Raw genomic sequence first — 57671 nt, 5'->3', positions numbered from 1 at the left:
AAGATCAGGCTGAAGCACGATTAAGTTATCTCAATGCCCTGATCAATCTGGCGCAAAGCACCGGATCGTTATCACTCGACATGCTGAATTTTTTTCAGTGCCGTTAATCCCTTAATTATGATGAATCTATAAATGGAACAATCACTTTTCCGTCAGGAGGCGCTTGATGCCGCTAACCGGGGTAACCTGGGTATAGTGGCACTTTATTGTCCGCCCTATCGCTGGCTTGTTATTTCTGTGGTGATTTTTATTACTGCCGTTACAGCCCTGTTTTTCATTTTCGGCAGCTATACGAAATATGAATCTTCTACCGGAGAACTGCTGCCTGAGAATGGCATGTTAGTCGTTCCTCCGCCTGTAAGCGCAACCGTAGTGGATATTCCGGTTAAAGAGGGACAACTGGTCAACAAAGATGATGTTCTTATGGTGTTGTCATCCGAAGTCTCCACACAGATGGGACAGACGCGTCAGGTTATCGCCGAAAATCTGGTGGCTCAGCGGGAACGACTTCAGCAGGATCTTCAGACGCTTGCCAAATTACATGACGTCGAAATGAAAGGGTTATCCGACACCATCGCCAGTCTGAAACTCCAGCAGGAACAGCTGAGACTTCAGCTGACACACCGTCGCAAGCAGGTGGCGTTAGCGAAACTGCAACTGGATAAACTCAACGCTATGCACCTGGAAGGGTACGCCTCAAATCGTCAGCTGGAAGAGCAGGAATCCAATCTGCTCGACAGTCAGGCACGTTACCAGGAGTACCAGCGTCAGCTGCTGGACACGTCGCAAAAAATTGTTCAGGCGGAGCAGCAACTACATGAAAAGCCGCTGGATGATGAGAAAAAACGCAACGACATCGAACGGCAACTGGCAGATAACCGTCAGTCAATGGCAGAGAATGAAGCGCGCCGATCAATTGAGCTTCGTGCGCCGAAGAGTGGTTATGTCGGCATGATCATGGTCAAAAATGGTCAGATGCTAAACGCCGGTCAATCGGCAATCGCGATTCTGCCTCACAATACTAATCTTGTTGCCCGCATCATGGTCAATACGCAATCCATTGGCTTTATCCAGCCAGGTCAGCGTGTTGTGCTGCGCTATAAAGCCTTCCCTTACCAAAAATTTGGCCAGCAATATGGCAAGGTGATCGAGGTTTCGCGAACCGCCCTCTCTCCTCAGGAAGTCTCCACCTTAACCGGTAAAAATAATGTTCAGGAACAGCAGTACCGGGTTCTGGTCTCTCTGGATAAACAAACTATTTCTGCTTATTCGCAGAATGAAAAACTGAAGCCAGGTATGGCGCTGGATGCCGACTTTATTGTCGACAAACGTCGTCTCTATGAATGGGTACTGGAGCCGATTTTCGCGCTGGGACACAAAATTTCTCTCTGATTTAGAAGGTCTGTTCTGTGTTGTTATTAGAGAAACTCAATTTTAAATGGTTTAACCGCTTACCGATAATTCGTCAGTCACAGGCAGCCGAGTGTGGGCTGGCTTGTCTTGGCATGGTGGCTAATTATCACGGTCATCAGATCGACATGATCACGTTACGTCGCCAGTTCGCCACATCACTCAAAGGTGCCACTCTGGCAGATGTCATCGCTATGGCACAACAGCTCAATATGACTTCCCGCGCACTGCGAGTAGAAATGGAAGAGCTGTCTAAACTGCGCATGCCCTGCATTCTGCACTGGGAACTGAACCACTTTGTAGTGTTGAAGAAAGTACGCGGCAATAAGATCACCATTCACGATCCCGCGCGCGGGATCCGCGAACTGACATTTAAAGAAGCATCGACCGCCTTCACCGGCGTCGCGCTGGAGTTGGTTCCCTCTTCCACCTTTGAAGTAAAAGAAGAGAAAGAAAGCATCTCCATGATGAAGCTGGTGGGCAGCGTGACGGGGGTAAAGTCTGCCTTTGCTCAGGTGCTCATTCTCTCAATCGCACTGGAGCTATTCGGCGTCCTCGGCCCCTTCTTTATGCAGTGGGTGATGGATATGGTGCTGGTTTCTGCTGACTATTCTTTGCTGTCGCTGCTCGGTGTAGGCTTTATCATGATCGCGCTGTTTCAGACTATCGTTACAGCGTTGCGCTCATGGGTAATGAGCTGGTTCTCAAGCCAGCTCAGTGTGCAGTGGACCGTAAACGTCTGTCACCATATGTTAAAACTGCCGCTGGAATGGTTCGAATCACGCCACGTCGGAGACATTCTCTCTCGTTATGGTTCGCTTAATACCATCCAGAGTACGCTGACTTCCCGTTTCATCAGCACCGTACTGGACGGTGTCATGTCAATCGTCACGGTAGTGATGCTTTTCATCTATAACGCGCAACTGGCGTGGCTGGTCATTGGACTTTTTCTCGCCTATGCACTGCTACGTTTCATGGCTTACGATCCGGTTCGCCGCGCCAATGAAGAACAAATCATCAGCTCGGCCCGTACCCAGTCGTCTCTGCTTGAAACGCTGCGCGGGATCCAGGCAGTTAAAACCAATAATAAACAGGTGCCCCGCCTCTCGGCATACATGAACTTTCTGGTGGATACCACCAATAAAGGCATCGTGATACAGAAGCTCAATATCCTGTTCGGTTCGGCTCAGGGACTGCTAACCTCAGTGGGCCGTGTAGTTCTGGTCTGGCTTGCTGCGCTGCAGGTCCTGGATGGCAACTTCTCTGCCGGTATGCTGACCGCCTTTATCAGCTTTTCCGATCAATTCATGAGTCGTGGTTCAGGTTTGATCAATGCCATCATCGATTTTCGTATGCTGAGAATGCATGGTGAACGCCTGGCCGATATTGTTCTGTCTGAAACAGAAGCCAGTTCTGAGGGCAATCGAGGTCTGGTTAGTAAAGAAACCGACAAGGAGACAGACGTACCTCAGGATATCAGGCTTATCAATATTCGTTTTCGCTATGCGCCGACTGAACCCTGGGTTGTCGATGGTGCGAATCTGGAGATTAAAGCGGGTGAGAGCCTTGCCATCGTGGGGCCATCCGGCCAGGGCAAAACTACGATGGCCAAAATTATTCTTGGCCTGCTACAGCCGGAAGAAGGCACCATCACCGTGGGTGGCATGGACATCACTCAGACCGGACTTGAACATCACCGTAATCGTATTGGCTGCGTAATGCAGGATGACATTCTCTTTTCAGGTTCAATCAGCGAGAACATCAGCTTCTTTGATAACGAGCCCGATCACGCAAAAATTACCCGCGTGGCCCGTCTGGCTCAGATTCATGGCGATATTATGAAAATGCCGATGAATTATCAAAGCCTGGTAGGTGATATGGGCTCGTTTTTATCGGGTGGCCAGTTACAACGTATCCTGCTGGCGCGCGCACTCTATCGTGAACCTAAAATCCTGGTACTGGATGAGGCCACCAGTCATCTGGATATTTATAACGAGGCGCAGATCAACAATGCAATTAAACAGATGAAGATCACCAGAATCATCATTGCACACCGTCCGGAAACTATCCGAAGTGCCGATAAAATCGTCCTGTTAAATAACGGTACGCTCAGCGAAGTCACGGCAGAGCAGTTATTTGGGCAGACAAAAACCCATAATGAAACGGAGATTACCCATGGATAAGACTATTTGCCGCTTCACTGAAGGCACAATTACCTTGCCGGAAGGCTACTGCGAGCGAACACTGAATACGCTGGCTGATACACGATCTGTTCTGCCACCAATCACTATTTCCCGTGATAAGTTAGGCGATCATAACAACCCGGAAGAGTATATCCTTAGCCAGCTCGCTATCCTGCAAAAACAGATGAAAGACTGGCAACAGGAAGCCCATCAGCCAGTGGTTTTGGGGGATAACCTGACTACGGGAATCATGATCAGTTATGACTTCCTGCGACCAGATAATCTTCGTCTTTATCAGAAACAAGCTTTATTCACGCTTAATATGGAAGATATATTGATTTTCTCTCTGTCGAAAGCGAGCCCCATAACCTCTACCGATATGCAGCTTTTCTCAGATACCCTGAAAAGCTTCCGTACCTGGTAATCTGCAGTGTACAGATAAAATAATCCGGAAGAGCATGTGCTCTTCCGGATTGCGTTTCAGCTTTCAGTCGATGCGTTCAGTAACGCTGACAGGTGAAGAGATAGGAGAGCGGCCCGCCAACCAGATAAGCCTTTTTATCGACCCTGATGATATCAAGCTGAAGATAACCAGGATCGAGAGTGATCTCAGCCAGCAGCAGATTAAACACGGCATCCGGCGTTGTATCATTAGTCGAAGTAATAATTTCTCTTATTTTGTAGCGGTAAGTGTCACTATCAATTTTATTACCGGCACTGAGCGCAATACGTCGATTAACCGTTGTTACCTCATCACCAAAAGTTACCTGCCCATTCAGTAATAAATATCCCGAATCTGAATTAATAAAACGTAAATCCTGAGAAACAGCAAACTCAATTTTTTTATTATCGTTGCGACTAAGATCGTAGCGGCTAAATGCTGAGCAGCGGAAAGGCAGCTCGTTTGTCCGGAGTTTAAAATAGTTAATGCCTGCAAAGATCCCCAGCAACAGCATAGCCAGCGTTAACGTCAGCGTAAGAGTGGCTTTTCGTTTCAAAACATTCTCCAGTCAAGATAGTAGAAGTTTTCGCAGGAAACGATATGACCACTGCTGTTCAGGTTACATGTGGAAAGAATGGTCCGGCCATAATCTTTAGTTGTGAATGCCGTGTTTTTATCGAAATAGATGCGCCGACCTGGTACACAGGATTGATTATTCTCTTTAAGCATTTCAAGAATTTGTTTATCCAGTGACTTTTGTTCGAACACATCTAATCCCGGAATAATAACCGCTTCGCAACCGCCTTCCAGTTTGATGTTGCTCATAGAAGCACTCTTTTCAGCAGGCTGATGTACAGTGAAGTACCATAAAGCACTTCCAAGCAGCACCAGCATGATTAGGGCGAACAGGACCTGTCCGAGATTCAGAGCCGATTTTTCAACAACATGCTCTGCGATAACAGGATTGGGTAGCATGGGCTGACTATCTGCGACAGATACCACCTGCTCCGCTGACATTTCATCAGCCTGAACCTGCGTCTCAACAAAAGCCGGAGAGGATTCGCGTTCTATTTTGATTTCAGTATTAAGCCGGATGCCAATTTTCGGAATGGTGATGATCAGGTTTTCACAGCCATACGCTGCAAGCGCTCTGCGCAGAATGCTCAGATACTGATTCAGATTGCTGTTTGATCCGCGCAGACCATATTTATCCCATACTTCGGTCAACAGGGTATCGCGCGACAGTATCTCACCTTCAGAATTCAGTAACTGTTCAAACAGCCGACCCGATGAAATACTCAGGCTCAGCGTTTCCTGAGTGGGAAGATGGCTTAGCGTACAGTCATCTGAATTGTAACTAATCTGATCATCGATAATGTAAATCATTAAGAAATCACTGAATTTGCGCTCATTTCCGACAGTATAATTCAGCTTATTTAAAGAAGCACTAAAGAGACCTGATAACCGGCCTTAAAGGCAAACTCCCCGGAAGAATGCAGGCTTCAGACTCACATTAATACTAATCAGTTAAAACAATATTAGCCTCAACCTCGCCAGCCTGGAACCTGTGCGGGTTAAGTGCGGTCAACCCTCTTAATTTGTTGTGGACCATAGATTTTAATCGCATCACGGCCTAAAATGTGACCATCCCTAACAGTGGTCACTGAATTTTTTAACCCACCTTTAATCTGCCAGGTTCTGACAATGACTCAATCCGTAACAGAAAATGGCACACGAGGCCCGCTCGGGCACAATGTGCGTGATCAGATTGTCGATGCTGCCATGCAGCACTTCGCGCATTATGGTTACGAAAAAACCACCGTCTCCGATCTCGCCCGTGCTATCGGCTTTTCAAAAGCGTATATCTACAAATTTTTTGAATCAAAACAGGCGATTGGTGAAGTGATCTGCTCTACCCGGCTGGCGATGATTATGCAGCACGTCGAAGCCGCGATCGCCGATGCGCCTGGAGCCTCGGAACAACTGCGGCGACTGTTCCGCACGCTTTCTGTCACCGGCACTGAACTCTTTTTTCACGAACGTAAACTGTATGACATTGCTGCCGTCGCGTCACGTGACCGATGGCCGTCAGCAATGGCACACGAAGTGCGACTAACGAACCTGATCCAGCAGATCCTGCGACGGGGTCGTGAATCCGGTGAGTTTGAACGTAAAACCCCGGCAGACGAAGCGGCGGAGGCAATCTATCGGGTGATCAAACCCTATGCCAGTCCGGTACTGCTGCAATACAGCCTTGATGACGCTGAAGAAGCCTCTGCCCAACTGGCAGCGCTGGTCTTACGTAGCCTTGCGCCCTGAGCATTGCGCACGCTGTGACTATTGACTTATTTAGTCACAAGATCAACGATAGTACTCTGTCTGGTTATCGCTCAGGATTCTGATGCTGATAAGCTTATCTCTGTCTGCTGTATTACATCCCTGCGTTCATCTATCGCACCACCCTACGCAGCGTCTCACTCTTCGCGCTTCAGGCGTATATCCATCGTCTGCGGCAGCATTTCAATCACTGTCCGGACTTTCTACGGGAGTAATCCAATGAGTCACTTAGCCTCATCACAACGCATTGTCATTACCGGCGCGGGCATCGTCTCGCCACTGGGTTGTGGCGTTGAAACCGTCTGGCGGCGATTAACGGCAGGGGAATCAGGTATACGTACCCTGCCCGATACGCTTACTGCTGGCACCGGTATTTCAGTAGGTGGCAGCGTGCCGGGCATCAATGAAGATCCGCTGGCAGGTTACGACCCGGAGGCGTTCATTGCGCCGAAAGAGCGTAAAAAGATGTCGCGCTTTATCGAATTCGCGCTGCTGGCAGCAGAAGAAGCGCTGAATCAGGCGGGCTGGCATCCTGAAGATGAGGCGGCGCGTGAACGTACCGCGACGATTATTGCTTCAGGCGTCGGCGGCTTTGGTGCGATTGCCGACGCGGTGCGCACTACCGACGCGCGCGGTCCGCGCAGGCTCTCACCTTTTACAGCGCCTTCGTTTCTGGCCAACATGGCCGCCGGTCATGTCTCGATCAAACACCGTTTCACCGGTCCGCTGGGTGCGCCCGTTACTGCCTGTGCGGCGGGGGTCCAGGCGATTGGTGATGCAGCCAGGCTGATCAGAAGCGGTGAAGCGGACATTGCTATTTGCGGCGGCTCAGAAGCGGCGCTGGATCGCGTCACGCTGGGCTGTTTCGCGGCTGCACGTGCGCTATCTGTGGGCTATGAAGATCAGCCGCACCATGCCTCACGTCCGTTTGATCGTGACAGAAACGGCTTTGTGATGGCCGAAGGTGCAGGCCTGCTGGTGATTGAGTCACTGGCCCATGCCGAAGCACGCGGCGCGACACCGCTGGCGGAGATTGTCGGCTATGGCACCAGCGCCGATGCATACCACTTAACCGCGGGTCCGGAGGATGGCAGCGGGGCTGCGAGGGCGATGAGAACCGCCCTGCGCCAGGCGGGCATCAGCCCGGAGGATGTCCAGCATATCAACGCGCATGCAACCTCAACGCAGGTTGGCGATCACGGCGAGCTGGCGGCTATTCGCGCAGTGTTTGGCGATGATTCACCGGTCGCGATCGCCTCAACCAAATCCGCCACCGGCCATCTGCTGGGTGCGGCAGGCGGCATTGAGGCGATATTCACCCTGATGGCGCTGCGCCAGCAGATTATTCCGCCGACGCTGAACCTCCATCATCCTGATGAAGCCGCAGGCAATCTGGACCTGGTGGCACTCAATGCACGTCCCACCGCGCTAACTTATGCCATGTCGAACGGATTTGGTTTTGGTGGCGTCAACGCCAGTCTCCTGCTGCGTACGTGGCAATGACTGCAGAGTGACAATTAAGCCCGCGCTGCCAGACACCCTCTCAGCGCGGGTAATACATCAGACGTTCTGAAAAAGCGTACACAGCTATTCCCAGTGTCCTGTGTTTATCAAAACACCCTCTGTACACCACTCACTTTATAAATCTGTACCTTTCCTGACAAAATTGCCGTTGCCTGGCCGTCAGCCCTTTTCTTTCAGCACTACAATTAATCGGATGAAAACAACTTCAGAGAACGTTGATGAAAATTGCAGCCTTCGATATTGGTGGTACCTCTTTAAAAATGGGTGTGATTGACGATCAGGGAAATATTCTGACCAGCGATAGTGCTGATATTTCCCATAACGCACGCGATAAAATACTTGATGAGATCCTGGCCTGGCTGGAGAAAAATCCCGGTTGTGCGGGTATTGCCGTCAGCACACCTGGGTATATTGATACAGACGCCGGTTATATTGCCATGGGCGGCACCATACGTGACTTTGACGAGTTTCATCTGAGCCAGTGGCTGACAGAAAAAACGTCTCTGCCTGCTACCGTCGAAAACGATGCACACTGTGCGCTGCTGGCGGAAAAGTGGCTGGGGAAAGCAAAAAAGCTCAACGATTTCCTGATGCTGACAATAGGCACCGGGTTAGGCGGAGCGGCCTTTTGCAATGGCGCCCTGATTCGGGGTGGACGCAACCGGGCTGGCGAGTTTGGTTGCCTGCTGACTTCGCGCCCCACCAGCAGTAATATTGAACGCCACACCATGAGCCAGAGCTGTACCATGACGGCTCTTCGGGAGAATTACAGCCAGCTCATCGAAAAATCTTCCGACGACGTCACGGGTAAAGATGTCTTTGACGCATACGATCGCAAAGAAGAAGCCGCGCAGCAGGTGGTGAATAAATTCTACCAGGATCTTGCAGCCTGCTTATATAACCTGTTCAGCGTATTCGACCCGCAGATGGTATTTATCGGCGGGGGAATTACTGAGCGCGAACCTTTCCTCGAGGAACTGGCAGAGCAGCTGGCAAAATATGATCCTGATATCCGCATAAATGCCGCGACCTACGGCAACGACTCCGGCATGCTGGGCGCAACCTGGAATTTCCTGCAGCGCCAGCCAGAAGAAAATGGCTTGTAGTTCAGGGCTTATGCAGGTTACTCCTTTCTGATAATTATGATGATTTATCTGGTGCGGTATTTAAAACGATAACCCGGTCATGACCGGGTTTACTCTTGTTTATATTAGTGTCGTATTTGCGCCAGATCGTCTGACGTCAGGCCAGTCATTTCTAAGACAGTTTTACGATCAAGGCCGTTTTGTAGCATAGTGCGCGCAATTTTCAGGGTAGCTTCACGCTGTCCTTCAGTACGACCTTTCTCAATACCACGCCGCACACCAAGCTCGATACCTTCTGCGCGCCCTTTTTCGATCCCTTTTTGTTCAAGCTGCTGTGCGATGGTCATCAGTGCGCCTCCGTGTTGTGGCACCCGCTGTGCCAGTTCGCGAACGAAAGCTTCGTAGTCAGCTGACTCACCAGCCTGCAGTAAATAGTGTATCAGCGTCATCACCTGGGGTGAAGAAAGATAATCGGCCATGAATAGCGTGACCAGATGGTCAGTCAGGCTTGCAATGTCGCGTTGATGAATATGTTTCTGTAAAAGCGTCAGGGCGGCCATACTGCGATGAGTCATGATCTCGTCATCCGGGATGACCGTAATGTCCACCAGCGGGAAGGCGCCTCTATAAAGACTTTCCGCCACTACCGGATCATCAAATTCGTCGAACCAGCGGGTCGACCACGGATAGGGAGTGCGCTTACCGGTATAGAACAATACAGGTATGACTAAAGGCAGCTTTTTATGGCCAGCTTCAAGGTGGCGCTGCATAGCAGCTACCGCATAACGTATCAGGCGGAATGCCATATGCCTGTCAGGGGTGGATGGGTGTTCAATCAGAACATGAATATATCCGTCACCGGTTGAGGTTCTGAGGCTATATAAAACGTCACCGAAGTATTGACGCAAATCGTCTTCAACAAATGATCCGGACTCAAGCTTCAGTGTGGTGAGATCGCAGATTTTAAGCATTTCTCCGGAAGGTGGATCTGCATAAAATCTCTGGCAACATCCGGATGCGTAAGAAACTGTCGAAAAGTAGCATCATGAGGTGTAGCACTATTTTTATTTTTCATCAGTTCAGCCCCTGTAAATTCCATGCGCTGCTTCCACAGCGAAGAGGCTATCTTAATGGATCAGATTTTAATTTATAATATTTAAATCTTGCTCAAGTTATATAGATCAACCACACCCATGCTCTTTTAAAAAATTTATTAGCAAGATGAATTACGAGGCAATCTAAATTAATCACCTTGATCAATTTATATAGCGATAATTAAAAAATCCGGATGTACCCGAAACTTCTTACGCTGACCATTAATGTCTGAACAGCTTTACGAAAAGTTAATTTTCTATTTAAGTCACGGCATAACCAGCCCGATCACGCTGTTTATACCGCCCGCTCCCTATCCCCGTCCCGGCGCATCCAACAGGCTAAGCGCCACGCCTGTCAGGGTATAGACCACTACATACAATAAAATCAGTGCCGCAAGCAAAAGACGGTGGCTGCGCATCTCACTTTTCTTCATGGTGCCATTCAGAAGGTGTAGCTCAATGCCAGGGTGGCCGATGCGCCGTTGTGCCGTGCAACAATGGGGCTATCTGAAGCATGCTTATCCAGCCAGCTGTAGTCACCGATCACGCTGGCGGCCCAGGCAGGCGTGAACTGATGACTCCAGGTCAGGCTGGTGTCGGTGCCATAAAATCCCCCCGCGGCGTCGTAGCGTTCAAACCCGCTACGTGCACTCTGCCTACTGCTCACGCCATACCAGGTATTCATATAACGCGCATCGCCAGCCAGACCTGCCACCTGCAGTGCCACCGTATCCTCCTGGGTCTGCCAGGGGATCAGGGTCACAGACGTCCGGTATTGCGCGCCCTGACTATCACTTAATGGCAGCGTCGCTTTGCCCTCCAGCACCAACCACGGCGTTACCGACCATCCCAGCGCCAGCGCGGTGTTCATTGTTGCGTCGATATTCCCCATGCCCCTGAGCCGGTCATCACCGTCGCGCCACGATGAATTACGGTCAGAGCGACCCAGCCCGTAGCCCAGCGTATGTTCCAGATAAAGGCCGTTATCCGCCTGCAGATCGTAGCCAATGCCTTTCTGTGAGTCTAAAAAGAAGGCGCCATCGCGCGCCTGGATCACCGGCATCAGCTGCCAGTGCTGCTTATCGGCGCCGCTATAGCGTGGTGCATTGATACCTGCGATGCCCAGCGTGGCGCTTGGGGGCGGCGTAGTCTCATCAGCCATGGCAGTCGCGGCACAGAATCCTAGCGAAAAACAGACCATGTGCAGCGTTATTTTTCCGGTTATCATCACGTTTCCTCATTATCACATCAGGTGCGGAGCTGAGGGGTTCAGAGCCGCGTCAATAGCCGGAGTATGCGGGGCGAGTGTCAATTAACGACCAGGGATTTATGAAGAAACAGTCAAGGTGATCCGAAAATGCAGTCAAAACGTGTACTGATTATTGAAGATGATGCTGATGCGGCGGGTGTACTCGAGGCCTACCTGAAACGTGAAAATTATGAGGTCATGATTGCCGGTGACGGACCCGGCGGGCTGGAAACTGCAGGACGCTGGCCGCCCGATCTGATCCTGCTGGATATTATGCTGCCCGGCATGAACGGCACCGAAGTGCTGGCCGCGCTGCGGCGGCGTGACGATACCCCGGTAATCATGGTGACGGCGATGGGTGACGCGCCGGACCGCATCGGTGCCCTGCGCTATGGCGCAGATGACTACGTGGTCAAACCCTATCATCCGGGCGAAGTGGTGGCGCGCGTTCAGGCCGTGCTGCGCCGCAGCCAGAGTCATGCGCCCGCCGCAGAATCGCTACGTTGGGCGGGTTTGGTGGTTGATCCGCTGGCACTCACCGCCGTGGTAGAGTGTGACAGTGATGCACCGCGCCGCCTCGATCTGACGCCCACCGAATTTTCCCTGCTGGTCACCCTGATGCGTGCGCCGACGCGGCCTTTTACCCGCCTGTTTCTGCTGGAGCATTGTCTGCCGGAAAGCGATGCACTGGAGCGTGTAGTCGATACCCACGTCTATAACCTGCGCCGTAAACTGGAGGCTGCAGGCATCTCAGACGTCTTACCGGCGGTTCGCAGCGTCGGTTACCGGTTCAGACAGCCATGAAGAACAATACGCATACCTCACTGTGGCGCTGGATCTGCATCCGGGTGCTGTTTCTGGCCATCGGCAGCGTGATCCTGATCGCCGCCTGTATGTGGCTGCGCTTTGCGGTGCAGGCGTTCTGGGTCTACTACCGGATGCCGCCCGCGCTGCTTGATGAGTTCACACAGCTACGCCATCATCCCGCCAGCGATCCGGCGCGCTTTCATCAGATTGTCGATCAGTGGTGGGGGATCAACTTTTCCGATCCTTCGCTGGCATCATCTGACTGGCTGATCGTGCTGATCCTGGTGGTGGTCACCATCCCGTTTATGGTGATGATGGCGCTGCGTTTCGCCCGTCCGCTATCGGCGCAGTTCAGCCAACTGGCGACGGCGGCGCGTGCGGTGTCGAAAGGCGAATTTGGCCGGACGGCGGCGGTAGTGAAAGAAGCCCCGCAGGAACTGGTGCGATTTACCGAAGATTTTAACCAGATGACGCAGCAGCTGGCGCGTTACGAGCGAGAGCTACGCACCTCGCATGTGGCGATGGCACACGAACTTCGCTCGCCACTGACGGCGGCGATCGGCCGCCTGCAGGGCATTCTGGATGGCGTCTTCCCTGCCGAGCCGCAGCAGCTGGCAATGATCATGAAGCAACTGACACAGCTCAGCCGCCTCACAGACGAACTGCATCTCTTGTCGCTGGCGGATGCCGGGCAGCTTACTCTCAACCGCGAGTGGTTTAATCTCAGCGAGTTACTACGCGAGCGCTCCGGCTGGCTTCTGCCGCAGGCAGAACAGGCGGGGATTGCCATCAGCGTGACATCACCCAACGATCTGCGGCTGTATGCCGATACCTTCCGGCTGGGCCAGGTGGTGACCATCATTTGTGAAAATGCGCTGCGCTATGCTGCCGACGGTGGCGCGTTGCTGATCACCGCCAGCCAGAACGATAAGGCGATCATAATGACCTTCCGCGATTATGGTCAGGGTGTGGAGCCGGACTTCCTGCCGCAATTGTTTGACCGCTTTACCCGTGCTGACTCTTCACGCGCCCGCCACTCCGGCGGCAGCGGTCTGGGACTGTCAATCGCCAAAGCGATCGTCGAGGCGCACGGCGGATCGCTTTACGCCACGCTACCCGCCGACGGCGGTCTGTTGATCGGGATAACGCTGCCGGCGAGATAAATTGTTCTGGCTTGACCATTTCTTGATGGTTCATGGAACATTTCTGGACACAGGCCGGGTTCAATGAGCACAACTCATTAAAGGAACCCGGTTATGACAGACTTCTTATCGGATGCTGCCCGCCAGGTGTGGCGTCATCTCTTCAGTGTTCACATCTTCGCGCCAATCGTGTTCGTGCTGCTCGGCATATTCATCATGACCGGCTGCCGGGACAACAATGTTGCCCCGCCAGCCGCCCCGCGCCGCCCGGTCAAAACGATGATCGCCCCGCCGCTCAGCAGTGACGCGTCACGCGTGCTGACTGGCGAAATCCGCGCTCATGAAGAGGTCGCGCTGGCCTTCAGGCTGGATGGCCGGGTGGTGAACCGCGCGGTTGAGCTGGGCGATCATGTCAGCGCCGGGCAACTGCTGGCCGCGCTGGAAAACGATCAGCCTCGTAATCAGCTGAGCAGCGCGCGGGCCGATCTCGACAGCGCCCGCGCCGCCGAACGGGTCGCCGCGCTTAACCTGCATCGGATGCGGCTGCTGATGCCCGGTGGGGCCATTGCCCGCAGCCAGCTGGACAGTGCCCTGGCGGACTGGCAGAGTGCGCAGTCCCGCTGCCTTAGCAGCGAAGCGGCGCTGAAAAATGCCCAGGATAACCTCAGCTGGACTCAGCTGACTGCGCCGGCAGCAGGCCGGATCACCGCCATCACGGTTCAGCCCGGTCAGGTGGTCAGCGCCGGACAGACTGTCATGACGCTGGCAGCCGGTGATGCACGCGATGCCGTGTTTGACCTGACAACACCTGCTCTGTTGCGAGCTGACGACCGGACTGCGCTGAAGGTGACGTTGCTCGCTGACCCGGGCATCCAGGCCAGTGGCACGATACGTGACATCAGCCCGCAGGCCGATTCACAGACCCGTACCTGGCGGCTGCGCATCTCAATGAATCAGCCATCGGAGGCGATGGCTCTGGGAGCCACCGTCACCGTCACGCTTCCCGATGCGCAACCGCCGGTCATCGCCCTGCCCGCCAGCGCCCTGACCCGCTTCGCAGATAAGCCCGCGCTGCTGGTGGTTGATGCGGCGTCACGCCTGCAGCTTCGTCCGGTAGTGCTGGCCCGCTTCAGCGCACAGCAAATCTTTGTCTCTGCCGGGATCCGGCCAGGTGAGCGCGTTGTTACCGCTGGCGTCGGCACCCTGCAGCCCGGTGAAAAAGTGACGCTGGCTCCGGAGGGCTCATGAAAAAAATGACTGGCTTTAACCTCTCCGGCTGGGCGCTGGCGCATCAGCAGCTGGTGATCTTTTTCATGTTGCTGGTGATGGCGGCGGGTGTGCTGAGTTATGAACGCCTGTCACGCAATGAAGACCCAGCGTTTACTATCAAAACCGCCGTAATATCTGCCCAATGGCCCGGCGCTGACGTGAATACCACCGTGCAACTGCTGACTGACGTGCTGGAACAGAAGGTGCAGGAGATCCCGTCGCTGGATGCGGTCGAGAGCGAAACCCGCGCCGGACAAACCGTCATCTATGTCAACCTGCGCGATGACACGCCGCCCTCTCAGGTGGCCGGCATCTGGTATCAGCTGCGTAAAAAGATGCATGACGTTGCCCCTTCACTGCCCCAGGGCGTGCAGGGTCCTGCCGTTAACGACGAGTTTGACGACACCTTTGGCACCATTTATGGCTTCACGGCAGAAGGTTTTACCGCCAGAGAGCTACGCGATCGGGTCGATAACCTGCGTCGCAATCTGGCCAGTCTGCCCGACATCGGTAAAACCAGCCTGTTGGGTGTACAGGAGCAGCAGGTGGTTATCGCCTTTTCCCCGCGCAAGCTGAACGGCATGGGCCTTGATTTACAGCAGGTCAGCGACGCCATTAAAGCCCAGAACGATGTCGTCCCGGCGGGCAGCCTGCGTACCGACCGCGAGAATATTGCGCTTCGGGTCAGCGGCACCCTGACCTCGGTTGAAAGCCTGAAAGCAATTACCCTGCATATCGGTGAGCGTTTTATCCCGCTGAACGATCTGGCGACCATCAGCCTGCAACCTGCTGAACCGCCGACGCCCACCTTTAGGGTCAACGGCGTGCCGGCTATCGGGCTGGCGATCTCCATGGCCGCCAGCGGCAATATGCTCGATTTCGGTAAACAGCTTAACCAGCGCATGCAGACACTGGCCGGACAGTTACCACACGGCATCACCATGACTCGCATAGCCGATCAGTCTTCCGTGGTGAAACAAGCGGTCAGCGGCTTTGTCCGGATACTGGGCGAAGCGGTTGTCATCGTGTTAGCTGTCTCCTTCGTTTCGCTGGGACTCCGTGCCGGTCTGGTCGTGGCGGCGGCTATTCCGCTGGTGCTGGCGATGACCTTTACCGGCATGTTGCTGGCGGGCATCGGGCTGCAGCGCATCTCGCTGGGCGCGCTGATTATTGCGCTCGGGCTGCTGGTGGATGACGCCATGATCACCGTCGAGGCGATGGTGGCGCGACTCGAAGCGGGCGACAGTAAGTGGCAGGCCGCGACGTATGCATTCAAAACCACCGCCTTTCCGATGCTGACCGGTACGCTGGTCATGATCGCCGGTTTTATTCCGGTCGGGTTTGCCGCGTCCAGTGCCGGGGAGTATTGCTACTCACTGTTTGTGGTGATTACCCTGGCGCTGCTCTGCTCGTGGGTGGTTGCGATCATCTTCTCGCCGCTCACCGGCTGCTGGCTGCTGTCAGCGAAGCGCATCAAAACCCACCAGCCGCCGGGCTTAATGACGCGCGGCTATCACGGGCTGCTGGAGGTGATTCTGCGCCACCCGCTGATGACGATTGGCGCGGCGCTGACGGTCCTGCTGGTCAGCCTTTACGCCACCACCTTTATGCAGGGTGAATTTTTCCCGGCGTCAGACCGCCCTGAATTGCTGGTCAGCCTGACGCTGCCCGCCAGCGCGGCCCAGGCGGAAACCACGCGCCGTACTGCACAGCTGGAACAGATGCTGCGCAGCGATCGGGATGTCGCAAACTTCACCAGTTACGTCGGCTCTGGCGCAATACGCTTCTATCTGCCGATGGATGTGCTGCTGGATAATGAAAACATCGCGCAGCTGGTGGTGATGGCGAAAAGTCTGGCGGTACGCGATCGGCTGCGCAGCAGGCTGGAGAAGAAACTGGCCGCGGATTTCAGTGATATCACGACGCGCGTCTCGCCGCTGGAGCTGGGTCCGCCGGTGGGCTGGCCGCTGAAATATCGCATCACCGGCCCGGACAATGCCCGGGTGCGGCAGGCTGCCAGTGATCTGGCAGCGCTGATCGCCCGCTCTCCGCTGACCCGCGAGGTCAATCTCACCGCCGGGGAACCGGAACGGGTCATGACGCTGGCGGTAAACCAGACCGCCGCCCGCGCCGCCGGCCTGTCGTCCGACACCATCGCCTCCGCGCTGAACACCCTGATGTCCGGCAGCGTGGTGACTACCCTGCGCGATCGCAACCGGCTGATTGATGTGGTGCTGCGCAGCAATAATACGGAACGGCAGAACACGGAGACGCTGGAAGGAATGATGATCACCAACGCCAGCGGACAGAAAATTCCGTTGCGCCAGGTAGCGACCCTGAACTGGGGCGTGGATGATCCGGTGATCTGGCGCCGTCAGCGACTCTCATACATTACCGTGCAGACCGATATTGCACCGGGTCAGCGGGCTGAGCAGGTCTCGCAACAGCTCGCACCTGATGTCGCCGCCCTGCACGCCTCACTGCCAGCCGGATACGGTATTGAGGAAGGAGGCGTGGCGGCGGAGTCGGACAAAGGCAATGGTTCGGTGTTTGCCCTGCTGCCAGTAACGATCTGCGCCATGCTGGTCCTGCTGATGATTCAGCTGCAACGCTTCTCAGGCATGTTGCTGGCGCTGAGTATGGCCCCGTTTGGCCTGCCCGGCATCGTATCTGCGATGCTGCCGGCTGGCACACCGCTGGGATTTGTGGCGCTGCTGGGGATTATTGCGCTGGCGGGGATCATCATCCGCAACGCGGTGATTATGATCAGTGAAGTGGATGCGAACAGCCGCGCCGGCCTGCCAGATGATGACGCTATCCGGCAGGCCGCGCATCACCGGGCGCGTCCCATTCTGCTGACCGCCTGTGCTGCGATCCTCGGCATGATCCCCATCGCCCATCAGGTTTTCTGGGGGCCGATGGCGCTGGCGATTATTGGCGGTCTGGTCAGCGGCACGCTGGTGACACTCACGGTGCTGCCCGCCGCGTTAAGTCTGCTCATGCAGCGACGTTCAGGTTAAAACTGTCGCATAAAAACGCCCGGCGATCCCGTGCTGAGAGCCGCGGCCTCGCCGGACGCGTTCAGTTCATCACCTCGACCAGAATCAGCGGGCACTTTCTGACTTTGCAGGCCTGACTGTAGGCCAGTGAGCAGACCGAACAGAGGTCGCGCACGTCAGACTGGTACTCATACTCCATGAAATAGCGGAACTGGCCGCCCGCCGAATCTGTTCTCCAGAATCGCTGCGGCTCCAGAATTTCATCCAGTTGCCTGAATGTCAGGGCTGACGGGTTGTGATACCCGACTCTTACGCGGTATGTAGTCATGCACCGATTATTCGCATCCCGGCCACGGGCCGCCAGTTGGTTATTGTTTTCAGTTCAATAGCTGGCGCTTATCAACCCGCTTCGTCTGGTGTCGCAGGCGGTTCGGCCAGCAGCGCCAGCAGATGCAGCACCGCTTTTGATGGATGATGCCGACGCCAGGCAAAGGCAACATCAGTAAACAGCGTGTTGTTTTCGATATCGCAGAAGCTGACCTCCGGGTTATCGACGCAGCGCAGCGACTCTGGCACCAGCGCAATCCCGCAGCCTGCCGCCACCATACCCAGCGATGTGGTGATCTGTGGCGCCTGCTGAAAAGTGTGACGGGAAAAGCCGGCCCGCAGGCAGGCCGTGACAATCAGCTCATACAGGCTAGGCGAAACGTCGCGCGGGAAGATTATCAGGGTTTCATCCGCCAGCGCGGACAACGCGACTGTTGGCGTACCGCTTAGAGGATGGCAGCGCGGCAGTGCTATCAGCATCTTCTCGGTGGAGATCACGCGCAGATTAAACGCTTTGCTGCTTTCGCACGGCAGCCGGATAAAGGCAGCATCCAGTAACCCCTCCTGCAGATCCTGCATCAGCAACGACATGTTCTCTTCACGCGTCAGCAGCTCCATCGCCGGATAGCGTTCCGTAAACTGCCGGATAAGGGTGAAGATGCGCGGATTAAACGCCACCGAGCTGGCAAACCCCAGCGACAGCTGACCGCTGATCCCGCGGGCAATACCTCGCGCGTTCTCCAGCGCCTGATCGGCCAGTTGGACAATTTGCTGCGCATCCGCCAGAAACGCTTCTCCCGCTTCAGTAAGTTCCACTCCGCGCGTCAGCCGTTTCAGCAGCGGTGTGCCAATCTCCTGCTCCAGCCGCAGTATCTGCTGGCTCAGGGGTGGCTGAGAAATCCCCAGCATTTCAGCGGCTCGGGTGAAGTGAAGCGTCTCGGCTACGGCAACAAAATAACGCAGGTGGCGCAGTTCCATATCAAAAACGTCTCAAAGTTAACAGGTTTCGCTATTGGACCCACCGACTGAATCGGTTCACCATTAGGTTAACACGGCTTAACGGTTAATCGATGAGGCATGAAATGAGCAATTGTGTAACTGATTGTTCCTGTGAGGATCAACTAAAACATACTGTCTTAACGCTTTCTCAGGATGCACCAGAAAGCGTTATCTATCAGACCTCTTTAATGAGTGCGCTGCTGAGCGGCGTCTACGACGGCAACGTCCGCATCGCTGACCTGATGCGTAAAGGGGATTTCGGCCTGGGCACGTTCAACCGGCTGGATGGCGAGATGATTGCGTTCGACAGCAAGGTTTATCAGCTGCACTCAGATGGCAGTGCGCATCCGGCCGACCCGGCACAGAAAACTCCGTTTGCGGTGATGACCTTCTTCAGGCCGCAGCACCAGTTTGAGTTTGACCGGCCCATGTCGCGCGAGGCGATCCATCGGGTGATCGACAGCGAAATCACCTCCGATAACCAGTTCTGCGCGCTGCGCATCAGCGGTCGTTTCAGCCACGTCGACACCCGCACCGTGCCGTGCCAGTGCCGCCCGTATCGCTCCATGCCGGAAGTGCTGGGCGATCAGCCGACCTTTGCCTTCAGCCAGCGCGCGGGCGAGCTGATTGGCTTCCGCACGCCGCAGTATATGCAGGGCATTAACGTAGCGGGCTATCACGAACACTTTATTACCGACGACCGCGAAGGCGGCGGCCACATTCTCGATTACGCGCTGGAACAGGGCACCCTGACCTTTGGTGCCATCAGCAAGCTGGTCGTGGATCTGCCGCAGGACAGTGACTTTCTCAATGCCGACCTGAACCCCGCCAATCTTGACGCCGCGATCCGTGCGGTAGAAAGCTAATCAGAGGAATGACGATGAAAACTCCAACCGATACGACTCTCTGGACCTGCGGCGCTGACCTGGTGGTCGCGCAGCTTGAGGCGCAGGGCGTACAGCACGTCTTTGGCATCCCTGGCGCAAAGATCGATAAGGTTTTTGACTCCCTGCTGGATTCCTCCATTCAGACCATCCCGGTTCGTCATGAAGCCAACGCCGCGTTTATGGCCGCCGCAGTAGGCCGCCTGACAGGCAATGCCGGTGTGGCACTGGTCACCTCCGGACCGGGTTGCTCCAACCTGATTACCGGCATGGCCACCGCCACCAGCGAAGGCGATCCGGTCGTCGCCATCGGCGGCCAGGTGAAACGCTCGGACAGCGCCAAGCAGGTTCACCAGAGCATGGATACGGTGTCCATGTTTCGCCCGATCACCAAATATGCGGTTGAGGTGACCGATCCCTCTGCGCTCTCTGAATGCCTGTCGAATGCATTTCGTCACGCCGAGCATGGCCGGGGCGGAGGCGCCTTTATCAGCCTGCCGCAGGATATTGTCGACCAGCCGGTGACCGGCAAAGCACTGAGCAGCAAAGGCCGTCCGGTGCTGGGTGCCGCGCCAGACGCGATGATCGACACGGTCAGCCAGGCCGTTGCCGGGGCGAAAAATCCGGTCATCCTGCTGGGATTAATGGCGAGCCAGCCGGAAAATAGCGAAGCCATTCACGATCTGCTGAGCCGCAGCCACATTCCGGTCACCAGCACCTATCAGGCGGCGGGCGCGATCAGACAGGATCACTTCTCACGCTTTGCCGGTCGCGTCGGACTGTTTAACAACCAGGCGGGTGACCGGCTGCTGCAACAGGCTGACCTGATCATCACCATCGGTTACAGCCCGGTAGAATACGAACCGGCGATGTGGAACAGCGGTAACGCCACCCTGATTCACATCGACGTGATTCCGGCAGAGACCGACAACCGCTACCTGCCGGACGCCGAGCTGGTGGGCGATATCGCCGCCACCGTGCGTAAACTGGCAGCACGCATTACCGCGCCGCTGCAGCTGACAGCAGAAGCCGCCAGCATTCTTGAAGATCGTCAGCAGCAGCGCAAATTGCTGGCGATGCAGGGTGCCAGCCTCAATCAGTTTGCCCTGCATCCGCTGCGGATCGTGCGCGCCATGCAGGACATCATTAACAGCGACGTCAGCCTCACCGTCGATATGGGCAGCTTCCACATCTGGATCGCCCGTTATCTCTACAGCTTCCGTGCCCGCCAGATCATGATCTCCAACGGTCAGCAGACCATGGGCGTAGCGCTGCCGTGGGCGATTGGTGCCTGGCTGGTCGATCCGCAGCGCAAAGTGGTATCGGTTTCAGGAGATGGTGGCTTCCTGCAGTCCAGCATGGAGCTGGAAACTGCCGTCCGGTTAAAAGCCAATATCCTGCACATCGTCTGGGTAGATAACGCCTACAACATGGTGGCAATGCAGGAAGAGAAAAAATATCACCGCGTCTCCGGTGTCAATTTTGGCCCGGTCGATTTCAAAGCCTACGCCGAAGCGTTTGGCGCTGCGGGCTTTGCGGTGACCAGCGCAGCAGAACTGGAGCCGACGCTGCGTAAAGCGATGGATGTTCAGGGTCCTGCCGTGGTGGCTGTGCCGGTCGATTACGCCGACAACCCGCTGCTGATGGGTCAGCTGCATCTGAGCCAGCTTCTTTAATTTCGTAAAAAGGAAATCAGGATGAAAAACAGAGTGGCATTTGTAACCGGCGCAGGCCAGGGCATTGGTGAAGCGATCGCCCTGCGTCTGGCAAAAGATGGGTTGGCGGTGGCCGTAGCCGATTTCAATCAGGAGACTGCCCGCCTGGTTGCGGAGAAGATCAATCAGCAGGGCGGTAAAGCGATTGCGCTGAAAGTGGATGTCTCGCAGCGCGATCAGGTGATGGACGCTGTTGAAGAGGCGCGTCGCACACTGGGCGGTTTTGACGTCATCGTCAATAACGCCGGTATTGCGCCCTCGACGCCGATTGCTGAGATCACCGAAGCGGTGGTCGACAAGGTCTACAACGTCAATGTCAAAGGGGTGATCTGGGGCATGCAGGCCGCCATCAAGGCGTTTGCGGCTGAAGGTCACGGCGGCAAAATCATCAACGCCTGTTCGCAGGCGGGTCACGTCGGCAATCCAGAGCTGGCGGTCTACAGCTCCAGTAAGTTTGCCGTGCGTGGCCTGACACAGACCGCCGCGCGCGATCTGGCACCCGCCGGTATCACGGTCAACGCCTTCTGCCCGGGCATTGTCCGAACACCGATGTGGGAAGAGATCGACCGGCAAATCTCTGAAGCCGCCGGAAAACCCGCCGGTTACGGCACCGAAGAATTTGCAAAACGTATTACGCTGGGACGGCTTTCCGAGCCGGAGGATGTGGCCGCCTGCGTTGCTTACCTCGCCAGTCCCGACTCCGATTATATGACCGGTCAGTCGCTGTTGATTGACGGCGGCATGGTGTTTAACTAATCTCCCCTCGCCTGCTGCGTCTCTGCGTAGCAGGCTTCTTTCCTGACCTGGCGAACCGTTAATTTATTTTATCTGAAAAGCAATTACCCATCAGCCATTTGCCTTCCTGTCCCCGTCTTTGCGCAGTTTTTGTCGCCGCAGAGATTAAAGCTGCTTATCACCCTGCCGATAAAACAGAGACTCCTCTCCCTGTTCGAAGCGACCATGTTAACGATCAACCATAACGAAACCGCCGCCATTACGAACAAATTGCGGTACGGTATTGACTCCGTTCTGGGACGAACGGTTGAACGGCTATCATCAGGGATGCGGATTAACAGTGCTAAAGACGATGCGGCAGGTCAGGCGATTGCCAACCGTATGACGGCCAATGTCAACGCCGACGCGGTAGTGGCACGCGGCCTTAATGACGCCATCAGCTATTCCCAGACCGCCAGTGGCGGCCTGGGCACTATCGTCGATCTGCTGATTCAGGCGCGTACGCTGTCGGTCCAGGCCGCTAACGGTACGCTGTCGGACGCGGATCGGCAGAGCGTCAACAACCAGTATCAGCAGATAATGGCTGGCATCAACGACGTTGCCGATCACACCGAAATTTTTGGGCGTTATCCGCTGGCAACCGATAATCCCGATCTGCCGCCTGCGAAACTGGGTAACGTTGACCCTATCAACGTAAAATTCCCGATCCCGGGCAAGAGTTACTCATTTACCTCGGGTGTGATCCCACTGGCCTATATCCCGGCAGGAGCAACGTCGATAAGCATTACGATTGACTCGCTGGGTCAGGATGACGATCTCCAGCTGTTTACCCGCGACGGCAAGCATCTGGCCGGTACGCCGCTGGACGGCAGTGCGCCTGATTACACCTGGGTCAGTAAAGGCATTACAGATCCGACAACGGCACAATCCCGCCTGCTGACCAGCAATAATGGTTTCTCCACTGGCGCGACCTATGACAGCGCACAGCTGCTGGAAGGCGGCACGAGCTGGGCGCTGGCGGGCAGTAACAGCAGCAGCTACAACGGGATGAACATCACCTACAGCGGTGACGGCGACCGTTATGAAGATGTCGCCAGCGGCGATTTCAACAACGGCACCAATACCGGCACCCGGCTGGAGCGCATCTCGCTGGACACCGTCAGCGAAGATTTGATTGTGGTGGTGGTCGGCAACGGCTCCTTCACCGGTAGTCTGACCTGGGGAAACCTTCCGGAACCTAAAGGCGTGCCTGCAACGCCGCCACATGAGAGTCGTCCTCTCGAAGTGATCACCAGCGCCGACTATGGTCAGCCGATCCAGTCGGATAGCATTCCCGCTACGCCGTCAGATACCAAAACGCTGGGACTGAACAACACTACCCTGCTGACCAGTGGCGACATCGCCACCACCATGAAGGCGCTGGATAAAGCGCTGGAGAAGATCAGCGGCTATCAGTCGCTCTACGGTGCAAAAATAAACCGTTACGAATCCAATCGTAACGTGTTGTCACAGCAGGGCGTGGATACTTCAGCGGCTCGCAGCCGCATTCAGGATGCAGACTATGCTGAAGAAGCGAGTCAGCTGGCGCGCAGCCAGATTATTCAGCAGGGACAGACAGCCGTCAGTAAGATGGCCAATAAAACCCCTGAGATGATTATTCAGCTGTTAGGCAGCCAATAACGTTAACCGGCTGAGCATCATGGCTCAGCCGGTTACCCTGTTTCTCCACCACTCTACTACCCGCCTGATTCAGCCCCAGCTGGCCCGAAACCCCGGTTACACTTCATCACCCTTTGATCTCAGTCACACAATCTCGTTTAAGAACCGTTTAAAGATGATCGTGATCACCCTTCTTTGTTAAAGAAATGCTAAATACTGACAACTATTTATTATCATCTTTGAATGCAGGGTTAATTAAAACAACAGGTTAATCATTACCACGCTAAGTAATTACCTGAATTTTCCTGCCGGTATGTAACTTTTTCATTACTTTTCCGCCATTGCGAGGGCTGTTAATTTGCTGACGATACTGGGTTTTTCCATGGTTGTTTGCTTCATGTATCTGATCATGACCAAACGTATGTCAGCCTTGATTGCGCTGATCCTGATACCAACCATATTTGCGCTGATTGGCGGTTTTTACGCAGGCCTGGGTGCCATGATGCTGGATGGCGTCAAAAAGCTGGCTCCGACCGGTGTAATGCTGACCTTCTCCATTCTCTATTTTGGTCTGATGATTGATGCCGGACTGTTTGACCCACTGGTGCGCTTTATTCTTCGGATGGTGCGCGGTGACCCCCTGAAAGTGCTGGTCGGAACGGCGGTACTAACACTACTGGTTTCTCTGGATGGTGACAGCTCTACCACTTACATGATTGCCATTGCCGCATTTCTGCCGCTCTATCACCGGCTGGGCATGAACGTGCTGATGATGACCTGTCTGGTCAACCTCGCCAGCGGCATCATGAACCTCTCTCCCTGGGGTGGCCCGACAGCGCGTGCCGCGGCGGCACTGCGTATTGATGCTCTCGACATCTTTATTCCAATGCTGCCCGCGATGCTGCTCGCCTGCGTCAGCCTGGTAGCGATGGCGGTGCTGTTTGGCCTGCGTGAGCGTAAACGATTAGGCGTGATGACCATGAAAGATCACCATCTCGACAACATCGAGCTGGGTCTGGGCGATGCCGAAGAGTGCGCTGCCAACCGTCGCCCGAAGATGTTCTGGCCTAACTTTATCCTGACCACCGTGCTGCTGGTGCTGCTGGTGATTGGTTTAATGCCGATTCAGATCCTGTTCATGCTGGCGTTTGCCATTGCAGTGATGCTCAACTATCCCACGCTGGAGGAGCAGAAAGCCCGTATCAGTTCCCATGCCGGTAACGTGCTGGCGGTGACCGCATTAATTTTTGCCGCCGGTATTTTCACCGGCATCCTCTCCGGCACCGGCATGGTTGACGCCATGGCGAAGAGCCTGCTGGCGGTAATCCCGCCCAGCTTCGGACCTTACCTGGCGGTGTTTACCGCGCTGGTCAGTCTGCCGTTTACCTTCTTTATGTCGAATGATGCCTTTTACTTCGGCATTCTGCCGGTTATTGCCCAGACGGCGGCCAGCTACGGTATTACTGCAGAAGAGATTGCCCGCGCTTCAATTGTCGGCCAGCCTTTCCACCTGCTGAGCCCACTGGTGCCATCAGTCTATCTGCTGGTAGGTCTGGCGAAAGTCGATATCGGCGACCATCAGCGCTTTGCGATCAAGTGGGGGATTCTGATCAGTCTGGTATTGATGGCGGGCGGTCTGCTGACCGGTGCTTTCCCGCTGTTCCACAGTTAATTTTCTGCTTTCTGGCGGATAACCGGCTTTTTTTGCCCGGTTATCCGCTTCACCGCTCCGCCTGTTGTTTCAACCCGCTCTACACTCTATAGCCAGGCTAATGTGCTGCGTGCCGGACAGGCCGTAGTCTCTCAGAGATTTTGTCGATGACCCTATGGAGGCCCGATGAAAATTCACCACCTTAACTGTGGCTGTATGTGCCCGCTGGGCGGCGCGTTTTATGATGGATTCAGTAAAGGCCTGAAGGCGCACCTGGTCTGTCACTGCCTGCTGATTGAGACAGACCGCGACGGGCTGGTGCTGGTCGATACCGGCTTTGGGCGGCAGGATATCCATACGCCCGGCAGTCGTCTCTCGGGCTTTTTCCGCGCCTTAAACAATATTCAGCGGTGCGACGATCTCACCGCCTTGTCACAGGTGAAGGCGCTGGGCTTTCGGGCTGACGATGTGCGCCATATTATTCTGACCCATCTCGATTTTGATCATGCTGGCGGACTAACCGATTTTCCGCAGGCGCGTATCCATCTGATGCAGCAGGAGGTCGATACCGCCCACCAGCGTCACAGCTGGCTGTCGCGTGAGCGCTATCGTCCCGGACAATGGGGCGGGATCAGCAACTGGGAAACCTATCAGCCGCAGGGGGAAACATGGTTTGGTTTTGAGGCGGTTAATCGCCTGCGGGATTTACCCCCGGAGGTTCTGCTGGTGCCGCTGGCGGGCCATACGCCGGGTCACGCGGGCATTGCCATTCAGCAGCCCGATGGCTGGCTGCTGCACGGCGGCGACGCCTGGTTCTACCGCGGCGAAATGCGGCAGCCGACGCGCCACTGCACGCCAGGATTGCGTTTTTACCAGTGGATGATGGGCATAGATAATGTGGCCAGACGGCACAACCAGCAGCGACTGCGTGAACTCTCCTGCCAGCGCGGCGGCGAAATCACCTTTTTCTGCAGTCACGATGCGCGTGAGCTGGATGCGTTGCAGGTCAATGCGCCGCTGCGCTGATGGGTTATCTGACTGCCTGTTTCTCTGCGAGAAACACCGTACCATCAGTTTCTCAAGAGAAAACACGTCGGTGATGGTACCCCAGTCTTCTCACCTGACTTCCCTGTCATAGCTTATCATTGTACAATGACTTGTATTACTTACTCTGTGGAGGTTCTATGAGAGCAATCAGTTACAGCGAAGCCCGACAAAATCTGTCTGCCACTATGGTTCAGACGGTTGAAGATAAAGCGCCGGTATTAATCACCCGCCAGAACGGTGAATCCTGCGTGCTGATGTCGCTTGAAGAATATAACTCACTGGAAGAGACAGCCTACCTGCTGCGGTCACCTAAGAATGCTCACAGGTTAATGGATTCCATCGAAAGCCTGCAAAGCGGTAACGGGACTGACAGGGATATTATTGAGTGAAACTGACCTGGTCCGAAGAAACCTGGGAAGATTATCTCTACTGGCAGGATACCGATAAAAAAACGGTCAAAAAGATTAATGAGTTGCTAAAAGATGCCAGCAGGACGCCTTTTGAAGGCAAAGGAAAACCCGAGCCATTAAAGCATAATCTTGCAGGCTTCTGGTCACGCAGAATTACGGCAGAACATCGGCTGGTTTATGCCGTCAGTGGAGACGCTTTATTAATCGCCTCATGCCGTTATCACTATTGAAGGGCTCATAAGCTTACCCCTGAGCCCTTATAGTGCAGCCGTTTCAGCGGCGGCGTCATTCAGTGCAATCCAGTTACGCCGGATCGCCTGTCCTCTTTTTCAGCTGTGCGGAAAGCCAGGGCGCAGTCAGACTCTCAGCCGATGTGCTGACCGTTTCCGGCGTACCGCATGAAACAATCCTTCCGCCTTTAAGACCGGAGCCAGGTCCCAGATCAATCACCCAGTCCGCTTCAGCCACGATGCGCATGGTGTGTTCCGCCATCACGACGGTGTGGCCGCGCGTCACCAGTTCATCCAGCACAATCAGCAACTTATCCATGTCAGAGGGATGCAAACCTGTAGACGGTTCATCAAGCAGATAGAGCGTAGCTGTCCGCTGGACACGCTGCAGCTCCCAGGCGAGCTTGATGCGCTGACACTCACCGCCAGAGAGTTCCGTGGCGGGCTGACCCAGTGTCAGGTATCCCAGCCCCAGAGATCGCAGAGCCGACAGTGAACGCTGGATCCCGTCATACCCGTCAAACACCCTGGTGGCGTCGTCTACGGTGAGATCAAGCACATCCGCTATGGTCAGGTCGTTCCACTTCGCCTCCAGCGTTTCGGGGTTGTAACGGCGTCCCGCACAGACCGAGCAGGTTGCGGTGGCGCTGGGCATAAAGAGCAGCTCAATCGAAATCTGTCCCTGTCCCTCGCATGCAGGACAGCGACCCGCGGGCAGATTGAAGGAAAACCGGCTGGCGCTGAAACCTCTGGCTTTCGCCTCGGGGGTTTCTGCAAACAGCCTGCGGACGATATCGAAAAAGCCGGTGTAGGTGGCCAGATTGGAGCGTGGCGTCCGCCCGATAGGACGCTGATCGATTCTGACCAGACGGCCAATGGCGTCATTTCCGCTGACAACCAGCCCCTTAACGTCCGGGACCAGGTCCTCTTCCTCACCCTCTTCACTGTCAGATGTTTTATCAAAACGTCCGAGCATTTCCGGAAGCACGCGATTCAGCAGCGTCGATTTGCCGGAGCCGGAAACACCGGTAACCGCCGTCATTCTCGCCAGCGGGATAGCGATATCCACGCCGGTAATATTGTTGCAATGGATCTGCTCAAGCCTGAGCCAACTCTCCGCGGGCCGGCGCTGGCGCAGTCCGGTATAGCTGCGGGAGAAGAGATAGCCAGAGGTGGGTGAAGCGTTGACGTCTTTGAGGCCTGCCGGTTCACCGTTATAAACAATCTCACCGCCATGCGTACCCGGGCCGGGACCGACTTCGATGAGCCAGTCCGCCTCGGCAATGAGATCAATATTATGCTCGACGACCACCAGCGAGTTACCTGCACGTACCAGGTTCTTCAGGGATGCGAGCAGCGCTTTGACATCATCGGGATGCAGACCGGCAGACGGCTCATCCAGCACGTAAAGCACACCAAACAGCCGCGATATCAGCTGGGTGGCCAGACGTACGCGCTGCAACTCGCCGGATGAGAGCAGCGTGGTGCGGCGTCCCGGTGCCAGATGCCCCAGACCCAGCGTCTCAAGCTGTTCAAGCCGCATGCAGATATCTGACGCCATCCGGATAACGGCTTCCCGCAGTGCCGCCTCGGCAGGCAGATCTGATGATGAACCGTCTGCATAAGGCCTCAGCCGTTCAGCAAGTTCAGATACCGACAGCTCACTCAGGCTGGCAATGTCATAACCGGCAAAGGTCACGGATAGCGCGTTCCGGTTTAACCTTTTGCCGTGACACGCTGAACAGGGTGTGACCGTGACAAAGCGCGCCAGCCGTTTTTTTCGTCGTCTCGCTGCCATTGGAATAGCTCTGCAATACGATTTTTGCTGCGCTGGTGTACGTGCCGGTATAAGCGGGCTCTTCGCCCGCCGCCAGCGCGTTTTCACGCTGTTCAGCATTCAGACCGACAAAAATCGGCACCGATGGCTGTTCGTCAGTCAGCAGTATCCACTGCTGGTCGCGGGCTGAAAGCGTATTCCAGGGTGCATCGACATCGTAGCCGAGCGTCTCAAGGATGCTGCGCAGGTTTTTGTTATGCCAGCCTCGGGGCCATGACGCGATAGCCCCCTGGCGGATACTCAGTGAGCTATCCGGCACCATCGACTCGGTTTTAACGGTGTGCACTCTTCCCAGCCCCTGGCAATGTGGACAGGCACCCTCAGGATTGTTAGGCGAGAAATAATCGGCGGTCATAAACGGCACACCGTCAGGCCTTGTGCCCGCACGAGAAAACAGCAGACGCAGCGTGACGGAAATACGGGTCAGGCTGCCCACCGTTGAACGCTCCTGCGCGCCAGCCCGGCTTTGCTGAAGCGCCACCGCGGGCGGAAGTCCGTCAATGTTATCTACATCTGGCGCAGCGGCCTGATCGATCAGGCGACGGGCATGGGGTGAAATCGACTCGATAAACCGGCGCTGGGCTTCTGCATAAAGCGTGTCAAAGGCGAGTGAGGATTTTCCGGAGCCTGAAACCCCGGTAAACACCACCATGGCATTCCGGGGAAACCGCAGCGACACATCCTTGAGATTGTGTGTTCTTGCACCCTGTACTGAGACATAAGGATCAATGTGCTCGTCAGCGCGATAAGTATGGGCGTTGTCTTGTTCTGTCATGGTGTCCCTGTTTGATGATGCACGGCAGATTAACGACAACCTGCCGTTAATAACTGAAAATTGCAGAGGCTGACCCGGCTTTCGGGCTATCCGGCCCGTTACGAGCCAGAAACACCAGCAAGGGTAGTCAGGGATTTCAGACAGCACAACGCGGGGGCGACTGATTCAGGGCTGTAAAAAAGAACAGCACATAAAAAAGCCCGCGCAGGGCGGGCTTTAGTTACCGGACGCTCATCCTATCGGATTGAGCTGCGCCTGCGAGTGATGCGAGCGGAATATTGAACATTTTATGCAGGTTCCGGATCATCGGCAGCGTCAGCGCACGCTTATGATTCAGTACCTCATAGACGCGGTTCATGCGTCCAATTGCCGACACCAGGTTTTTCGCTGTTAGCCCCATCTGCTCCATGCGGAATTTAATCGCCTCCACTGGATCAGGTGCCTCAATCGGATAATGTTCCTGCTCATATTTTTCGATAAGCAGGATCAAAACTTCCAGAAAGTCACCGGCTTCACTTCCCTGTTCTGGCTCATTGTCGAACAGGAGAGATACGGCGGCCAGACCGGCTTCATAATCTGCTTCACTGTGAATCGGTTTGATTTTATAAGTCATCACATTTTTACCGTATTTGCGTTTACCCTGCCGTATTCAGCATGCGTTCCTGCAAACTTTATGTAGACCGCCTGAAACCTGTAAACCGTACGTCGTTTTATCTTAAGATGATGGCTGTATCATTGCACGCTCAGCAGAAACCAAGCACATGAGCACAAAAATCGCGTCCAGGTGTTCAGCGCCGGTTGTGAACGTTTCGCTGGCAGGCAGGCACACATAATGGTCATTTCGGGCCAAAAAGACTGAAAGGCGATCCCGCGCCGGAGATTTAATTCAAAATTACTCTACACGTAAAAAAAACCCGTCAGCGACGGGTTTTTTCAGACCTGAAAGATGAATATCACCGCGACAGCATTACGGTTTTTTAAACTTATCTTCGACCTTCTCTTTTGCTTCGGCGATTTTATCACCGGCTTTTTCCGCGAAACCCTCTTTATGCGCAGGTTCGCTGCCTGGCGTTACCGGACGGCTGTCGTCAGCGCGCGCCTGACGCGTGCTTTCAAGTAACGGATCGGCCACAGTACGATTCCCGGTCAGCCGGTCTGCGCCGAGAGGATCTGTACTGGCATGGTCAATATCCACTTCCTGACGGCGTACCGAATCGTTAATGGTTTCAACCCGATCGCTTGTCTCTTTACGTAACACCACCTCTTCAATGATCTCCGCGGTCTTATTAATCACGGGCTGCTCATGCGTCTCTTCCACTTCAATCGTTTTTTCAGACCAGTCAACATGAGTAGGTGATCCTGATTCATTCACCGGACGACGGAAGATTGCGGCGTGCTGCTCATGCAGCGAGACATTTTCTGAGACCTGATCGGTGACAGTGTAGCGGCGCACGCGGGTTGAACCTTCGCTAACCAGTCGTTTACCTACTTCCAGTCGCTCTTCGGCCAGACGCAGCACATCCTCGTCACTCTCATCACCGGTCAGGGCTGTACGCGCCGCGCTGCGCTGGGCAGGATCGGTATGGAGCGGATCGATGGCACCCTTATCCTGAAGCGTTCCACTGGCGGGCGCTGTCAGGCCATCATCAGTCGCATAGTCATCAGGCCGTGCGGCACTGCGCTCGGTAAGCTCTTCATGGGCATCAAGGATGCCCAGGGCACGAGGTAACTCATCTTCATCGGCCCGCAGCGACAGCACTACACCGCCGGTACGCATCGCATCTTCATAGACTTCAGCCTGATCCTCTTCCAGCGTGTTGCCAAACAGGCGCTGCCAGAAGCCCGGATGACGGGCTTCATGACCTTCAGTGCGCAGCCGCTCACCGGAGATGATATCAATGTCATCATCCAGGAACCCGGCCTTAATCAGGTTACGCTTTGCACCTTCTGCCAGTGAGATATTGCTGAACATTGTTACAATTGTTTCACGCGCCATGTTGTGTTCCTCGGTGATGGATTCGGATGGCTCTGAATAGGGTATTCGGGTCAGATGAGCCTGCTGCCGGCGCAGGGAGACAATCTGTTCTATCTCCACCTCGCTGACGACTTTGCGAATGTGCCACTCCTCTTTCAGCACCAGATGACGGACAATCTCGACCTCTTCCTCGACAATCGGAATAATCAGGACGCCATTTTCTTCACGGATCGCCGGCATCTCAGTCAGCCGCTCCGATTTAGGAATGCGTTGAACGTCCGCCGTCTGTTGCCGGAGCATCAGCGCAATTTTCTGCTGATGTTCAGTAACCTGGCGGGTGACTCTGACATGACCGTCGATGACCCGCTGTTTCGAGACCTCAACGGTTTCCTCCGCCAGACTTAAGACCTGTTCGCTACTCTCTGATCCTGGTTTTTCAGGAGGTTGATTATTCATGGTTAACCTGCCTGTGATACAGAGCGATCATTTGTACTTTCCCTGACCTTGAGCATAAGTATCTGCTTTTCGGTTAGTTAAAGCCTGGCACAAACAATGACAAAGGAAAGAAAAAAGCAGAAATATGCCGCGATGTGAAGATAAAATGGCGCTAAAATCGGATAAGCGATGCGGCAGATAAAAAGAGGATCTCAGGGTCAATAGCAGTGAAATCTCTGTTTTCAGGTGAGCCAAAGAGAAGGGGTCAGGCAGTGATCACGCCTGGCGTGCCTCACCTCAGGGGTTGATCCATCCGCTTTCCTGCCGTTCGCCATGGGCAGGATAGTGAAACAGTGCGCGCGGATTTTCATTGCGCTGAAGCTGATACGCATCCAGCATGTTGACCTGCACAATCATTACGCCAAAACGCGATTCGCCAGTTTCCGCTGCCGTCGCGACAGGTGTCTCGTGAGCGGGGGCCAGCGCTTCTCCCGGCGGCCCGGCGATATACGTCTGCCGCGTGTGCTGCGGTAACGCACGCCAGGCTGCCCGGGCAACATCACTTCCCGCCGCATAACACGCAACCCGCCCTGCCAGACGCAGCTGCAGGCGACGCTGATGGCAATATCCCAGCACGGTGACCTGCGGATTCGCCGCCATCTCCTGCCACTTTGGACTACGCACATCGGTATGAAAGGTCAGCGTCCGGCGTACATCATGGCACTCGCGCAGTACCACAGTACGTGCCTGAGGCCGTTGTGCAGCATCCACGGTAGCGAGCGTCAGATAACGAAATCCAGCCTGCGGATCGGCGGCAGCCTCTGTCAGTGCTGCCCAGCAGGCTATTTCAAAAGTTTTCAGCTCCATTGGAAATTACTCTCATCAGGGACAATGTCAGCCATCTGGCTAAAAGCGTAGCAATGATGTGAGCAGATGGCCTGCCCGCTCCGCTCTGACAGGAAAATATGATCCGCGAGTCGCCGGGTAATATCGCGCAGGGTGAGACAGCCGCGGGATTGCGAAACGCCTTGCAAAGTCGCGAACGCGCGTGCCATCAGTCTGCCGCTCCGTGCTATCTTTGCGCCATCACCTTACCGTCTTGTCCGCAGGGAATGACACTATGTCTGCTGAAAAGTCCGCTGAAGTTCGGCCAGAAATGCCCATTGATGTCACCTCGCCACGCCTGACCTATCGGCCACTGAAACAGGAAGACTGGCCCTTTTATCTTGCGCTCAGTCAGGACAGATCGGTGATGAAGTACATCAGCGATCCGCGCAGTGCTGAAGAGATCCGAACCCTGTCATTCGACGTACGCCTGCCAGCCTGGTACAAAGGCTGCACACACTGGCTTTGCCTGGTCATTGAGGAAAAAACGACGGGTCTTCCTGCTGGCTTCTGCGGATTTATCGATCGTGGAGGAGGTGTTGCGGAGTCCGGATTTATTCTGGCCACGGAGGCACAGGGCAAAGGCTACGGCAGCGAGTCGCTGCATGCCATTATCGCCTTCTGCTTTGAGCAACAGGGTTACCGCAAAATGACCGCAACGGTGACGGCTGGCAATGTCGCCTCTCGCCGCACGCTGCTCTCCGCAGGCTTTATTCAGGAAGGCACTCTGCGGCAGAATTTCTTCCTCAATGGTCAGTGGCAGGATGACTGGATTTTCGGATTACTGAAACAGGCGTACCGGCCCGTTCGCTGATCCGGACAGACAGACGGGCGTCGATCGTCCCCTTTCTTCGACTGCCAGGGTCAGAGGGTTCAGGGTAATGTGACATCGTAACCGCTGGCAACAGCGGGCACAGAATGCTCCTCGCCGTACAGCATCGCTTCAAAGTCCGCCGGTGTCAGTGGCCGGCACAGGCCATTGCCCTGCATAATGTGACATCCGGCTGACGTGACAAAGGCGATCTGCTCTTTGTCTTCAACCCCTTCAGCAGCCACCCGAATACCCAGACTTTTGCCGAGTGCGGTGATAGATCGGAACATCATTCGCACCCGCATGCTGGAGTTCAGCTCGTGCGTCAGCGACTTGTCGATTTTGAAACCTGCCACAAAGCTGTGGCGCAGCAAATTAATGGCCCCCAGCGTGCGTCCATAATGATCAATGATAAATGAGGCACCGGTCCGGCGCACCGCTTCAACCTGAACCGGCATATCCTGCACCAGCACAGCCAGCAGAGGTTCATCCACTTCCAGCTCAACAAAACCCGCATCGCCGCCGGCACTCTCGCGTATAACGGTTTCCAGGCTGTTCCCTGTCAGCTGACGCGGAAAAAGATTGATGCTGACGCGAAGCTCGGGGGATCGCACCTGCCACTGCCGGACCTGTGCCAGGGCACTGCGGATGATCCATTCCCCCAGCGTTACGGAAAGCGGGCTTTTAACCAGCATGCCGATGAAGTCGGCAGGCAACAGCAGCCCACGTGTCGGGTGTTGCCAGCGTACCAGCGTCTCGCAACCCACCAGCTTTCCACTCTCTACGTCGAAGCGGGGCTGATAGTAAAGTGTGAACTGCTGCTGCCGCACCGCCGTTTCCAGTTCGCGCTCGAAACGGCGACGCTGCTGCTCCGCTTCACGAAACTCGGGCATAAACAGGATACTGCAGCCTTTGCCTGAGGCTTTGGCACGGTAGAGTGCCAGATCAGCGGCGGACATCACCGCAGAGGGATCGCGACCGTGATCCGGGTAGGAAGCGATGCCGGTGCTGGCACCGACCACAACCGGCGAGTCGTGATAGCGGAACGGCGTCTGTACGGCCGCAATCAGTTTTTCCGCCGTAATCGCCGCCTCAGCGCTGCCGCCCGCCAGCAGGATCACAAATTCATCGCCGCCCAGCCGCGCAGCCGTCACGGCACCGGTACACACCGCACGAATCTGCTCGGCAACGTGACACAGCAGCGCATCGCCTGCTGCATGTCCCAGCGTATCGTTCACCTCTTTGAAACCATCAAGATCGGTCATCAGTAAGGTGTAGGGAACGCCCGCTTTGGTCAGTTGCCCGACCTGATCCATGAACGCGCTACGGCTGGCGAGTCGCGTCAGCATATCCAGAGAAGCCAGCTCACAGAGACGCGCCTCACTTTCATAGCGGGCCGTGACGTCACGGATGATCATGCCCACCAGCCGCTCGCCCTCTTCACGCCAGCCCGAAAAAGAGACTTCTGCCGGGAATTCACGGCCGTCACGCGTGACGCCCCATATCTGCAACGAACGAGGATGAGAGATAGCCGCTTCGTCTGAGGTAATCCGGGCCAGCTCGTTACGGTAGTCAGTCTGGCAGCGCGCCGGGATCAGCTCGCTGACATACTGACCTCTCATCTCCTCTGCGCTGTAGCCGAAGAGAGCAGTGGCTGCCGGATTCCAGAAGGTGATGCCGCGCCGCAGGTCCGTACAGACAATGGCGTCGGGTGAGGTGGATGAGATTGCCTGAAGCCGCTGCTGACTGGTGTAGCGCAGTAACTCCAGACGATGCATTTCCATGCGATCCATCACCAGCGCAGCTATATCGGCCAGATGCTTCCGATCTTCTGAAGTCAGCAGATCGCGCGGATGCGTGTCGGTCAGGCAGACGGTGCCAATATGATGACCATCCGGCGTTGAGAGCGGGATCCCGGCATAAAAGCGGATAAAGGGGTAGCCATGAACCAGCGGACTGTCGCGGAAGCGGGGATCTTTCAGCGTATCGGGCACGCAGAGGATATCGCCCTGCGCCAGCGTATGGTGGCAGAAGGCGACGTTGCGCGATGTACCGGAAATATTCAAACCGTACCGTGAAGCGAAAAACTGTCGCTTCTCATCAATAAGCGATACAAACGCAACCGGTACGCGGAACAGTCGCGCGGCAAGCGTGGTAAGGCGATCCAGCGCATCGCTCGGCGGTGAATCCATCAGATGATACTGCTTAAGTGCATCAAGGCGAGCCGCCTCGGCATCATGATAAACTGGACGTTTCAGCGTAAATCCCCTCTGATGTTATCTGCTGTGGCCGGCATGACGCAGCATGAAGAGGACACGTTCAATCAGACAGGACGCGCAGAACTGGCTGCCGACCCGCTGCCGGAAGAAAGGCCCGTCAGTGAACTCTGCAGCAAAAGCCCGCCGCCATGAGCCCGATAAAGCCGGCATCGCAGACAGCGGGATGCCGGTTAATACGTTATGCCAGGCAGTGAGATCGTGACGGTACGATGGTTAATAACGGACCATGCCAGAACAATCCTGCCAGAGCAGATAAGACGCGCGAAATAATGCGCTTCGCTTAGCTCTTTATATCGGCCTGAAATACGTTAACTTCAGCGGAAAATAGCGGCAGAACGCCTTACTTTTTAAGCTTTGGAACCAGTTCGAAGTGCGGATGCTCTCCTGCCAGCAGCATCAGCAGTTCATATTCTCCCTGGCTGAGCAGGGCAGGATTTTTGGATGCTTCTTTGGTCTGCCAGACTCGCTGGCTAAGGTCGAAGCGTTCAGCTGCAATCTCCTGCGAAAGACCGGCCGCAAGACGCAGCTCACGTACGTTATGCTGAACGGCAACAGGCCGCTGTAAAATCTGATTTCCCATATGAAACGCTCCGCATACGGTGCCCCGGTGAGATGGCCAGACAACCGAATTCACCTGTGGCCAACACATAAATTTGAGTTAAGCTTTGAATGCGCGGCAATCCGTAATCGTCAGGAAAGCGTAAAGCTCAGGTAAAACCACAGGTATAAACTGTAATTAAATTTATTTCGTGAACCGGATAATTATTGCGCACTAAAAATAATCATCGCTGTTCTGAATAGTGATAATGCTCAGCCCGTGGTTAACATTCACCACCGTCTTTAAAAATGACCGTTTCATTCAGCGATAAAAAAAGAGTGAATATTAACGGCTATTTTATTTTACAGAGCCGTTATCTCCGGATGAATAAAATGGCCCATCAGGCTATGCCTGACCGGCATCCGCACAGCCTATTGTTTTTCATCGGTATAACGCGTCAGTTTGCCACTCCGACAGCATGAAGCGGCAGGGTGAAGCGGGTAATGACGCTGCCCAGCGTTTCAGTCTGTCCACTGAGGCTGCCTGCTGTTGCCGAAACCTGCTGGACCAGCGTTGCATTCTGCTGTGTCACGCGGTCAAGTTCAGCCACCGCCACGGTGACCTGGGCAATTCCTTTGCTCTGCTCATCCGAAGCCAGCGCAATCTGTCCAATCAGTTCATTGACGCCACCGACACCGCGCAGCACGGCTTCCATAGTCGTTCCTGCACTCTCTGCTGCGCGTCGGCCATCATCCACGCGTGCCTCGGTATCAGCTATCAGCTCTTCGATCTCCTTCGCGGCTGCAGCACTTCGCTGTGCCAGTGAACGTACCTCACTGGCAACCACCGCAAAACCACGGCCCTGCTCGCCCGCACGGGCGGCCTCTACGGCGGCGTTGAGCGCCAGAATATTGGTCTGAAATGCGATGCCATTAATGGTGGTGGTGAACTCCCGGATTTTCTCTGATCCCTGTGCGATGCTGGTGATGGCTGCCGTCACCCGCTGAACCAGCTCCACGCCCTGATGGGTCGTATCCGTGGTACTGGCAGCCAGTTCACGCGCTTCACGGGCATTCTGTGCATTGTGACGCACGGTAACCGTGATCTCTTCCATGCTGGCGGCGGTCTGTTCCAGCGCAGCGGCCTGAGTGGAGGTCCGGTCGGAGAGATCGGCGTTACCCGCCGCGATGTCGCCAGCCTCACGATGAAGAATGGCTGCGTTGTCGTGAATAGCGCTGACCGTCTGCAACAGACTGTGCTGCATCTCTTTCACCAACGGCACCAGTTGCCCGACGCAGTTGCGACCCAGATCTTCCGGCTCACGCGTCAGATCACCTCCGGCAATAATTTTTAAATGACCGCGGATTTTACCGACCGGACGCACCAGATGGACGACCAGATAGCGGTCGCAGAACAGCAGCAACGCGAATGCTGCCAGCAGTGCCGCCAGCAGTACGCGCTCGAGCTGACGCCGGTCAGCGTTAAGAAGAGCCTGATTTTGTGCCAGCTGCTGCGTCACGCTATCCAGCTTCGCGCGGGTAACCGTTGCATACTCTGAGGGTGAGGTCGTAAGTGCTGCGCGAAAGCTATCCCAGTCAGCACTGGCCGGCGTTAAGGCGATCAGGCCATTTTTATCTGCGCCTGTTCCGCCCTGCATGACAAGAGCGCTGTGCGTCAGAAAACTTAGCTGCTGCGTCAGCACGGCTAAGCGATCGGTCTGACGAAAGATGTCCCGCACGATCTGACTGCTGTAGCCACCTGCCAGCGCGACCACGCCCAGTGAGACGATCATTATCCACAGCACAACGCGGCGAATAGTGAAATGCCTGAGTGAGTTCATGAGGTTTTCCCCGATGTTGTCATTGGTGTAGTTAAAATTAAACAAAAATAAGTTATGTCATCTACTTTAATGCGTTATTATATAGCACGCTATGTTTGTGCTTACTATCCTGGCAGGATATTTCGTAAATTAAAAGTTTTTAACGACAAAATAATAGAATCGTCATTCTTAAAATATTTCGTTAAAGAAAATTGATTTGCTATTCTGTTCAGGTCTGGCAGGCGGTGTAATAAAAAATAAATCGTCATGGCTCTTTCTTTTTACATAAATAGTCTGTAGTCATGACGCTATAACCTTCAATTTTTCTGTTTAATTTCGCTCCGTAACCAGACGGTGCGGAGGAATTCATGCTCATGAGCCTTAGCGGCGGCGACGATTGCCGTACGCGAACCCTGCACGCGCTGCGCAGTAACGACGAGAGTCGTGACGATGTGTTGCGACAGTTCGTCCGACTGGCCAGCCAGGCCATTGGTATTCCCGGCAGCTTTATCTCCGTCCTGGATGATGAGATGCAGCACGTCAAAGCGGCGCACAATTTCACACTCACTCATTCCACGCGACAGGACTCGCTCTGTCGGCACGCCGTGGACAGTGACAGCACCGTGGTGGTGCCTGATACCCTGCTTGATAGCCGCTTTGCTGACCATAAGCTGATTACCGGCGCGCCTTTTATCCGTTTCTATGCTGGCGTGCCGCTTAAAAGCAGTACCGGTCTGATTCTGGGTACGCTCTGCGTTACCGACACGGCACCTCATCGCTTCAGTGACGATCAGGTAACAATGCTGAAAATGCTCGCAGCGCTGGTGATGTCCTTTCTTGACGCCTGGTACTCGGCTGGCTTTGCCGACCCGGTAACTGGCCTGCCCAATCGTCAGCGTCTGATCCGCGACCTGCAGTTCCTTGCGACCTCCGGAGACACCACGCCACGGCGGCTGGTGCTGATTGACTGTATCGATATGCCGCGTGCCTACGAACTGGCACGCTCAATGGGCATGGGGCCGGTTGAGAGCCTGCTGAAGGATGTGGCGACACTGCTGCCGCTGCGTCTGCGCCCTGCCCCAGGAGAAATGCTTTACACCGTAGCAACCGGACGCTTTGCCCTGCTGACACGGCAGGAGAGCAGACTCACTGCCAGCTGGGTGGCCAATAAGCTGGCCGGGATCAGCGCCGATCTTGGTGATGGGCTGTCGGTTGCGCTGATGACCCATACCGGTGAGGCAAGTTTCAACACGGGTGAATTGCCTGCCCAGGAGATCCTGCGGCGGGCAGTCAGCGCGTTGCACGAAGCCATTACCCGCAACGTTGCCTCAATGCCGTTCAGTGAAGCCACGGATACGCGCCATACCCAGGATTTCACCCTGATGCATGACCTGGCCACTGCCATTCGCGAAGATAAAGGGTTATGGCTCGCCTGGCAGCCGAAAATCTGCCTTCACAGCGGTAAGCCGATAGGACTGGAAGCGCTGATCCGCTGGCAGCATCCCCAGCGCGGCGAACTTTCGCCTGCGCAGTTTTTGCCCGTTGCCAGGCAAACCCAACTGCTTACCGAACTGACCGCCTGGGTCATAGAGCACGCCATCGCCCGCCTTGCCCGTCTTCGCGACAGCTATATTCAGCTGCCCATCACCATTAACGTCAGCAGCAGCGATTTTTCCCGTGACGGTTTTGCTGACGAACTGGAAGAACAGATGCTAAGAGCGAAGCTGCCGGTTTCGCTGCTGGGCATTGAGTGTCTGGAAACGGAACGGATTCTGGAAAGCCCGACCGCGATGCAGGGGCTTGAGATGCTGAAGCTACGGGGATTTGGTATTTCACTGGATGACTTCGGTACCGGCTACAGTAACATCAGTTATCTGCGGCGCATGCCGCTGGATGTGATCAAGCTGGACCGCTCACTGATCAGCGAAATTTCGTCTGACACTGCATCGCGTGTTATTGCCCGCAGTATTATTGCAATGCTCAAAGACCTTGATTACATGGTGCTGGCCGAAGGCGTGGAGAATGCGGAAACCGTTACGGCGCTGACTGAGTTCGGCTGCGACCAGGCCCAGGGATTTTTCTACTCCAGGCCGCTACCGGAAGCGGCGCTGGATGAGTGGCTTGGCTGGCGATTACGCAGTAAGTGCTGATCCTGACTTCCCTGCCCCGCAATCTTATCTGGCAGACTCAGGCGTACTGAATCCGTCCGGCCCGGCAATGATCACCGTATTGCGGCCGGCCGCTTTTGCTTCGTAAAGCGCTTCATCCGCCCGTCGCAGCAGCGCCTCGCGATCGCAACTCTGGTCATCCCGTGAAGCCACGCCTGCTGATATGGTCATCGCCCCGGCGAACGGGAAGGTGGTGGCGCAGACCGTCTCGCGGATGCGTTCCGCGGTACGGGCAGCATCGGCCAGCGTCGTGTGTGGCAGCAGCAGTATAAATTCCTCGCCACCAAACCGGCTGACGATATCGCCGGTGCGGCAGGCCTGACGCAGCAACGCCGCCAGATTCACCAGAACCGCATCGCCCGCGTCATGCCCATACCAGTCATTGATCTTCTTGAAATGGTCAATATCAATTGCGATGACACACTGTTCATGCTCACTGTCTGCCTGCGCCGCCAGCGCCGAAAATCCGCGACGGTTGCAAAGCCCGGTCAGCGGATCGGTCATCGCCTCATCGTTAAGCGCAGCCAGATGGCCTGCCACGGCATGGCGATGCTCCTGCACCGCTTCTTTGAGCCGGTCAGCCTCGTAATACCAGGTTTTGACAGTAGCGAGTGACTCCGCCTGTGCTTCGCTGCCGCCATCCCGCACTCTGTCCGCCAGCTTTTCCAGTGGCGAAGCGATCCGACCCGCCATAAACGCGATGACGCTGGCCGTCAGGAGAATAATGCCCAGAACGAACCAAATGGCGCTTTCCGCCGTGCGCAGCAGAATATGCCTGACCGTTTCAGAGGTGCCAGTAATAAATACGTTCCAGCCGGTTTTCTGCAGCGTGCCATAGCCGGTCAGATAGCTTTGCCCTCCATTTTCCAGGGTAAAATGTCCACTTTCCGTGGTGGACAGGCGCTTCTGCAGGGCCAGACTCAGCAGCATCTTTGTTCCGACAAGCGTCGGGTCATGACTGAAAATAATCAGCCCCTCATTGCTGACCACGCTGACCGTCGATCCTTTGGTATAAAAATGCTGGCTCAGGATTTCGCTCAGCATGCTCTGTTTTTTTAGATAAATGGTGCCGCCGATATAACCCAGATAGCCCCCCTCTTCGCTGAACAGCGGCTGAGATAAAAACACCACATAGTTTCCGGCGGCAGAGGTAAAGGGCGCGGAGATAAAGGGCTTACGGGTCGTAATAGCCTGCAGACTGGCTGCTGAGTGAAGTTTCATGCCTGTCAGATTCAGGCTATCCGGTGAGGTTGCCGCAATGATGGCATCATGGTTAACCACTACCACCGAGTTGAAGAAGCCTGACTGCATGCGCAGGCGCTCAGTTTCTGCTTTTAGCTGCTTCAGATCGCTAAGGCTCTTGATCTGCGATGCACTCCAGGCCAATTCCCGTTGCGCTGTCGTCAGGTAACGATCGGTGGTATCGGCCAGTTTACGGGCATAGGCAATGTTTCCTTCTAGCAGACTGTCTTCAATATTGGCCTTCTGAAACAGTAGCAGCGCACTCAGCAACAGACCGGAGGTCAGAATGACGCCCCCAATGGAAAGTAAAGTCAGCAGCGAACGAAGGCGCATTTTTTTATGGGGCATTGCAGTCGGGATCCGGATGAAGTATCACCTGAGTGTAACAGTTGATGCTTAACGTCAAGGGAAGAAAAGAAGAGGATTTACAGTGGATCACGATGCATTGCCGGGTGCAGGACAAATCCGTACGCACTTGCATAAGGCCTTGTTGAGCATTTCTCAGGCACTGATAAACAGCAGCCTAAAATAATTAAGCAGTAATAATGAAACTGTTTAACCTGCGACCGTCTCAGGTGAGGTGCATTATTATTGCTGAGCGCCAGCGTGAGGTACTGCAGGCACGAAAAATAACGGGGCAGAATCTGCCCCGTTTAATATGGTGAATGAAATGCTCGGAAACAGTTAAATTAAATCTGCGTTATGAATACGCAGTCAGGCACAGGCTTAATCATTGCGGTCGGATTAACGCCAGAACGACTTAATATAAGAACGGCTGCTGAGTCTTTTAATAAACTGATGCGGGCAGGTAAAGCGACACCCTTCCCACTCCAGATTAAACCATTGGAATTCATCATCTTTAATTTTATCCAGCAGGTTCATCGCCTGCATGGGCGTCTGGAAAGCATAAGCCTTCATCACACCCTCTTTGGTACATAAATCAATATGGACCATATAACCCCCGGGAGTTAAAAAGATCGTAAATCTTATAATTATTGAACAGCCTGTTAAGCATAATCCATTTACCGGCCGCCGATTATCTGATTCCGTCATATTTACGTAAAAAATGAATATTTTTATTTTTCATTTAATTTTTGGGCAACTTAGCCCCATTACATCAATTAATTTGACCATGTTTGCGTAACATGCCAAAAATCGGGGAAATACTCTTTGTTTTTTAAATCAGCACAGCCGGCGGCAATAATAAGCGCACAGGAGGATGACGTTTATCTGACTCCATTTCCGGCATGAGAACGTGTGTGCGGCAGGTCCGGAACCGTTATGAAACGTTAAATATTCCTGCTGAACGATGCGATGGTGATGGTCATAAAGCGAACGTATCGTTTACACTCTCAGCAGCCTTATCGGCACGGTTCTGTAGTGTACGCAGAGAGGCAGGAGATTACTGACGGCGGGCAATAAGGAATCTTATGCTGAATTATATGTTATCGCTCTACCGCACTGTGCCTGTCTCATCTGAATGTCTCAGCGACTGGCTTGCCAGCTGGCTGACTCAGCAGCAGGCCCTGTGCCACGATCATCACTTCTCCGCCGCCTTCCCCTGGCGTGAAACCGGCCTGCCCCAGCACACATTTTTGCAGCGCGAACTGACGATTAACGGCCAGCGTTTTCTCACCGGCCCGCGCTATCTCGGCGGCGACCCCGCTCAGCCTTTTATTGAGATCGTGGCCCGTGATGGCGCACTGGATTACGCAGCCGCAGCCGCCATCATGCGTGAGTGGCAAACGATCAAGCCGCTGAAGATGCGTATTCTGTTACCTGCCACCAATCCTGATATTGGTATAACCGATCAGCTGATTTACCTTAGCGTTCCAGGCTCACACTCCGCGTCTGACGACGAAGAGATTTCGCTGATTACGGCCTGCCGGAAAGATTATCCCCTCTGTAGCTCCGCCATTAACCGCGCTTATCGTGCCAGCAGGCACACGCTTCCGCATCTGCGGGATCAGCTGATGGCCACCAGCAGGCAGGAATTACGGGACGATATTGCCGGAGGGCATGTTTTTCTGATCCTCTGGCAGGGCATGGTGGCTGGGCTGATGATTTGTGTGCCGCGACGACTGGCTTTTATTGAGGGATTTCAGATCATGGATGAGGTGATTCTGCCGGTGTATCAGGGTCGTGGACTCGCTGCACGCGCTCAACAGCGTCTGCTGCAGCAGCTTCACCATTACTGTGGTCAGCATGCGATGCTGACCGGCACCATTCTGCCCGGCAATACGCCTTCTCTGCGAAGCGCGCAAAATGCCGGACGGCGCTGCGTGCTGAAATATCACTTTTTTACCCCAGCAGATTTACGGGCGGACCAGCGGGCCATTTAAATCACCCCAGCGCCAGCTCAATCAATTTATGCTGAATGCTGTAAACACGCAGCTTCAGGTTCAGGCTCTCTTCTGCGCCGATCCGTTTTGCCTCAACCACATGATTACTTTTTTCCAGTGCGATTCTGGTGCTGCTTTGCAGACCGTCGTGCCAGTTGACATCCGCACGGTTCGCCGCCTGTTTTTCCAGGGTCCCGACGAGTTCCGCGACATTTTCACCCCCGGGCTGACGTTTCAGTTACAGACATATCTGCCTCTTTTTGCTGCTAAAAATGACCAAACTGGCGGCACGTATTCTACCGACTATCCGACAGGCATGACGCCTCTCTATTCGCATAACCCGGCATGCATCGCAGAAGCTTTATAGCCCTGCAGGGCGCGGCTTCGCTCGCAAAATTCCGCCAGCTGTTCTTAACTCAAAATCAGTGATTTTGTTCCACTGAGAGAACTATCGGAGGACATTTTGACATCAACATCTCTGATTACCGCCAGTGATAATACCCTCACGCTACGGCGCTGGATTACTGTGGGCCTGCCCGCTACCGAGCTTTTTAACCTGTGGCTTGAGCCCGATACTCTGCCCCGCATTATGAGCCACTTTGCCAGCGTGACACCGGTCAATAAAAGCGATGCACACTGGCAGATTGAGGGCCCACTGGGTAAACACTATCGCTGGGATTCCCGCATTGTTGAAGCGCAGCCAGGCGAAGTTATTGCCTGGCGCTCGCTTGAGGATGCAGACATTCCTAACGAAGGTGAACTGCGACTGCGCCCGGCGCCGGGGGAATGGGGCACCGAGCTGGCTCTGACTCTGCAGTTCACGCCGCCGGGTGGCGCACTGGGAAAAAAGGTAACAACGTTATTTGATCTGCTGCCAAAAGAGGTGGCCAGCAAAGCGTTACATCGCTTTAAAAGTCTGGCTGAAACCGGTGAGATTCCTACCCTGCACGGGCAGCCTGCGGGTCGTCATGGCGGACGTCAGGATAAGGAGAAATAAATGCGCGCACTCTGCTGGAATGGCGTCAACGATTTAAGCGTTGAAACCGTGGCCGACCCGGGTCTGCTCAATCCTCATGATGCCATTATTCGCGTCAGGCTCACCACCACCTGCGGCTCCGATCTGCACGTCATTGACGGCCTGATCCCGAGTATGCGGGAGGGCGATATCCTGGGTCATGAATTCATGGGCGAGGTCGTTGAAGTTGGCCGTGCGGTAAAAAATATCCGGCGCGGCGATCGGGTAGTGGTGCCCTCTTTTATCTCCTGTGGCTCCTGCTGGTATTGCCAGCATCAGTTGCCCTCCTGCTGTGACAATACGCATCCGCAGTGGGAGAAAGGCGAAACGGTGCTGGGTCATGCCACGGGCGGCATTTACGCCTACAGCCACGCGTTTGGCGGTTATGCGGGTTCACATGCAGAGTATGTTCGCGTGCCCTTTGCCGACAATGATTGCTTCGTCGTGCCCGAAGGCGTAACCGATGAGCAGGCGCTGTTCCTCTCCGATGCGACGCCGACCGGGTATATGGGTGCCGACTTCTGTAATATTCATCCGGGTGACACCGTAGTGGTCTGGGGCTGTGGCGGTGTCGGACTGATGGCACAGCAAAGCGCCTGGCTGATGGGTGCGCATCAGGTCATTGGTATCGATCGCTATCCTGAACGGCTGGCCATGGCACGCGACTTCGCAGGCAGCATCACGCTGGATTACACCGAGGTCGATATCAACGAAGCGCTGCTGGAATTAACCGGCGGGCGCGGCCCGGACAGCTGTATTGATGCTGTCGGCATGGAAGCCCGCGGTGAAGGATTAAGTCAGGTCTATGACAAGACCAAACAGATGCTGCATCTGGAAACGGATGTCGGTGCAGCCTTGCGCCAGGCGTTATATGCCTGCCGTAAAGGCGGCAACATCGCGATTCTGGGGGTGTATGGCGTGATGGATAAGTTTCCGCTGGGGCTGATGATTAATAAAAGCCTGACTATTCGTACCGCCCAGCAGCACGGGCAACGCTACATGCATCGCCTGCTGGAGCATGTTGCCAGAAATGAACTTAATCCGGCTTTTATGGCGACACATCGTTTTCCACTGGAAGAGGCCCCGCGAGGCTATGAGATGTTTAAACACAAAGAAGATGGCTGCGTTCGTGCCGTGTTCGTACCCTGAAAACACATAAACCGATTCGGGCGGCGCTGCCGCCCGGCGAGACCTTTCCTGAACCCTGGCAAAAATCCCACTTATTTTCGGACGCTGAAAGACAGATGATAAGAGCCTGTCACGGCCAGGCTGAATCTGAATTAACCCACCATAACGCCATGCAGATATGAATTTTTTATGAACGTGAAGTGAAAAAAACACATCTGAATCATATCCCTGCAAACGCCATGCGGACACTTCTGCCTGTTCACATTTTGAAAACAAAATAATCACACTAAGTTATTTTTTCATGCGTAAATTAGTGCCAGTTTTCATTTATGGAGCAGGCCAATGACGCAATATGTGGCGGTTTTTCTCTCTTCACTGTTCATGTGCAGCAACGTTTTCGCAGGTTCGGTTTCTTCCGTATCACTCGACGCGCTTTCCACCGCATTGAATGAACGCATGCAGGTCATGAAGGCTGTGGCAGGTTATAAGGCGCAGCATCATTTACCTGTTGAGGATCTGCCTCGTGAGCAGGTTGTTCTGGAAAATATGCTGCATAACGCGCAGCAGGCAGGACTTGAACCTCAATCGGTTGAACCTTTTGTCCAGGCTCTGATGAACGCCAGCAAAGCGATTCAGTATCGCTATCGGGCTGACTGGCTCTCAACACCGGAGAGTGACGTATCCGTCACCGATCTGGCCGGGACCCGGCAGCAGATTGAACGGCTGGATACCCAGCTCCTGGCTGCGATCAGCCAGCGCCTGATGACCGGTAGCTTCTCGCAGGAGGACAACGTGTTTCTGATGTCACAGCTCACGGCCCCCCACCTCAGCGAAAGTGATAAAAACAACCTTTTCGCTTCCCTCGCCCGCATTCAGCGCTCGCATTAATCCTCAAGCCCTGGAGTAAGCTATGCAGCTTCATGAACTCATGAACCCCGACTACGCTGACAATCCCTTACCGCTTTATCGGAAACTCCATCGGCAGGGCCCGCTTATTCCAGCCGGGGATAAGATCATCATCAGCGGCAGTCACGCGGTGGTGGATGCCCTGCTGAACGATCGGCGGGTCGGTAAGAATTATATAGAAAGTGTCAGGTTAAGATTTGGTGATGCCGCCGCCGACATGCCGCTGTTTCAGAGCATCGGCAGAATGTTTCTGGTGCTGAATCCGCCGGACCACAACCGGTTGAGAGCACTGGTCATGAAAGCGTTCAGCGCCCGGGAGATTCATCCCCTCAGAGAGATGGCGCTGACGATAGCCAATGATCTGGTTGATGCACTGGCAGGCCTTCGCACCTGCGATTTAGTCCAGGCATTCGCTTTTCCGCTACCGGTACGCATTATCTGCAGGATGCTGGGAGTCCCGGAGTCGGATGCGCCTGAACTGGGTCGACTTACGTCTGTGCTGGTCAAAGTTTTCGACCCGCAAATCAGCCAGACAGATCTGCTTGAAGCCGCCGATGCGTTTGCCGTACTGGAGAGTTACTTCAGCGCCCTGATCGTCGCGCGCCGTGACAGCAGCGCCAGTGATCTGGTGTCCCTTTTCCTGCGTAGCGGTAACGACGGTGACCGGCTAAGTCACGATGAGATCATCGCCAATGTGATACTTCTGTTTCTTGCCGGTCATGAGACCACCTCAAATATGCTCTGTAATACCATTCTGGCTTTGCATGACCATCCGCAGGAACTGGCATGTCTGCAGCAGAATCTTGCGCTGATACCCGATGCTATACAGGAATGTCTGCGCTACGACAGTTCGGTCCAGATGCTTTACCGCACGACGCTGGAAGAGATTGAGGTGGCAGGCCAGCTCATCCCGCCCGGAACGCGCTTCTTTCTGAGTCTGGGCGCAGCCAATCACGACCCGCTTGTCTTTACCTCGCCGGAGCGGGTCAATATCCGTCGGCATGAGGGACGCTGCCTGGCATTCGGTGGCGGGATACATCACTGCATGGGCTACCGGCTGGCACTGGCGGAAATGGAGGTGGCGTTACAGGTACTGCTGACCCGACTGCCAGCCATGCGGCTGGTAACCGCCGGGGTTCGCCGCAACCACAGAGCCAACCTGCGCGGTGTCAGCGCACTGCCGGTCGAGTGGTAAAGCCGCCCGGGCCAGCTGCGCCCGGCGATTAACCGCGCAGACGCAGCGTGGCGGGCAGCACCAGTTGGCTGTCTGCTGGATCATTTCCGGCAATCATCGTGGTCAGCATAGAAAAACAGGCCTGCGCGAGCGCCGGAACATTCTGCTCTATAGTGTCGACAGAAATCGAGAGTGAATCATAGAGATAGTGGTCATCAAAACTGGCGATGCGGATATCGCTGGTCAGCAGGTTGTGCTCACTCATGTAGCGCAGTACCCCTTCCAGCAGGCCGCAGGCCGCAGTGAACATCGCTTTGGGTGGACGCCCCAGTCGCTTACATAGCGCGGCAAACATCTCGTAGCCGCTGCCGGGATGGTAGTTCCCCTGAATAATCCACTCCGGCTGCAGCGTCACACCCGCCCGCGCCAGCCCCTCTCTGAATCCCGCCAGACGATCCTGGGTCGGGGAAAGATCGGACTGTCCGCCCATAAAGTAGATCTCCTCCGGACAGGCGCGCGCCAGCTTTTCAACCAGCTCAGCGGTGGGCGTCACGGCATCGGTGATGACCCATGGCAGCTTCGTGTTGTTCATGTGGCGGTCAAACAGCAGCACCGGCAGCTGTTCGCTGAGGCTGACATAGTCGCTGTCGGTTAGCATACTGGAGGCAACAATCAGCCCGTCGACCTGACGTGCCACCAGATTGTTGACTACGACCCTCTCCTGACCGGCATTTTCGTCGGTACAGGAGATCAGCAGCTGCAGACCCGCTGCGCGGCAGAGATTTTCCAGCGCATGAGAAAAGGCAGCGAAACCGTGGTTAGTGATCTCCGGTACCACCAGCCCCAGCGTATGACTGCGGGCATCGTGCAACATCCGCGCATGGATACTGGGCTGATAATGGTGTTCGCGGGCCAGCGTCAGAACCCGCTCTCGCGTCTCCTTCGCGACCCGTAACTCTTCGCCACGGCCGTTGAGCACCAGGCTGGCAGTGGCTTTTGAAACTCCGGCCAGCCCGGCGATATCACTGATGGTAACGCGTTTTGTTTTTCTCACGACAAGACATCGGTTAGTGAAACAAGGGTTTATTCTACCATGCAGCGACGTAACGACCAGTAGCGGGCCTGCAGTTCTGCGCGCCCGCGCAGGGTCAGCAGCGCCGGCTGGTCCGGAAAATAGCGGCTGCTCATCACCCCTTCCCCGTCGTTGATGAAGATCTCAACGCTCGAATGGTCACACAGGATCTGCAATCGACGCGCTGCACCGGTCCAGTAGCGGGTTATCCATTCACCTGACACCAGGCTGCGACGGGCAAGCCGCAGTTCGTTGTGTTGCCAGGTCAGGATCAGGGTATCGGCGAAATTGAGTTCGATGTCGCCCTGGCTCGCAAGCTCAATTTCAAGCCGCTGGGCGGCAATCGGCGGCGCATCATCGGCGCGGCCCTGATAGTGCTGCTCGTTCCCGCGCAAGGCCTGCAGTTCCGCGATGGGCTGCTGACAGAGCCGGCCGTTACGTGAGCTCAGCTCGCGCAGACAGGTCATCTGGTGGATCCACCCCTGCGCCACGGTTGGCTGGGCCATCTCTTCACCGTCCGGCGTCCCCATCCAGCCCACCAGCAGACGTCGGCCATCAGCGGTCAGCGTGGTTTGCGGAGCATAAAATTCAAAGCCGGCATCCATTTCGTTCAGCGGGCCGTGCTGATATGCAGGCTGCTGATAATCCAGCTCCCCACTCAGCCAGGCACAGGCGTGACTGTTCAGATAACGCTTCTCTTCGGGCGCAACGCCCTGCGGACAGCAGATCAGATAGGTGCTGTCGCCGAGCGTGAACATATCCGGGCACTCCCACATATAACCCGCGGCATCCAGGCCGCCCAGTTCACTGCCCGCGATCTCGCCGAGATTCTGCCACTCCCGCAGCGTGTCAGAACGCAGCAGAAGCACCCTGCCCTGCCGCTGCATATTCTGTGCCGCCAGCACCATGTACCAGCGATCGTCATGACGCCACACTTTAGGATCGCGAACGTGGCCTGTATAACCCTCCGGCACGGCAATGACCGGGCCAAGCTTGTCAAAACCGCCCGCGCTGTTCTGCTGTGCCAGGCACTGCCACGCCGTGCGCGAACCATCATCGAATTTTACGTTGCCGGTGTAGACCAGTGTCAGTACGCCGTTATCGTCGACTGCGCTGCCGGAGTAGCAGCCACTGCGGTCATACTCCTCATCCGGCATCAACGCGATGGGCTGATGCTCCCAGTTCAGCAGATCGGCTGAGCGCCAGTGCCCCCAGCATTTATGCTGATGCGCACAGCCCAGCGCGTTCCACTGGTAGAAGAGATGATAGTGACCGTCGAAATGGATGAAGCCGTTGGGATCGTTAAGCAGCCCGGTAACCGGTGCCAGATGCCAGCCAGGATAGTGGCTGTCGCTGAGCGCCTTTGGCATACCCTGCATCACCGCCTGCAGAATGGCGGCAAGACGTGTTGATGAGGCCATTATTCAGAGTCCGTTTTGTATTTGAGCAGATAAGAGATTACAAACGCGGTGGTGAACGCGATAGCAACGCCGATGACATAATTGAGCAGAGAACCCGCTTTGACAATCGCCATACCCGGCAGGCCGGTCAGTCCGACCGCCGTCATATAAACATGGACCGACACCACCCAGGCACCGCCCAGCGCGCCGCCCACCAGACCCGCGATAAAGGGTTTCATAAACCGCAGGTTGATACCAAAAATGGCCGCCTCGGTGATCCCCAGCAGTGCTGAAAACGCGGAGGGCAGCGAAATCGCCTTGATCTTCGCATCGCGGGTTTTGAACCACACCGCCAGGCAGGCCCCGCCCTGAGCGACGTTTGCCATCGCCCAGATGGGCAGCAGGAAGTTCACGCCAATCGAAGGATTGCCCAGCAGTCCCGCCTCAATCGCATGGAAGCTGTGATGGACACCGGTGATGACAATTACCGAATAGAGTCCGCCAAATACCAGACCTGCCAGCCAGCCGGCGTGCGCAATCAGAGTGCTGAGCACAAAGGAGATACCATCGCCCAGCATACGGCCCGCCGGACCGATAATCAGCAGCGCGACAAAGCCGGAGATAATCACCGTCAGGAACGGGGTCAGGATCAGATCGAGCGCATCCGGGATCACCCGACGCAGCTGCTTTTCCAGCATGCTCATAAACCACACCGCCAGCAGTACCGGGAATACCGTACCCTGATAGCCAATCATCGCCACTTCAATGCCGAAAAAGTTCATGGTGTGGAAACCGGCGGCAACGCCCCAGGCGTTGGTCAGCGCCGGATGCGTCAGAATGCCGCCCAGCGTGGCACCCAGAAACGGGTTACCGCCAAACTCGCGGGCCGCCGTAAAACCAATCAGGATCGGCAGGATAATAAAGGCCGCCGAGCTGCACATATCCAGCATGATATAGAGCGCATTTTCCGGATTGACCCAGCCGTAGGTTTTAACCATCCCCAGCAGGCCCATCAGCAGACCCGACGCCACGATCGCCGGAATGATCGGCACAAAGATGTTCGATAGCAGGCGAGCGATGCGCTGGAAAGGATTGAGCTTGCGGGCGGCAATATCAGCAGCTTCTGACTTGCTCGATTCGCTGATGCCCGCCTCGGCGATAAAAGCGGCGTAGACCTTATTCACCACGCCGGTGCCGAAGATAACCTGAAGCTGTCCCGCGTTGCGGAAGCAGCCTTTAACGCCTTCAATCTGGCCAATCGCTTTGGTGTCCGCCTTCTCATCATCCGCCAGCACCAGCCGCAGTCGGGTCGCGCAATGAGCCGCGCTGGCGATGTTCTCTTTACCACCCAGCAGGGGCAGCAGGGCCCGCGATATTTTTACATAGTCCATACATACCTCACTCTTGTTATGTTTTTATCCGCGTGACGTTCAGGCCCCGGCAGCCGGGGCCGCCCGATCAGAACCAGGTTTCCATCTGTACACCGAAGTTCCATTCACCGCCGGCATCGAAACCTTTGCTGCCGAACGCGTCGTCACTGGCATAGTTATCCAGCCGGTGATCCCAGTTCATCCAGGTTGCAAACAGACGAATTTCCGGACGTTTAAGGAAGTCGCCGACATCACCGGCTTTCAGGGTTGGCGCAACAGTAAGTTTGGTGAAGCTGCCGCTGACCGCGTTACGGTTGTTGTAACCTTCCGGACGCAGATCCATATACTGATAAGAGCCTTCATACTGCATCTCGAAGTTCTGCGTGATTTCCTGAATCAGCCGCAGGTTGACTGTCGCCCAGTCGTAGCTGTCACCTTTGACGTAGCGATCGTCACTGCGCTGTGCCAGTAAGGCGGGCGCAATGTGCCAGCCGCCGCCAAGGGGAGTGATCCCGTAACTTGCCAGCCGCCAGGTGTTCGCTTCCGGCAACAGTGCGCCGTCAGAACCAATCGACTTCACCTCAGCGCCCAGGCCATGACCATAGAGCAGGGCTGTTTTTGACGTGCCTTCTGTCAGCCCATAAAAGCTGTCGTTATGAAGGCCCAGCAGCGCATGGACGCCGGTTCCGGCCGCATCGCTTTTAACACGGAGGCCGTCGATATCCCGACGATCGTCGTTATCTTTCGCCCGCATACCGCTGACCATCATCTGCACCGGGCCGACAAAATTATTCAGCGACAGGATGTAGTTCTGCGCGGTGTTTTCATTGTTTTCGATGTCACCAAAGGTACGACCATAAAGCGAGAGGTTGCTGCGCGCCTGCTCTGCCCATTTCATGTCGTAAATACCGGCGCCGGTTCCGGCAAGGAACACGACATCGGAGTCGATCCAGTGAATATCAAAGTTATCACGATCAAAACGCTTACCTGCCCAGACCGTTGCGTTATCGAATGCACCGCTGAAGGTGGGAAGCTGTCCCAGTTCGACAAACGCCTGACGCAGGTTGAGATCGCTGCTGGCGGCCGTCCAGTCGTTATAAGTGCGCTGTCCATCGGCCAGCATCGCTTTGAAGCGGGTGGTGGCACCATTATCCAGCGTCTGCTTATGTTCAAGGTTGAGCTCAACGTAGGTATCCGGCTCATTACCCAGACGCCCGACGTGACCGCCGGTTTCTCCAGCCGGGGTTACGGTCGGGCCGCCCTGCGTTTTGGCGGCGGAGCTGTTCATCAATAATCCGGAGCGGGCATAACCGTGGAACTCAAAGCCACCTTCATCGGCAGATTTTTGTTCCAGTTTCGCGGTGCGCTGCGCGACCTCAGCGGTGGAGGTCTGGGTCTGCTGCTGAACCGCCGCCAGCTGCTGAGCCTGCCGTTCAGCCATCTGAGCCTGTTTTTCGGCGATCTCTGCACGGCTTTCAGCCGCATTCGCCCGCTGCTCGGCAGCCTGCAGTCGCTGCTCCATTGCCGCCAGGCGGGCTTCGATGCTGCTCATGCTGGGATCGGCCCAGACGGATGTGGAAAAGAATATTGCAGAGAGGGCGATGGCTAACGTGCTTAGTTTCATTTTTTTTATATCCCTGAGGAGAGGCTATCATCACCGGTTTTTTTGCTAAACCGGTTTAGGCGCAAATCATAGCCACGGGTAATTTCCCTCTGCAATGAAAAATGCTAAACCGGTTTAGTGATTGTGAGATAGCTCGCAAAACAGGGCTGTCAGATGACGATTAGCCAGCCAGATCGTCCAGCTGGTGGCGCAAGGGAAGTGCTGTCATGGCACCTTTTGCCGTGGTGGCGAGTGCGCCACAACGTTGGGCAGTCAGCAGGCAGCTGACAAGCTGCGATTCATTAACAGGCAGACCTGACTTCGCCAGCTCCCAGAGTAATCCGGCCACAAAGGCATCACCTGCACCGGTAGTATCGACGCTGTTAACGGGCGTGGTAGCATGGTGGGTGATTCGGCCCTGATAACAGGCCATCACCCCTTCCCTGCCCCGTGTCACCAGTAACAAGCGAATGCTGAATTTTGCGGCCAGCTGCGGCATGCTGACAGCCGCTTCCTGAGCCGGGCTGAGAAAGTCGAGTTCTTCGTCGGAGAGTTTCACCACGTCTGTATGACTGAGGGCCTCGTTCACCACCGTATGCAGCAGCGCCGGGTCGGGCCAGAGATCTTCCCGCAGATTTAAATCGAAACTGACATGGCCGCCTGCCGCCCGAATCTGTTTCATAGCGGTCAGCGTCGCGGTGCGTGAAGGTTCCGCCGCTAAGGCAATTGAACAGCAATGCAGCCACTCCCCTCGATTAAATTCGGGCAGATCGGACGTTTCAAGAAACAGGTCGGCACTGGGCCGCACCATAAAGGTAAAGGTGCGCTCGCCCTGCTCATCCAGACCGACCACCACGGTTGACGTGCGATGCTGTGAATCAGCGATCATATAGCGGGTATCAACATTCTCCTCATTTAGCGTCTGCCGCATAAACTCACCAAAAGGATCGGCACCCACCCGTCCGATAAAACCGCTGTTTCCCTGCAGTCGGGCAATGCCAACGGCAACATTGGCCGGTGCTCCACCAGGACATTGCATCAGGCGCCCCGGCATTTCGGGTAGCAAATCGACCACGGCATCCCCGAGGCACCATACGCGAACAGACATAAAAAACTCCTATGATTAAACCTGAAAGCTAAACCGTTTTAGCTATAGCGCTAAATGGCGTAAGGTTCAAGCATTAACATGCTGAAGTGATATGTGATTAACATAAGACGTTTATGGTAGAGAGCCGAACAGGCACATGTCCGATAATTACGGGCAGAGGTCAGGTATAAAAAAAACCGGCACAGCGGCCGGTTTGATTGTCAGTGATGTGTGATGAAGATTATTTAAGCGTAGAGAGTATCTGTCTGATCGACGCATCAATCTGTTCAGCAATCTCTTTTGGCAAACGACTGAATTCATACTGCACGGTGCGCTTCTCATCGTTGGTTTTACGACGCGCATAGGTATTGGCTGTAGTAAACGTTGCCAGCTTTTCCGTCACCATTTTGCTGACCGGTGCAGGTTTTTTTAACTGACGACGGGCGCTTTTGAAACCATTCAGGATTGCGCTCTTCTTCTCATCTGAATTAGCGTTTTGCAGTGAATCATCTGCCTCCAGCTTTTGCTGGATTTCGCTGACCAGTCCGGCGGCATCCATCGCTTCCGCTTTCGCCTCCTCCCAGACATCAAGCAGTAACTGATAATCCTGAAGGGTCAGCTCAGAAACGACCGGGAAGAGTTCGATAAACTCAGCGGGCACAGATGCGGCCTGAAATGCACGTGAGACCTTAGCGTTTGAGATGCCTTCCGCTTTAGCAATTTCTGATTTGCTCATGCCACTTTCGTTCATAAGCATAAAGCGCAGACCTAATTCACGCAGGTTATGCTCTTTAGCCGTCTGAATATCAGCAGCCAGCTGACGCGCATCGCTGAGGCTCAGTTCATCTGCAGTAACCAGCACTTCCAGACTGGCCCCGGAAAGAATGCAGGCAGCACGACGGCGCGAACCATCCATAATCTCAATCCGGTCGCCGTTTACGCGACCAATGGCCGGGAAAAACTGCTGCAGTGTAATCGTACGGGTGATTTCCTGCAGCGATTCCGGCGTCAGCGTGCTCTGATCACGTCCGTTGATCTTCGGGTCAACACTGGTTCGGGTTTCTATATCATCATGCAGGACCAGCTGGCGCACAAAAGTTGCCTTCGCACCTGACTTCAGCGTAAAGGTGCGCGACTGGCTGCTGCTGTCGATCATGTTCGCAATAGCAGAATCGCCGAACTTGCGGCCAATGCGCTGTATAGGTTTGCTCACAGGGTACTCCTGATATATTCGATGCGATCAAACACAGCCCTTGAGAACTGCTCAGCTTCATATTTGGCTTTACGCAGGGCGTCTGCACTGCCGGGATAGGAAGCGGGATTAGCACTGATTACCGTGTCAAAGGATTCGCCACAACGCTCGAATCCATCAAGACGGGGTAAGCCACAGTCCAGCATCGATTTAGTAAACACCTCACGTGCATAACTTTGCGACGTCAGGTGGTCATGCTTGGATGTCATCTTAGACATAAAGCCGATATTAGCTTTGAGCCGCGGTTCGATACCTTCGGACTCGATACGCTCCAGCATTTCTGGCAGGCGCGTCAGATACTTCATGGTGGAATGGAAATCGACCTGTGCCGGTGGCGTCGGTGTCAACAGCACATCGCTGGCCGCGATGGCATTCAGCATAAAGGAATCAAGATGAGGACCGGTATCAAGGAAGATAAAATCATAGTCACCTGCCAGACGATCGATCACATTACGGCGAAGGACCTCTGAAGGCGCAACACCGGGCAGATGTTCAGCAACCAGCTCTTCCCAGTCGCTGGCAACGAAGCCATCATCGATTGAGGCCGGAATAACGTCAACGCCGGGCATAACGGTAGGCTTAATAAACTGCTCACGAAGCTGATCTGCATCCAGATCGTTGAGCATAGCCTGCGCTGCTGTTTCCAGTACGGAACCGACACTGTTGGTATGGCTCAGGAACATCGTGCTCGATGCCTGTGGATCCAGATCGATAACCAGTATACGCAGGTCATTGTGCAGCATAGAAGGATGGGCGCGCATACCGTGAGCCAGCGTCACGGTGCTGACGGTTTTAGAGACGCCGCCTTTAAGACTGACAACAAACACGACAAAGGGGCCAGCATGCCGATCGCGATATTTAGGCACTTTACGATGCTGATAAATGTCGACGACGTTCTGAATGGTCAGGGCATATTGCGATGTACTGCCGGTTTGCTTTTTACCAAACTGGTATCCTGCTGCTTCCATATCACTAATCGCTGCGACGACAGCGTGCTTACTCAGCAGTGGCATATTTGCTACAGCATTGCGAGAGAAAGTCTGGTAAAACCCTGTCTGGTTAAATTCCTGACGCTGCTGCTCAATGTGGTCACTAAGTCCATGTAACATGGAGTTGGCACGTGTTGCCATCTCCAGCACTCCACCATAATCACGCTTCATAAGCCCCTCTGCGTTAATGTTTTTTGCATACTACACAAAAAGCGAATATCTGCCAATTTTTTAGGAAAATGCCAAAAACCTGGATTTTTTGTCTCAGGTAGTGGAATGATGATCTGAGATTTATGGTTGGCTGTAAAAGAGGTTTGCTTAAGCTCTATGACTTTTGTTCATTCAGTTTGAGTATGTTGAACAGACATCAG

The 57671-nt window shown here is 55.0% G+C and carries 47 protein-coding genes and 2 pseudogenes (1 of these 49 running past the window's edge); 27 read left to right on the top strand and 22 right to left on the bottom strand.

The features are described from left to right. The 4 genes in view from AC6I8J_RS21515 to AC6I8J_RS21500 are tightly spaced (at most 25 nt apart) and all read left to right on the top strand, a layout consistent with a single transcriptional unit that may run on beyond the window. Positions 1–107, top strand: partial view of a TolC family outer membrane protein gene (locus tag AC6I8J_RS21515; RefSeq protein WP_161736323.1) — the end only. It extends 1216 nt beyond the left edge of the window; only the last 107 of its 1323 coding nucleotides appear in the window; its start codon lies off the left edge, out of view; it ends in the stop codon at positions 105–107. Positions 108–132: 25 nt separating this feature from the next. After that, positions 133–1392 carry an HlyD family secretion protein gene (locus tag AC6I8J_RS21510; protein WP_161736322.1) on the top strand — a complete coding sequence of 420 codons (1260 nt, stop codon included), beginning with the start codon at positions 133–135 and terminating at the stop codon, positions 1390–1392. A gap of 17 nt (positions 1393–1409) precedes the next feature. After that, on the top strand, positions 1410–3593 hold the full coding sequence (locus tag AC6I8J_RS21505) for a peptidase domain-containing ABC transporter (protein WP_161736321.1): 2184 nt from the start codon (positions 1410–1412) through the stop codon (positions 3591–3593). Then, on the top strand, positions 3586–4017 hold the full coding sequence (locus AC6I8J_RS21500; protein WP_161736320.1) for a DcrB-related protein: 432 nt from the start codon (positions 3586–3588) through the stop codon (positions 4015–4017). Before AC6I8J_RS21505 ends, AC6I8J_RS21500 begins: the two co-directional genes overlap by 8 nt. 76 nt (positions 4018–4093) lie before the next feature. Here the strand turns inward: AC6I8J_RS21500 and AC6I8J_RS21495 are convergent, their stop codons facing one another. Together AC6I8J_RS21495 and AC6I8J_RS21490 are read right to left on the bottom strand one after the other, a co-directional pair. Beyond that, entirely contained in the window at positions 4094–4591 is a 498-nt protein-coding gene (locus tag AC6I8J_RS21495; protein WP_161736319.1) for a FidL-like protein, read from the bottom strand. Further along, positions 4588–5421, bottom strand: coding sequence for a winged helix-turn-helix domain-containing protein (locus tag AC6I8J_RS21490; RefSeq protein WP_497825864.1), 834 nt, complete (start codon positions 5419–5421; stop codon positions 4588–4590). The genes AC6I8J_RS21495 and AC6I8J_RS21490 overlap by 4 nt, the downstream gene beginning before the upstream one ends. A gap of 318 nt (positions 5422–5739) precedes the next feature. On the opposite strand from AC6I8J_RS21490, the gene AC6I8J_RS21485 reads away from it, so the two are divergent. From AC6I8J_RS21485 to AC6I8J_RS21475, 3 genes are all read left to right on the top strand, one after another. Beyond that, positions 5740–6354 carry a TetR/AcrR family transcriptional regulator gene (locus tag AC6I8J_RS21485; RefSeq protein ID WP_161736317.1) on the top strand — a complete coding sequence of 205 codons (615 nt, stop codon included), beginning with the start codon at positions 5740–5742 and terminating at the stop codon, positions 6352–6354. Between the two features lie 237 nt (positions 6355–6591). Continuing rightward, complete coding sequence (gene fabF, locus AC6I8J_RS21480) at positions 6592–7875, top strand: beta-ketoacyl-ACP synthase II (RefSeq protein ID WP_497825863.1); 1284 nt, start codon at positions 6592–6594, stop codon at positions 7873–7875. 239 nt (positions 7876–8114) lie between these two features. Next, entirely contained in the window at positions 8115–9002 is an 888-nt protein-coding gene (locus AC6I8J_RS21475) for an ROK family protein (protein WP_253418603.1), read from the top strand. A 104-nt stretch (positions 9003–9106) separates the two neighbouring features. Here the strand turns inward: AC6I8J_RS21475 and AC6I8J_RS21470 are convergent. After that, positions 9107–10056: pseudogene (locus AC6I8J_RS21470) on the bottom strand (Rpn family recombination-promoting nuclease/putative transposase). 461 nt (positions 10057–10517) lie between these two features. After that, the gene (locus tag AC6I8J_RS21465; protein ID WP_440829917.1) at positions 10518–11303 is read right to left on the bottom strand and encodes a MipA/OmpV family protein; all 786 of its coding nucleotides are present in this window, start codon (positions 11301–11303) and stop codon (positions 10518–10520) included. 129 nt (positions 11304–11432) lie between these two features. Here AC6I8J_RS21465 and AC6I8J_RS21460 point away from each other — a divergent pair, with 129 nt between their 5' ends. The 4 genes from AC6I8J_RS21460 to AC6I8J_RS21445 all read left to right on the top strand — a co-directional run bounded on the left by AC6I8J_RS21460 (position 11433) and on the right by AC6I8J_RS21445 (position 17562). Beyond that, positions 11433–12128: a response regulator gene (locus AC6I8J_RS21460; protein WP_497825862.1), complete on the top strand. Its 696-nt coding sequence runs from the start codon at positions 11433–11435 to the stop codon at positions 12126–12128. Further along, positions 12125–13294 carry a sensor histidine kinase gene (locus AC6I8J_RS21455; protein ID WP_161736312.1) on the top strand — a complete coding sequence of 390 codons (1170 nt, stop codon included), beginning with the start codon at positions 12125–12127 and terminating at the stop codon, positions 13292–13294. The genes AC6I8J_RS21460 and AC6I8J_RS21455 overlap by 4 nt, the downstream gene beginning before the upstream one ends. Before the next feature lie 93 nt (positions 13295–13387). Continuing rightward, complete coding sequence (locus AC6I8J_RS21450; protein ID WP_497825861.1) at positions 13388–14521, top strand: efflux RND transporter periplasmic adaptor subunit; 1134 nt, start codon at positions 13388–13390, stop codon at positions 14519–14521. After that, a complete protein-coding gene (locus tag AC6I8J_RS21445; RefSeq protein WP_497825860.1) occupies positions 14518–17562 on the top strand; it encodes an efflux RND transporter permease subunit in 3045 nt (1014 codons plus the stop codon). Before AC6I8J_RS21450 ends, AC6I8J_RS21445 begins: the two co-directional genes overlap by 4 nt. Positions 17563–17623: 61 nt before the next feature. Here the strand turns inward: AC6I8J_RS21445 and AC6I8J_RS21440 are convergent, their stop codons facing one another. Then, positions 17624–17869, bottom strand: coding sequence for a hypothetical protein (locus tag AC6I8J_RS21440; protein WP_013356609.1), 246 nt, complete (start codon positions 17867–17869; stop codon positions 17624–17626). A 71-nt stretch (positions 17870–17940) separates the two neighbouring features. Continuing rightward, positions 17941–18846, bottom strand: coding sequence for a LysR family transcriptional regulator (locus tag AC6I8J_RS21435; RefSeq protein WP_161736309.1), 906 nt, complete (start codon positions 18844–18846; stop codon positions 17941–17943). Between the two features lie 104 nt (positions 18847–18950). Here AC6I8J_RS21435 and budA point away from each other — a divergent pair, with 104 nt between their 5' ends. From budA to AC6I8J_RS21395, 8 genes are all read left to right on the top strand, one after another. Beyond that, positions 18951–19733 (top strand): acetolactate decarboxylase, encoded by a 783-nt coding sequence (gene budA, locus AC6I8J_RS21430; protein WP_161736308.1) that lies wholly within the window; start codon positions 18951–18953, stop codon positions 19731–19733. A 14-nt stretch (positions 19734–19747) separates the two neighbouring features. Next, positions 19748–21427 (top strand): acetolactate synthase AlsS, encoded by a 1680-nt coding sequence (gene alsS, locus AC6I8J_RS21425; RefSeq protein WP_285088953.1) that lies wholly within the window; start codon positions 19748–19750, stop codon positions 21425–21427. A gap of 21 nt (positions 21428–21448) precedes the next feature. After that, on the top strand, positions 21449–22222 hold the full coding sequence (locus AC6I8J_RS21420) for a (S)-acetoin forming diacetyl reductase (RefSeq protein ID WP_161736306.1): 774 nt from the start codon (positions 21449–21451) through the stop codon (positions 22220–22222). Positions 22223–22426: 204 nt separating this feature from the next. Next, positions 22427–23881 (top strand): flagellin N-terminal helical domain-containing protein, encoded by a 1455-nt coding sequence (locus tag AC6I8J_RS21415; RefSeq protein WP_161736305.1) that lies wholly within the window; start codon positions 22427–22429, stop codon positions 23879–23881. Between the two features lie 337 nt (positions 23882–24218). Further along, the gene (locus AC6I8J_RS21410) at positions 24219–25532 is read left to right on the top strand and encodes a CitMHS family transporter (protein WP_497825859.1); all 1314 of its coding nucleotides are present in this window, start codon (positions 24219–24221) and stop codon (positions 25530–25532) included. Between the two features lie 165 nt (positions 25533–25697). Continuing rightward, the gene (locus AC6I8J_RS21405) at positions 25698–26537 is read left to right on the top strand and encodes an MBL fold metallo-hydrolase (RefSeq protein ID WP_497825858.1); all 840 of its coding nucleotides are present in this window, start codon (positions 25698–25700) and stop codon (positions 26535–26537) included. 158 nt (positions 26538–26695) lie between these two features. After that, positions 26696–26947 (top strand): YoeB-YefM toxin-antitoxin system antitoxin YefM, encoded by a 252-nt coding sequence (gene yefM, locus AC6I8J_RS21400; protein ID WP_222925667.1) that lies wholly within the window; start codon positions 26696–26698, stop codon positions 26945–26947. After that, entirely contained in the window at positions 26944–27198 is a 255-nt protein-coding gene (locus AC6I8J_RS21395; RefSeq protein ID WP_161736637.1) for a Txe/YoeB family addiction module toxin, read from the top strand. Before yefM ends, AC6I8J_RS21395 begins: the two co-directional genes overlap by 4 nt. Positions 27199–27271: 73 nt before the next feature. On the opposite strand, the pseudogene AC6I8J_RS21390 reads toward AC6I8J_RS21395, so the two are convergent. From AC6I8J_RS21390 to AC6I8J_RS21375, 4 genes and pseudogenes are all read right to left on the bottom strand, one after another. After that, a pseudogene (locus tag AC6I8J_RS21390) lies at positions 27272–29810 on the bottom strand (excinuclease ABC subunit UvrA). Between the two features lie 220 nt (positions 29811–30030). Beyond that, complete coding sequence (locus AC6I8J_RS21385) at positions 30031–30423, bottom strand: helix-turn-helix domain-containing protein (protein ID WP_222925669.1); 393 nt, start codon at positions 30421–30423, stop codon at positions 30031–30033. A 354-nt stretch (positions 30424–30777) separates the two neighbouring features. Further along, positions 30778–32241 (bottom strand): YsnF/AvaK domain-containing protein, encoded by a 1464-nt coding sequence (locus AC6I8J_RS21380; RefSeq protein WP_285088956.1) that lies wholly within the window; start codon positions 32239–32241, stop codon positions 30778–30780. A 276-nt stretch (positions 32242–32517) separates the two neighbouring features. Continuing rightward, the gene (locus tag AC6I8J_RS21375) at positions 32518–33087 is read right to left on the bottom strand and encodes a pyridoxamine 5'-phosphate oxidase family protein (protein WP_497825857.1); all 570 of its coding nucleotides are present in this window, start codon (positions 33085–33087) and stop codon (positions 32518–32520) included. Between the two features lie 253 nt (positions 33088–33340). On the opposite strand from AC6I8J_RS21375, the gene AC6I8J_RS21370 reads away from it, so the two are divergent. Beyond that, positions 33341–33919 carry a GNAT family N-acetyltransferase gene (locus tag AC6I8J_RS21370; RefSeq protein WP_440829924.1) on the top strand — a complete coding sequence of 193 codons (579 nt, stop codon included), beginning with the start codon at positions 33341–33343 and terminating at the stop codon, positions 33917–33919. Between the two features lie 59 nt (positions 33920–33978). On the opposite strand, the gene AC6I8J_RS21365 is transcribed toward AC6I8J_RS21370, so the two are convergent. From AC6I8J_RS21365 to AC6I8J_RS21355, 3 genes are all read right to left on the bottom strand, one after another. Further along, entirely contained in the window at positions 33979–36108 is a 2130-nt protein-coding gene (locus tag AC6I8J_RS21365) for a putative bifunctional diguanylate cyclase/phosphodiesterase (protein ID WP_260059723.1), read from the bottom strand. Positions 36109–36535: 427 nt separating this feature from the next. Further along, complete coding sequence (locus AC6I8J_RS21360) at positions 36536–36775, bottom strand: transcriptional regulator (protein WP_161736630.1); 240 nt, start codon at positions 36773–36775, stop codon at positions 36536–36538. Positions 36776–37190: 415 nt separating this feature from the next. Continuing rightward, positions 37191–38573 carry a methyl-accepting chemotaxis protein gene (locus AC6I8J_RS21355; protein ID WP_497825856.1) on the bottom strand — a complete coding sequence of 461 codons (1383 nt, stop codon included), beginning with the start codon at positions 38571–38573 and terminating at the stop codon, positions 37191–37193. Between the two features lie 347 nt (positions 38574–38920). Here AC6I8J_RS21355 and AC6I8J_RS21350 point away from each other — a divergent pair, with 347 nt between their 5' ends. Then, positions 38921–40702, top strand: a complete 1782-nt coding sequence (locus tag AC6I8J_RS21350; RefSeq protein WP_222925675.1) for a GGDEF and EAL domain-containing protein — start codon at positions 38921–38923, stop codon at positions 40700–40702. A 24-nt stretch (positions 40703–40726) separates the two neighbouring features. On the opposite strand, the gene AC6I8J_RS21345 is transcribed toward AC6I8J_RS21350, so the two are convergent. Both AC6I8J_RS21345 and AC6I8J_RS21340 read right to left on the bottom strand, forming a co-directional pair. Continuing rightward, a complete protein-coding gene (locus AC6I8J_RS21345) occupies positions 40727–42310 on the bottom strand; it encodes a sensor domain-containing diguanylate cyclase (RefSeq protein WP_497825855.1) in 1584 nt (527 codons plus the stop codon). Between the two features lie 396 nt (positions 42311–42706). Beyond that, positions 42707–42916, bottom strand: a complete 210-nt coding sequence (locus AC6I8J_RS21340; protein WP_061061018.1) for a hypothetical protein — start codon at positions 42914–42916, stop codon at positions 42707–42709. A 476-nt stretch (positions 42917–43392) separates the two neighbouring features. Here AC6I8J_RS21340 and AC6I8J_RS21335 point away from each other — a divergent pair, with 476 nt between their 5' ends. The 6 genes from AC6I8J_RS21335 (at position 43393) to AC6I8J_RS21310 (ending at position 48548) form a co-directional block, all read left to right on the top strand. Next, positions 43393–44304: an N-acetyltransferase gene (locus tag AC6I8J_RS21335; RefSeq protein ID WP_497825854.1), complete on the top strand. Its 912-nt coding sequence runs from the start codon at positions 43393–43395 to the stop codon at positions 44302–44304. A 28-nt stretch (positions 44305–44332) separates the two neighbouring features. Continuing rightward, positions 44333–44671: a hypothetical protein gene (locus AC6I8J_RS21330; RefSeq protein ID WP_497825853.1), complete on the top strand. Its 339-nt coding sequence runs from the start codon at positions 44333–44335 to the stop codon at positions 44669–44671. Positions 44672–44767: 96 nt separating this feature from the next. Next, entirely contained in the window at positions 44768–45301 is a 534-nt protein-coding gene (locus AC6I8J_RS21325; protein ID WP_161736556.1) for an SRPBCC family protein, read from the top strand. Beyond that, positions 45302–46468: a zinc-dependent alcohol dehydrogenase gene (locus tag AC6I8J_RS21320; RefSeq protein WP_033735119.1), complete on the top strand. Its 1167-nt coding sequence runs from the start codon at positions 45302–45304 to the stop codon at positions 46466–46468. 321 nt (positions 46469–46789) lie between these two features. Beyond that, complete coding sequence (locus AC6I8J_RS21315) at positions 46790–47335, top strand: chorismate mutase (protein ID WP_161736558.1); 546 nt, start codon at positions 46790–46792, stop codon at positions 47333–47335. 22 nt (positions 47336–47357) lie between these two features. Beyond that, positions 47358–48548: a cytochrome P450 gene (locus AC6I8J_RS21310; protein WP_161736559.1), complete on the top strand. Its 1191-nt coding sequence runs from the start codon at positions 47358–47360 to the stop codon at positions 48546–48548. Positions 48549–48576: 28 nt separating this feature from the next. On the opposite strand, the gene AC6I8J_RS21305 is transcribed toward AC6I8J_RS21310, so the two are convergent. From AC6I8J_RS21305 to AC6I8J_RS21275, 7 genes are all read right to left on the bottom strand, one after another. Further along, positions 48577–49581 (bottom strand): substrate-binding domain-containing protein, encoded by a 1005-nt coding sequence (locus tag AC6I8J_RS21305; RefSeq protein ID WP_222925680.1) that lies wholly within the window; start codon positions 49579–49581, stop codon positions 48577–48579. Positions 49582–49610: 29 nt separating this feature from the next. Then, the gene (locus AC6I8J_RS21300; RefSeq protein ID WP_222925681.1) at positions 49611–51020 is read right to left on the bottom strand and encodes a sucrose-6-phosphate hydrolase; all 1410 of its coding nucleotides are present in this window, start codon (positions 51018–51020) and stop codon (positions 49611–49613) included. Next, positions 51020–52390 carry a sucrose-specific PTS transporter subunit IIBC gene (locus AC6I8J_RS21295; protein WP_161736562.1) on the bottom strand — a complete coding sequence of 457 codons (1371 nt, stop codon included), beginning with the start codon at positions 52388–52390 and terminating at the stop codon, positions 51020–51022. Before AC6I8J_RS21295 ends, AC6I8J_RS21300 begins: the two co-directional genes overlap by 1 nt. 67 nt (positions 52391–52457) lie before the next feature. After that, positions 52458–53993, bottom strand: coding sequence for a carbohydrate porin (locus AC6I8J_RS21290; RefSeq protein WP_497825852.1), 1536 nt, complete (start codon positions 53991–53993; stop codon positions 52458–52460). 160 nt (positions 53994–54153) lie between these two features. Next, a complete protein-coding gene (gene cscK / locus AC6I8J_RS21285) occupies positions 54154–55080 on the bottom strand; it encodes a fructokinase (RefSeq protein WP_497825851.1) in 927 nt (308 codons plus the stop codon). Positions 55081–55300: 220 nt separating this feature from the next. Then, on the bottom strand, positions 55301–56272 hold the full coding sequence (locus tag AC6I8J_RS21280) for a ParB family protein (RefSeq protein WP_161736565.1): 972 nt from the start codon (positions 56270–56272) through the stop codon (positions 55301–55303). Further along, on the bottom strand, positions 56269–57471 hold the full coding sequence (locus AC6I8J_RS21275) for an AAA family ATPase (RefSeq protein WP_161736566.1): 1203 nt from the start codon (positions 57469–57471) through the stop codon (positions 56269–56271). The genes AC6I8J_RS21280 and AC6I8J_RS21275 overlap by 4 nt, the downstream gene beginning before the upstream one ends. Positions 57472–57671: the final 200 nt, after the last annotated feature.

Source organism: Pantoea sp. X-Soil-ISGK-355 (genome assembly GCF_059730805.1).
This window is presented reverse-complemented; position numbering and strand designations above follow the sequence as displayed.

Coding starts and splice junctions, on each gene's coding strand:
- AC6I8J_RS21510 (WP_161736322.1), top strand. CDS start 133: ATGGAACAATCACTTTTCCGTCAGGAGGCGCTTGATGCCGCTAACCGG.
- AC6I8J_RS21500 (WP_161736320.1), top strand. CDS start 3,586: ATGGATAAGACTATTTGCCGCTTCACTGAAGGCACAATTACCTTGCCG.
- AC6I8J_RS21490 (WP_497825864.1), bottom strand. CDS start 5,421: ATGATTTACATTATCGATGATCAGATTAGTTACAATTCAGATGACTGT.
- AC6I8J_RS21485 (WP_161736317.1), top strand. CDS start 5,740: ATGACTCAATCCGTAACAGAAAATGGCACACGAGGCCCGCTCGGGCAC.
- fabF (WP_497825863.1), top strand. CDS start 6,592: ATGAGTCACTTAGCCTCATCACAACGCATTGTCATTACCGGCGCGGGC.
- AC6I8J_RS21475 (WP_253418603.1), top strand. CDS start 8,115: ATGAAAATTGCAGCCTTCGATATTGGTGGTACCTCTTTAAAAATGGGT.
- AC6I8J_RS21465 (WP_440829917.1), bottom strand. CDS start 11,303: ATGATAACCGGAAAAATAACGCTGCACATGGTCTGTTTTTCGCTAGGA.
- AC6I8J_RS21460 (WP_497825862.1), top strand. CDS start 11,433: ATGCAGTCAAAACGTGTACTGATTATTGAAGATGATGCTGATGCGGCG.
- AC6I8J_RS21455 (WP_161736312.1), top strand. CDS start 12,125: ATGAAGAACAATACGCATACCTCACTGTGGCGCTGGATCTGCATCCGG.
- AC6I8J_RS21450 (WP_497825861.1), top strand. CDS start 13,388: ATGACAGACTTCTTATCGGATGCTGCCCGCCAGGTGTGGCGTCATCTC.
- AC6I8J_RS21445 (WP_497825860.1), top strand. CDS start 14,518: ATGAAAAAAATGACTGGCTTTAACCTCTCCGGCTGGGCGCTGGCGCAT.
- AC6I8J_RS21440 (WP_013356609.1), bottom strand. CDS start 17,869: ATGACTACATACCGCGTAAGAGTCGGGTATCACAACCCGTCAGCCCTG.
- AC6I8J_RS21435 (WP_161736309.1), bottom strand. CDS start 18,846: ATGGAACTGCGCCACCTGCGTTATTTTGTTGCCGTAGCCGAGACGCTT.
- budA (WP_161736308.1), top strand. CDS start 18,951: ATGAGCAATTGTGTAACTGATTGTTCCTGTGAGGATCAACTAAAACAT.
- alsS (WP_285088953.1), top strand. CDS start 19,748: ATGAAAACTCCAACCGATACGACTCTCTGGACCTGCGGCGCTGACCTG.
- AC6I8J_RS21420 (WP_161736306.1), top strand. CDS start 21,449: ATGAAAAACAGAGTGGCATTTGTAACCGGCGCAGGCCAGGGCATTGGT.
- AC6I8J_RS21415 (WP_161736305.1), top strand. CDS start 22,427: ATGTTAACGATCAACCATAACGAAACCGCCGCCATTACGAACAAATTG.
- AC6I8J_RS21405 (WP_497825858.1), top strand. CDS start 25,698: ATGAAAATTCACCACCTTAACTGTGGCTGTATGTGCCCGCTGGGCGGC.
- yefM (WP_222925667.1), top strand. CDS start 26,696: ATGAGAGCAATCAGTTACAGCGAAGCCCGACAAAATCTGTCTGCCACT.
- AC6I8J_RS21385 (WP_222925669.1), bottom strand. CDS start 30,423: ATGACTTATAAAATCAAACCGATTCACAGTGAAGCAGATTATGAAGCC.
- AC6I8J_RS21380 (WP_285088956.1), bottom strand. CDS start 32,241: ATGAATAATCAACCTCCTGAAAAACCAGGATCAGAGAGTAGCGAACAG.
- AC6I8J_RS21375 (WP_497825857.1), bottom strand. CDS start 33,087: ATGGAGCTGAAAACTTTTGAAATAGCCTGCTGGGCAGCACTGACAGAG.
- AC6I8J_RS21370 (WP_440829924.1), top strand. CDS start 33,341: ATGTCTGCTGAAAAGTCCGCTGAAGTTCGGCCAGAAATGCCCATTGAT.
- AC6I8J_RS21365 (WP_260059723.1), bottom strand. CDS start 36,108: ATGGATTCACCGCCGAGCGATGCGCTGGATCGCCTTACCACGCTTGCC.
- AC6I8J_RS21360 (WP_161736630.1), bottom strand. CDS start 36,775: ATGGGAAATCAGATTTTACAGCGGCCTGTTGCCGTTCAGCATAACGTA.
- AC6I8J_RS21355 (WP_497825856.1), bottom strand. CDS start 38,573: ATGAACTCACTCAGGCATTTCACTATTCGCCGCGTTGTGCTGTGGATA.
- AC6I8J_RS21350 (WP_222925675.1), top strand. CDS start 38,921: ATGCTCATGAGCCTTAGCGGCGGCGACGATTGCCGTACGCGAACCCTG.
- AC6I8J_RS21345 (WP_497825855.1), bottom strand. CDS start 42,310: ATGCCCCATAAAAAAATGCGCCTTCGTTCGCTGCTGACTTTACTTTCC.
- AC6I8J_RS21340 (WP_061061018.1), bottom strand. CDS start 42,916: ATGGTCCATATTGATTTATGTACCAAAGAGGGTGTGATGAAGGCTTAT.
- AC6I8J_RS21335 (WP_497825854.1), top strand. CDS start 43,393: ATGCTGAATTATATGTTATCGCTCTACCGCACTGTGCCTGTCTCATCT.
- AC6I8J_RS21330 (WP_497825853.1), top strand. CDS start 44,333: ATGCTGAATGCTGTAAACACGCAGCTTCAGGTTCAGGCTCTCTTCTGC.
- AC6I8J_RS21320 (WP_033735119.1), top strand. CDS start 45,302: ATGCGCGCACTCTGCTGGAATGGCGTCAACGATTTAAGCGTTGAAACC.
- AC6I8J_RS21315 (WP_161736558.1), top strand. CDS start 46,790: ATGACGCAATATGTGGCGGTTTTTCTCTCTTCACTGTTCATGTGCAGC.
- AC6I8J_RS21310 (WP_161736559.1), top strand. CDS start 47,358: ATGCAGCTTCATGAACTCATGAACCCCGACTACGCTGACAATCCCTTA.
- AC6I8J_RS21300 (WP_222925681.1), bottom strand. CDS start 51,020: ATGGCCTCATCAACACGTCTTGCCGCCATTCTGCAGGCGGTGATGCAG.
- AC6I8J_RS21295 (WP_161736562.1), bottom strand. CDS start 52,390: ATGGACTATGTAAAAATATCGCGGGCCCTGCTGCCCCTGCTGGGTGGT.
- AC6I8J_RS21290 (WP_497825852.1), bottom strand. CDS start 53,993: ATGAAACTAAGCACGTTAGCCATCGCCCTCTCTGCAATATTCTTTTCC.
- cscK (WP_497825851.1), bottom strand. CDS start 55,080: ATGTCTGTTCGCGTATGGTGCCTCGGGGATGCCGTGGTCGATTTGCTA.
- AC6I8J_RS21275 (WP_161736566.1), bottom strand. CDS start 57,471: ATGAAGCGTGATTATGGTGGAGTGCTGGAGATGGCAACACGTGCCAAC.